The organism is Microbacterium sp. CnD16-F (genome assembly GCF_024124465.1).
Taxonomy (GTDB): domain Bacteria; phylum Actinomycetota; class Actinomycetes; order Actinomycetales; family Microbacteriaceae; genus Microbacterium; species Microbacterium gawkjiense.
Genome location: NZ_JAMXSA010000021.1, coordinates 1 through 40,679 on the forward strand (window position 1 = coordinate 1; position 40,679 = coordinate 40,679).

Genomic DNA, 40,679 nt, shown 5'->3' on the forward strand with positions numbered 1-40,679 from the left:
CGGGAGCTCATCGTCGAACGGGTCAACGCCGGCATCGCAGCCGCCCGAGCGAACGGGACCCGGTTTGGCCGGCCTCTGTCGGACCCGGTCGTGATCGCGGACAAGCTCGCGATTGCCGCGGATGCGCGAGCGCGCGGCCGCACCGCCGAGGACGCCGCTCGTCTCGTCGGGTGGAGTCGCGCGACGCTCTACCGCCATCAGCAGGTCCATGCGGCCCGCGAGAGCGCAGCGATGTAGCGGCTCATGGACGGCCTCGAGCGGTGGCGGATCCTCCGACTTCACGTCGAAGATCAGATCCCCCTCGCGGCCCTCGCCCGCGAGAGCGGCATCGGCACGCGGACGCTCCAACGCTGGCATCAGCTCTACGAGAAACACGGGCTCGCAGGACTCGACGACACCGCACGAAGAGACAAGGGCAGCCGACGCACTGACCCCGCAACCGTCGCCGCCATCGAGCGGCTCGCCCTGACCCGGCCTCGTCCGTCAATCGCGACGCTGCATCGACTCATCGTCGAAGAGTGCCTACGCGAGAGTAGGCCGGCGCCGAGCTACGCGACCGTCCGAGAAATCGTGCAGGCCCTCGACCCCGCACTCGTCACCCTCGCGTTGGAGGGTCCCGCGTCCTACCGCGATCGTCACGAGCTGGTGTTCCGCCGTCGCGCACAACGGCCGAACCAGATCTGGCAGGCCGACCATACCGAACTCGACATCCTCATCATCGGCGCGAACGGGAAGCCCGACCGGCCCTGGCTGACAACCGTCATGGATGATCACTCCCGCGCGATCTGCGGATACATGGTCTTCACCGGAGCGCCCTCGTCACTGAACACCGCGCTCGCGTTGCGGCAGGCGATCTGGCGAAAGACCGACCCCGCGTGGGCGATGTGCGGAATCCCCGATGTGCTGCACGTCGACCACGGCTCCGACTTCACCAGCCACCACCTCGAACGCACCGCCATCGAGCTGCACCTACGGCTCATCTTCTCGACCGTCGGCAGGCCCCAGGGGCGCGGCAAAATCGAGCGATTCTTCGGCACCATCAACACCGAAGTCCTCCCAACCCTCCCCGGCCACCTCGGCCCCGGGAACCGCAACCCGCAGCCCGTGCTCGACCTCCCGGGCCTGGACCGAGCGATCGGCGCCTTCATCGCGACCTACAACCAGCGCACCCATCAGGCGCTCGGCATCTCCCCACGCGACGCATGGGTCGCGGACGGCTGGATACCCCGCATGCCCGACACCCTCAACGAGCTCGACGGCCTGCTGCTCACCGTGCCCACGCATCGGACCGTGCAACGAGACGGCATCCACTTCCAAGGCCAGCGCTATCTCGCGCCCACCCTCGCACCGTTCGTCGGACACGCAGTCACCATCCGCTACGACCCCCGCGACCTCTCCGAGATCCGCGTCTACGACCACGGCACCTTCATCTGCGTCGCCGTCGACGAAGCCCACCCCAACACCCGCCTCAGCCTCCGAGACATCGAAGCCGCCCGCCGCGCCCGCCGCCACGAACTCCGCCGCACCATCAACGACCGCATCCCCACCATCGCCCACCGCGAAGAACCCCACCTCGCGGACTCGACCCCGCCCAAGAAACGACTCCGCACCTACGAGGAGGAGTGATGACCCAGAGCTTCATCGTCACGAAGGAACACCGCCGCTTCACCGAGTTCGCGAACGCGGTGAAGAAGGAACGCACCATCGGCATCTGCCACGGTGACGCTGGAGTCGGAAAGACCAACTCCGCCCGCCGCTACGCCAACTGGGACACCCTCCAGCCTTTCATCACCGCGTGGGGCCCGAGGAGCGAGGACGACGCGAAACACTACGCGCTCGCGCATCGCTCCCGCACCGTGTTCTACACACCCGAGGTCCTCCCGCGACCCAGAGACCTCATGGGAGACATCAGCAGATGGCGTGTCAAAGTCGGCATCTGTATCGACGAGCACCTCCGCACCATCGGGAAAGTCACCGGAGTGAACACCGCCGACACCACACGGTGGGTCGAACTGCTCATCGTCGACGAAGCCGAGCGCCTCACGCCCACCGCGCTCGAGCTGCTTCGCGACGAACACGACCGTACCCATCTCGCGATCATCTTGATCGGCATGCCCGGCATCGACCAACGCTTCCGCCACTACCCCCAGCTCTACAGCCGCCTCGGGTTCTCCCACCGCTACCGCGCCCTTGGCCGAGACGAACTCCTCTTCGTCCTCGACCGACACTGGACACGCCTCGGACGCACCCTCAACCCAGACGACTTCACCGACGCCCAAGCCGTCGCCGCCATCGAACGCATCACCCGCGGAAACTTCCGCCTCCTCGAGCGCTTGTTCCCCCAGATCAACCGCATCCTCAAGATCAACGAACTCGAGACAATCACCGACGACGTCGTCGAAGCCGCCGCCAGCGTACTCGTCATCGGGAGCTGACCGGCGCCACCGAACGATCACAGAACACCGCCATCAAGCGAGCAACTCCACACCCGACGACCCCGACACGCCGAGGATGGATCCACCGAAAACCCCCACCGAAACCCAAACGCACCGAAACCTGTGCGCTACCGTTTTCGGTGAAGCCCGTCGACGAGTGACGGCGGATACCGGGGGGAGTGGCGTGTGAATATCGTCGGCTATGCCCGCGTCTCGACGAGGGATCAGAACCCCGCCGCCCAGGAGGCCGAGCTGCGTGCAGCCGGCGCCGGTCGAGTATTCATCGACCACGGGGAATCGAGCCGAGTGAGCGATCGCCCGCAGTGGATCGCTTGCCTCGACTATCTCCGACCGGGGGACACCCTTGTCGTTCGCGCTCTCGACCGTGTCGCCGGCAGCGAGGTCATGGCGATCGAGCTCATCCGGGATCTCGCCCGCCGCGGCATCCGCCTGCGCAGCCTTACCGAGCCATTCCTCGACGTCGACACGTCGACGCCGATGGGGGAGGCGATCGTGGGCATCATGGCCGTTCTCGCGCAGTTGCGGGTTTCGACGATCCGAGACAACACTCGCCGCGGCCTCGAGCACGCGCGCAGCCAAGGGCGGGTCGGAGGCCGGCCCTCGGTCATGACTGACGAGCGCACCGCGGCCGCGGTGCAGATGCGCGACAACGGTGACAGCGTCGCGAAGATCGGGCGCACGCTAGGCGTCGGCGCATCTAGCGTCGCTCGCGCTCTCGACCGGTACTACCGCGAACAGCTTCAACAGACGACGACGAAAGAGAGTGAGACCACATGATGAACCGTGACGCAGCAGACCAGGTGGTCCAGTCCACAGGCGTCCTCGCCATGGCCTACTACCCGGAGATCCATGCGGACGATGCGGACTACTCGATCGGTGACGACGTCGACTTCGTGCTGTCCGATGCCGGCGAGCTCGAGCCCGCCGACATTGCGGCGCTGCGCGACCTGGTCGCGCGGACGATCATCGACCCGACGAATCACCGCGAAGCACTGATCGAGTACGTGTTCGGACTGGTGCCTGACGGGGGAGAGAACTCCTGAGCTCCGACGACGCTTCCGAGGACGCCGCCGCACGTAAGCGTGCCCAGGACCGGCGTTGGCGCGAGGCGAACAAGGAGCACGTTGCCGCGCTGCGAAGAGCCTGGCGCGCCAACAACCTCGAGCGACACCGCGAACTTAATCGCCTCTCGGAACGCCGGCGGTGGGCTCGCAAGCGAGCGGCTGAGGCGCGGCGGGAGAAAGGCCGACGCTGGTATGCCGAGCATCGAGAGCAGGAGCGGGCGCGTCAGCGCAAGTTCCGGCAGGAGCATCCCGAGAAGGTGCGCGAGTATCAGGCGCGCTACAAGGAACGGCATCCCGAGCGTGCGGCCGAGGGCGCTCGGCGCCGCTCCCAGGCGCACCGTGACCGATACCCGGAGCTGACTCGCGAACGAGAGCGCGCCGACGCTGCGCGCCGTCGCGAAGCGGACCCTGACCAGTTCAGGCGCTGGTACCAGCAGAACCTCGAGCGCGAACGAAAGCGAGGCCGCGAAGCGGCGCAGCTGCGCCGCCGGCTGACAAAGCTCGGACTCCCGCCGCGGGAGATCCATAAGACCTACGCGGCGGACCGTCGCAAGAACGCGGCCGCCGCTGACGCGTTCTTTTCACGTCACAGGCGGATCAACGATCAGATTCGGATTCGGGCTGAGTCCTTCGAGGCTCTACCTGGACACCGCGCGGCCGTCGAGTTCCGCGCCCGGTATCTGGCAGCCGGCGCTATCGAGAAGGCCGACGCACGGGACCGTGAGGCGCGCGCCCGCGCAATCGTAGATTCGGCCCGGCAGAGGCTTCCCGCTAAACAGCTCGAGCAGATCACCGAGGACGTCCGCATGGACTCGGTCGCGCGACAGCTGCGCGGTGCCACCCCCTTCAACATCGGCGCTGAAGTGCAGCGACGAGTACACGAGCTCGTGGTCGAACGGGCGTTGCGTACGCCGATCGACGCACACGAGCGCGACGAGATGCACCGACTCATCCGAGCCAGCTTTCCCCTCCCGGCGCAGAGTCGGACCGAACGCCCCGCAGCTCAGTCCCGCCCGCGTCGAGCGCGCGAGGGATCACAGGACCGCGGGCACGAGCTCTAAGCGGCAGCGCGCTCAGCAAACGCTTCAACGCTCTCTCGCACGTACCGAATGAGCCCACGGCCCACATCGTGAAAGTCCGGGCCAGAGCCCGTGGCGCGCATCGTCCGAAGTTCGGACACGTCGACTCGCAGCGCCTCCGCAGCCTCCGCCGGCGTCAGCAGCAGCGGAGTGTCGACGACCGTGCCCGCGCTCATCGTGCAGCTCGCTTCTTGGCGACGTCGTCGATCTTGTCGGGACGGAAACCCGACCACGACTGATCGACCGTTTCCACGACCGGCGCCTGCAGAAACCCGGCCGCCTTGAGCCTCGCCAGAGCCTCGGGATCGGTCGACAGGTCGACGACCTCGAACTCGATCCCGGCGGCTTCGAGTGCGCGCATCGTGGCCGTGCACTGCACACACCCCTCGTTCGAGTACACGGTGAGCGGTTCATTCTTCATCGCAGTTCTCCCTTTCACACCTCATTGCCTTTCGGCGAAAGTCGAAACACTGCGGTGGGGGAGCGCAGGCAAGGGTCCGTGGAATACCGGACTGAGCGCAGCGAGGGAGGATATGCCGCGAAAGCCCTTGCCGGAGCGACTACAGCGCGTACCATCCAACGGCCGAAAGGCAACGAAGTTGCCCCATGCAAACGGTCCCCGTCGCGCAAAGCGCGGAGGGGACCGTTTGGAGGTACTGCGGCCGAAGGCTGCTACTCAGAAGAACCGAAGTCAGCGACGACCGTGCGCCGCTTCGAGCGAGGTTTGCGCGAGGCCTGACCGGGTGCGCGCGCACCCGTAGCGCGCAGATCCTTCTCGCTCCATCCGGCGGCAAGAGCCGCTTTCCAGGCGCGGTCATGGGCGGCTGTCGCGTCGTTCAGGCGCGCCTCCGCGGCATCTGCCTCGTTCACCGCAGCGACCAGCTCGCGCACGGCGTCAACCTTCGCGTTGACGTCTGCTTCGATCAGCTCGCGTGCGCGTTGTGCGGCTTCATCTGGGTTCAAGTTCGCGTCGCTCATGGGACCGACTCTAACGAGCGGATCAAGAGCAGATCCACGGGCAGGTTGCCCTCTAGCGGGATCATCCGCGTTCGACCACGTTCTGCGCTGGGCGGGACCGCTCGCAGAGCAAGCTATAGAGTTAGGTAACCTAACTCTGGACTCCCGGCGTCGCGGTCGGCATACTGGTCGTATGGTCCCCGCTGGTTGGCGGGTTCGCTGCGCTGGGCCGAGAGGACGTGATCATGCCGGAGCAGAACGAGCGGAAGCTGTTCGGCCGGCAGCGTCGTGCGAACTCTGCGACGCCGCGTGACGCGGGTCGCTATGTGGTCAAGACCAACGCGGACGAGGATGCGAAGCTGCGCGCTCGCGCCGTCGTCGCGGGCGTCACCGTTCCGCGCTTTCTGGTCGAGGCGGGCATGAACGCGAACGTTCAGACCAGCACGGACCAGAAGCAGCTGATCGCGGAGTTGTTCGCGTTGTCGCGGACGATGGGCACGGTCGCGAATAACGTGAACCAGCTCGCCCGGTACGCCAACACCGAGGGCGTTTTCCCTGCCGAGGCGGAGCGCGTCGTAGCGGAGTACCGGTCGCTCAGCGCCCGGATCGACGACACCATTCGGAAGCTTGCGGGCGCATGATTCCGAACATCACTCGCGGATCTCGCATCGTTGGTCTGATGACCTACCTCGCGGGCGAGGGACGCGCCAACGAGCACACGGAGCAGCACCTTGTCGCGGGTGATCACGCGATCATGGCCCGTCACGGGTACGCCGTTCTCGACGCCGCTGCGGCGCGCGAGATTGGTGTCGCGCTCGACACACCGCGCGTCGCTTACGGCGTCGAAGTGACCCGTCAGGTGCGCGTCGCTGACCCGGAGACGGGCGAGCTGCATAGCGAGCGCGTGGCCGCAGATGTGTGGCACTGCTCACTGTCGCTGCGTGCCGAAGAAGGTCAGCTCAGCGACGAGCAGTGGGGCACGATCGCGCAGCAGTTCGTGGACCGCATGGGCTTCACGGAGGCATCCGGGAAGGCTCCGTGCCGGTGGGTTGCGGTTCGTCACGGTCTCTCCAAGAACGGCAACGACCACGTTCACATCGCCGTTTCACTTGTGCGTGAGGACGGCACGAAAGCGACGACGCACAACGACTACAGGCGCGCTCAGGAGTTGTGTCGGACGCTCGAGGTCGAGCACGGTCTGATGCCCGTCGACTCTCGCGAGCGGGGCATGGGAGAGCGTGGCGTGAAGCCCGCCGAAACCGAGCGGGCGGCACGCACCGGTGCGGTCGAGGTCGACGCCCACCGGCTCGAGCGGACCGTCAGGGCCGCAGCGACGGCATCCGTCGACGAAGGCGAGTTCGTGCGTCGAATGCGATGTGCCGGTGTCCTCATCCGGCCGCGGTTCGCAGCTGGCCGCGACGACGTCGTTGCCGGCTACTCCGTCGCTTTGCGACCCGCCGATAACGAGCGGCCGGTCTGGTTCGGTGGAGGGCGACTTGCCCGCGACCTCACCCTCCCGCGCCTGCGGGAGGGCTGGCCGGACAGCCCTCAGACGGCGCAGGGCGCGGTGGACGAGTGGCGAGCCACGAGCAAGAACCCGTGGCAGTACCGTCCGGTCGCTCCTGGCCGCGAAGAGCACGCTCCCGACCCGAAGCTGTGGGAACAGTACGGGCGGGAGTTGCGCGAGCTCAGGGCGCAGCTGCGGGAGGTACCGGCGACGGACCGAGCCACGTGGGCGCATGTCGCGCGAGAGACCGCCGGCGCATTCGCCGCGTGGTCGCAGCGCGTTGAGGCAACGCCGGGGCCGCTCGCTGAGACGGCCCGAGAGCTGTCGCGCAGCGCTCACATCCGCGCCCACCAGTCCAAGCCGAAGCCCGTCCGTATGGGCTCAGCGTCGGGCGCCGCAATGGTGCTGATGCAAGCCGCAGTCGGCGGCGAAGGCCCCGCCGCCGAAGCCATCTTGTTCCGTCAACTCGGCCGTCTGTCGGTCGCGCTGATCGACGCACACAAGGCGGCGGGCGATGCCCGCCGCGCAGAACAGATGAGCGAGTCCCTGCGACGCACTCTCGAAGCGATCGGTGAGCGGATGCCCGCCGACGCACGCACAGCCGCGGCGCCCGCGACCACGGCGACGCTCTCCCCAGAGGAAGAAGCGGTACGTCGCGCTCAGCGCGGACTCGCCGCGCCCGGCACCCGGTCACCGCTGCCGAACACACTCACCCCCCGGCCCCGAACCACGTCCGACACGTCACGTCAGCAGGGCGGCCACAACGGAAGAGAAGGAGACCACGATCATGGTCGATGACACAGACGGCGTAGGCGAGACGTTCGACAACTCCCTGCGCATCGCGCTCACGGTCGCCTCCCAGTTCGGGGAGCGGTTCGCCCGGCTCCGCGAGGAATGGAACCGCCAGCGGGAAGCCGCAGCCACCCAGGAAGCACTAGAGCTGCAGAGCAGGCTCGACGCCGAACGCGCGGCCGTGCGCGGACAGCTCGCCGTCGTCGACCAGCCGTCCTGGTGGGACCGTGCGGACGTTCGCGACATTGCCGACGCGCGAGAAGCCGCCGTCGCGTGGCGGGACCACGACGACGTCGCGGCCCGCGCGAACGAGACCATCCGCCGCGAAGTGCAGGACCGGTACGGCATCGACGTCGACGCCGCCGGCTCCGACCCCACAGCGGTGGCAGACGCGCTCCGTCGAGCCGAAGCCGACCGCGCGCAGGCGCGCGAGGAGCAGCGCCGATCCGGTGAAGAACTCACCGCCAGTCAGATCCTTCTCATATCTGCCGAGGCGCGTGACCGCGACGCGGACGCAACCGCCGAACGCGCCTACGAGACCGATGACCCGGCCGCCGCGTCCGAGTCGACCAGTCAAGAGCGGGAGGCTGCAGCCGAACGATCGCAGGCCGCAGGCTTCTACGACAGCGCAGAGCGCCGCGCCGAGTTCGCGCGTTCGCTCGAGGGAACCGCATCGGCCGCGGAGGTACGCGGCCGGGTGCTCGCAGACACCGGCAACGCCCGGAGCCCGCGCGAGGCGGTCGCAGCGAAACCAACATCGACCTCGAATGCTCGGAAAAGCCGAGCGGTAAGTCAGGAACGCAGCCGCGGCCTGGGGCGGTGATATCAGGTTGATAGCTTCGGGGGCGGCACGACGAGCGCGCGTGCACAGGAACGAGGCCGTTCTCGAGGGTGCAAGACCGTTCATTCACCTCTATATCGATGTCACGCCTGAACGGCTGGCAGCTTTCACCTCCGCCAGTGATGAGGAGAAGCTCGCGACGCTCAGTGTCCTCCGGGAACGAATAGTCGACAGCGGATCGATCCGGGTCAGTACACCTACAGCCCCACCGCCTGCAGCGACAGCGCATCCGGCGCCGGGGGCGGGCAAGGAGCCCCCCGCGTCCTGATGGCGCAGGGGGCTCTTCGCGTCCAGGTTGTCAGGCTGGCACAATGATCTCGATCTGCGACGAAACGAACGCGCGGTCACCGGTCGCGTAGACGTCATGATCGGGCATGCTGACCCACAGATAGACGAGGTCATGGATCTCGATCTCCCAACTGGGCCAGGAGGCCTCGCCCACGGCCATCTCCCGCGACATCAGAGCCTCATCGTCCACTCTCTCTCGCTCGCTGCGGGCGAGCTCGATCGCAGCGTCGATGCTGCTGCTTGCATGGACGTCATCGGGACGCTGAGGGATTACCGGAGTAGCACACCCACCCGGCAACTCCATAGGCGACTCCTGTCGTCACCTTGACGAAGGTGACTTTCCCCTCCTGGCTGAAGCTCTTGAGTCCGGAGACCCATCCGGCGCCGCCGAAAGGGGCCAGCCCGCTGAGGTTGTAGCTCTTCGTCGAGAAGGCCCCGGGCTGTCCTGACGAACCCACCAGAGCAGCCCTGACGGGCCGCTCGACGCGCACGCTCCGCGCGCACTGTTCTTTCATCCCAGGGTCGAGCCGGAAACTCCGAGCCTAAGTCAGCTCCGCCGGCTCCGTTCCCTCCGGTCGCTATTTGCAGACTCCGCCCTCCGCTGCGCTCCGGGCTCCGCTTAGCAACCGCTCCCTCCAGGCACTGCGCCGACTCCGCTGACACCGGCACTACGTGTCCGGCCCGACGCCGGGAAAACGGAGGGGAGAGGCAATGGACTTCAGTTGCATCGACTGTGGAGCCATCGCGACGCGCGAGGTAGAAGACCCGATCGACGACGACCGGTACCCCGTGTGCGTCTGGTGCGCCAACAGCTACACCGCCGCCGGATACACCACCCACCTGGCGGGAGCGGCCCAGTGAGCACCGACCTCGCGACCCTCTTCACCTGCGCCCTGCGCATCCGCGCCCGCGTCGGGTACGTCGAGCGCACCACCAACGAAAGCGTCCGCCGCGAATGGGAAGCCCTCGACGCCGAACTCACCGCCCTCGGAGTCCCCACCTACGACCGTCACGGCCCCTCCACCCCCGGCCGCGCCTGGTGGACGGCCCAGACCACCAGCGGCCGCATCATCGGTCGATGGGCCGAATCGTTCGAGGAAGCCGCCCTCGAACTCTCCCTCGCCTGGGACGAACAGCTCGCCTGGTGCGTGCCCGACACCGCCCTCGACATCGACCGCCGCTACCCCGGACCCCGCCATGAACACCCTGCTGCGCGAAACCTTGGGGGCTCCATCGAGCCAGTGGCAATCCGACCCGTGGTTGCCTCACCATGGAGGGGTGACTGCTGAGCGTTGCCGATCCACCGCCGATCCTGCCGAGCCCCTTTCCGATGCCGAGCTGCTCATCGGCCTGGTGGTCTCACCATCCCTGAGTGCGGTGCTCGGCCCCGAGGTCACCACCTCGGTGCGCAAGATTTTGGTGCAGCGGTATCCGGGAGTGCGCTGGCAACTGAAGATGGCCGAAGACCGGCTGGTCGATCCACCCACCGAGACCTTGGACCTGCTGGAGGCGGCCCGAAACCGCGTGCTGGAGGAGAACTGGGATTTGGCCGTGGTGCTCACCGAGATCCCCCTGAAGACCGGCCGACGTCCGGTGCTCACCCAGCTCAGCCCCGTGCACGGGGTAGGGCTGGTCTCCGTCCCAACCCTGGGACCCGTGCACGTGCGGCAGAAGGTGCAAGAGACCACCGTGCACGTGGTCGGGCAGCTCCTGGGCTACGACGCCGAAGACCTCAACGCCCAGCGGGATCTTGCTCGAAGAGCCCACCAGCTGTCCACCGATCTCGACGAACGCCCGGACGACAACGTCGTGCAGTTCACGGCCCGAGTGCTGAGCGGCAACGTGCGGTTGCTGCTGGGCATGATCCGCGCCAACCAGCCTTGGGCCTTCGTGGCCCGGCTCTCCCGGGCGCTGGTCGTGGCAGCGGCCACCGGCATGCTGACATTGGTGGCCTCGGACCTATGGGTACTGGCCATGGCCTACGGGCCGGTGCGCCTGGTCCTCCTGGCGGTGATGGCGATCGGGGCGGTGAGTGCCACCCTGATCCTGGGAGCCGACTTGTGGGAGCGCCCACGGCGGCGAGCCCAACGTGAGCAGGTGATCCTGTTCAATTTGGCCACCACCGCGACCGTGGCCATCGGGGTTGTGGTGTTCTACCTCGTCTTATTCATCCTGTCCTGGGTCGTCGCGCTGCTGCTCATCGACGAGCAGGTACTGGCCGGTGTCGCCGGTCACCCAGTGAACGCTTTGGACTACGCGAAGATCAGCTGGCTCACCGCCAGCCTGGCCACCGTGGGCGGAGCTCTAGGAGCTGGACTGGAGGACGAAGATGTGGTGCGCGCCGCTGCCTACACCCGGTCCAGCACCTGACACAGCCCCAGCACAGAAGAAACTGAAACATCTACGGGGCGTGAGGAACGAACCGGTGACAACTGATCGTTAGTTCCGGGAGGCGCTGGCGGGGAGGATGTCATCATGCCCGGTCCTTATCCCAGAGAGTTCCGTGAGGACGTTGTCGCGGTCGCCCGGCGTCGTGAGAGCGGCGTCACCATCAAACAGATCGCCACCGACTTCGGGATCAGCGAAGCGACGTTGCAAAACTGGCTTCGCCAGGCCGATGTCGAGGACGGCAACCGTCCCGGTCAGACCGCCGCGGACGCCGCCGAGGCTCGCGAGTTGAAGAAGCGGATCCGACTGCTCGATCAGGAAAACGAGGTCCTCCGCCGTGCGGCGGCGTATCTGTCGCAGGCGAATCCGAAACTCGGTGGCTCCCCAAAATGACGTACCCGCTCGTTGCTGAGCTCGCCGATGCGGGGATTCCCGTGACGGTGTCGTGCCGGGTCCTGAAGCTCGCCCGCCAGCCTTACTATCGCTGGCGCAACGACCCGATCCGTGACGCGGACGTGCTCCGGGCGTATCGGATCAACGCGCTGCATGATGCCCATCACGAGGACCCGACGTTCGGCTACCGCTACTTGGCCGACGAAGCCCGTCGGGCGGGGTGGCGGATGAGCCGGCGGACGGCGTGGAAGCTGTGCTCGCAGGCTGGGATTCTCTCGTCTGCGCAACGGCGGCGACGTGGGAAGGGAAAGAAGGCCGGCCCGCCCGTGTTCGATGACCACGTGCAGCGGGTGTTCCGCGCCGATGCGCCCAACCGACTCTGGCTCACGGATATCACGGAGCATTGGACTGCCGAGGGCAAGCTCTATTGCTGCGCGATCAAGGACGTGTTCTCCAACCGGATCGTCGGGTATTCGATCTCGGATCGGATGACCGCGAAGCTCGCAGTCGATGCCGTCCGAAACGCCGTCGCCCGCCGCGGTGAAGTCGCCGGCTGCATCCTGCATGCCGATAGGGGCAGCCAATTTCGTTCACGAGCGATGGCTCGCGAGCTGCGCCGCCACGACATGGTCGGATCGATGGGCAGAGTCGGCGCCGCCGGGGACAACGCGGCAATGGAGTCGTTCTGGTCGCTGCTGCAGACGAACGTTCTCAACCAGCAGCGATGGACGAACCGGCAAGAGCTGCGCCTGGCCATCGTCGTGTGGATCGAGCGGAAGTACCACCGTCAGCGAGCTCAGGACGCCCTCGGCGGGTTGACGCCCATCGAGTTCGAAGCCAAGCTAACCGAGCCGCTCACACTCGCGGCCTAAACCACACCTGACCTGCCCCACGGAAAGGGTTCCAGTTTCGGTGGCTAACTGGTGGCCTGATCCGGAAGGCTCGTCCTCATGCCCCGTCCCTATCCGCCGGAGTTCCGTGCGCGCGCCGTCGCGCTCGTGCGTGCCGGCAAGCAGGCCAAGCAGACCGCTGTCGAACTCGGCATCCATCCCGTCACGCTGTCGAACTGGATCCGCCGGGACGATATCGACCAAGGCCGCCGGCCTGGGGTCCCGTCCTCGGAATCGGCGGAGCTGCGCGCCGCGAAGCGCCGCATCCGCGAGCTCGAGACAGAGCTGCTGATCGTCCGACAGGCAGCGAAGTTCCTCGACGAGGAGCGCCCCCGCCCAAAAGGCTCTTCCCGGTGATCGACCGTCTCGCCGACGCCGGGATCCCGATCGACCGTTGCTGCCGCGTCCTCGGGGTTGCCAGGCAGCACTACTACCGAGTGAAACGGAAGCCCCTGACCCAGTCCGAGCTGCGCCGCCAGTGGCTGACCGGGCTGATCCGGGAAGTGCACGTCACCTCGCGCGGCACCTACGGCTACCGCCGCGTCCACGCGGAGCTGACCATGGCGATGGGTGTCACCGTCAGCGACAAGACCGTGTTCAAGCTGATGCACGAGGTCGGGATCTACGGGCTTCCCGGGCCGGCACGCGCCAAACGCCTGCGCGGCGTTGTCACCTCGGACGACCTCGTGAACCGGAAGTTCTCCCGACCCCGGCCGAACGAGCTCTGGGTCACGGACATCACGCAACACCGCACGCGGGAGGGCTAGGTCTACTGCGCCGCCGTCCTGGACGCCTACAGTCGCCGCATCATCGGCTGGTCGATCGACTCCAAGCAGGACACCACGCTCGTCATCAACGCTCTCGACATGGCCATCCGCAATCGCCGCCCCGCACCGGGCGGAATCGTCCACGCCGACCACGGAACGCAATTCACCTCCTGGCTGTTCGGGGAGAAGATCCGCTCCGCCGGGCTCCTGCCCTCGTTCGGATCCGTCGGCGACGGGCTGGACAACGCGATGATGGAAAGCTTCTGGTCATCGATGCAGATCGAACTGTTGAACCGGAAGAAGTGGAAGACCCGAGTCGAACTCGCGAACGCGATCTTCGAGTACATCGAGATCTTCCACAACCGTCAGCGCCGACACTCCGCGCTTGGCTACCGCACCCCGATCGAATACGAGACACTCGCAACCCCGACTGGCACCAAATCCGTGGGGCAGGTCAACCTGGCTCGTCCGAGCCAGCTTTCCCACCCACGCGCAGCGCCGGACACAACCGCCTTCAACCCAGGAGCGCTCGCAACGACTACGCGCGGGACCGCAGGACCACGGGTACGAGCGCTAGCAGGCTCTCCGAGCGTTTCCCGGTGCGTCGATATGCTGTCGGCGTGACCGACGATCGACTGAACCTCCGCACACGGCGCGAGATTTTGGCGGGCTACATCGCTGTGCTCGACCGCCCGGAGAAGCTCATAGAACTCTGCTCAGTCGCTTCAGATGATCCGACTGAACTTCAGCTGGCTGTGGCGAGGGCGTTTGATTTCAGCCCGCTGGTGGCTGAGGCCGTTCTGTCTATGCAGGTTCGACGCTTCACGCCGGCCGAACGGCGGAGGATTCTGGACGAGCTTGCCGGCGTTGACGCCCAGCTTGGGCAGTAGCGAACGCCGCGAAGGACGACGTCAGCTGGATAGGTGGCCCTCCGTTCGACCGTTAAAATGTCCCCCAGAAGGCCTACAGAGAAACCTTTGTGTGGCGCCTAGGGTGAGGGCAAATCACATGGAATAGGACGGGAGTCCAATGCCCAAAACAAAGCGCGCCGGCTTCGGGGCGGTGCTCGCGGCTGTCTCACTAGCGGTGGGTGGCATCGCGATTGGTGCACCTGCGACGGCCTCGACCAACGTCGAGGTGACAGGTGATGTCGCGGCCCGTGCAGTGCTTAGCGCTTCAGGTACCCAGACCTGTCCGGCAGGGCGCCACGTCTACGTCAGAGCGACCCTCAGCTCTCCGGGCACCCTGACGTACTACACGTCTCGGGGCCGAATTCACCAGGCCTATGCCAGCTTCCACTATTGGACGTACCCGGGCGACGGTGGTCAGACCCTCAACTGGCGAATCACGTCAGACGTGAACATCGAAGAGGTGGCGGACGGATGCACCACCAATTGACCGTTTGAGCAATGAGGGGGACCGACCACATCTGCTTCGATCAGCTCGCGTGCGCGCTGTGCGGCCTCATCAGGGTTCAACTTCGCGTCACTCAGCACCCCCTACCACTAGTCAGGTCACTCGAATGCCCACAAGACGCCACGAAGGGCCTACGGTGCCCATATTTAGACGAGGTTCACCTCACTTATCCACAGGTACCTGTCTCCGAAGTGCGCAACGGCGTTCCTATCGCTTCTTTGCGAAGAAGAACCCCACAGTTGCTGCGGCGAGGGACTGCAGCGGCGACAGGGCGGCGACTATGGCGGTGAATCGCTCCTGATCGATCCAGCCCACCACTACGGCGTACACGAGGTAGGCGTAGAGGACGACGGTCGAACCGACGATGCCCCACGCCAGGCTTCGGCGCGTGTCCGCCTCGTGCTGCCAGCGCTTCTTCTTGCCTCTGACCACCATCGTCGTCTGAGGGACGATGGTGGGGTTATCGGCTTCTTCGAACTCGCTCATGGTCGTGATCAGTCGTCTTCGAGAACCTGGCAGGCGATGATGGGCCAGAGGCCTGCGCTCGGGACCGCATGCTCTTCGATATCCCCGATGCGTGACTTCGTCAGAACCGGCGATGGCGAGGCGTCACTTGCAGCGATGACTAGCTCGGAAACGGAAGCCTCGTCGAGGGCCTGGATAAGCGGGCGAAGAACGTGGTGGGGGATCTCGGTGGGGCCATTGATCCGGGCTTCACCATCGCCGCCCGACACCGCAAAAATGTCGAGGAGCCCGGTAGCGTCGGGCTCCTCGTCACAGTTGAACAGGTGACGCGACTCATCGCGGACCGGCTCATGTTCACGGGCATCGGGCATCGCCCTAGCAACCAGATGAATCTGCGAGTATCCCGCGCTCATCATCCAGTTGATCAGTTCCTCGATCAGGTGATGGGGGATGAGCTCGTCTTCGCTCTCGTCATCGCTCATAGTTCGGTCCTCAGGTTCAAGCTTTTGGGGGAGCCCTTCGGGTGGGCGGCAGTTCAGGTGACTCATAGACTACCAGGGGGTGTGTCGCACGTGTACATAAAATGTGTACCCCATGCTGTAAATCGTGATAACTTGTTGTTTGTGAAGCACATCACAGAGCTGTAACCGACCCAGCAGCTCAACGCGGACGAGAAACCGGCCTGGCCTTCCAACCCAGCGCCAACCTCTCTCAAACGAAGCGCCCGCCCCTCGCGTCGTTTCGTCGCGCCCGACTCTTTCGACTCGGGCGTCTCGTGCTTTCATCCTCGGATGGGAGCGCTATTCGCGTAAAACCCCGATAGGAGATCCCGTGAGCGACCACGATGCGACCAGTGAGCGGCGTGCAACTACGCAGCAAGAACTCGTCCGCCTCAGCGTCAACATGAACCCCGAGACTGCCGAAGCGCTCAAGCAGTTCGCTGCCAGCAAGCACCTCTCGTACACCGAGGCGGTCCGGCGAGCAATCGCGATTGCCAAGTACATCAGTGATGAGGTCGGCGAGGGCCGGAAGGTCCAGACCGTAGATGAGAACCGCAAGGACGTCCGAGAGCTCATCCTCATCTGAGACGGATGAATAGGAGGGGGTGGCCCAGATCGGGCCACCTCCTCCTTCTCTTTGCGCGACGCTCAGAACGCGCAGGAACGCTCTCGTGCCACTATGAGCGGATGACGGCAGAGACTACGAACAGCAGGGCAAAGCAGCCCTTCATCGTTGCTTGCGATGAGTCGGGAAACGACGGAGAAAACCTCCTCGCAGGAGGCTCTCGCTTCTTTGTTCACGCAAGCGTGGCCATTAGTGACCTCGATGCCACGGCCATCATGACTGAGGTTCGAGCAAAAACCGGGAGTGGGAGCACCGAGCTCAAATCCAAGACGCTGCTGCACCCGAAGAACCATGCCACCGCGAAATGGCTGCTGGAGCATTCGAATCTGAAGGGTTCCGCGTCCCTCCACTTCACAGACAAGCGCTACTTCCTCGTCTCGAAGCTGTTCGACGCCACAATCGAAGAACTTGCCCACGAGGACGAGTACGACATGTACGCCGACGGCGCCGCTCTCTGTGGCGCGAACATTCTGTTCTTCACCTCTCCGACCCTCTACGGCGCGCGGTGGGACGCGCTGTTGGTCGCGTTTCAGGACTTTCTTCGCGCCAAGTCAACGCCCGAAGCAGCGGCCACCCTCAAAACGTTTGACGACCGCGTTGTCGACGTGCGGGACGCCGGCGATTCGGCCGGGGACATGTTCCTCGGCCTGATTCATGCAGGCATCAAGCACCTTCGGACCCTCTCCGAGTTGCAGCTCGGGGAGGGCATCGACCACCGGCTGCGCACTCTTGATCCCCTGATTCCTGCCCTCGGCGCTACTGTCCTGCATTGGGCCACCCAGTCGGGCAACGCTGTCGAGGTGTTGCACGACGAGGCCAAGGAGTTGACCCCGGAACGCATCGAGGGGATGAAACAAAACTTGGCTGCGCCTGAAGTTGTCTCCCCGCACCGAGCAGGCAAGGGCGTGGAGCTCATGTCCGTCACTTTGGTCGACTCAAAGCTGGAAGCCAGAGTGCAGGTCGCAGATCTGCTCGCCGGGCTCGGCAGGAGGGTGCTCGAAACGGAGAGCACTGGGACGCGTCACCCGTTGACCCCTCTTGTGGAGGGGTACGTGAGCAAGCTGAGCATGTTGCCGAACCCTGAGCTCATGAATCCAGAAGCCGCGAAGGCCGTCGCTCAGAGCATGTGACGACTACTCGAGGCGACTGTGTTTCAACAGGGCCACCTCGAAGCCGCGTCACCCGGTGTGCCATTCTCACTACGTGGCTGCCGAACAGATTGTGTTGATGACCGCTCCTCAGTGGTGGGAGGTCACGGCTGCGCTCGCTACGGCGATTTCCGCTGTCGTGATCGCCTGGCAGGCATTCCAGACTCGCAAGTCGGTTGCGGCCTCGGAGAAGGCGGTCTCGGTAGCCCAGGCAGCCCTCGTCGAGAGCCAGATCGCTCGGATGGAGAACGGCGTCCCGCAGATCAGCGTCTTTCCGACCGGCTACATCGACCCAGCGACTGCTGTAGTCGTCATCAGGGGCGAGGGCTTCGATAGCACTGTGCGCAGGCCGACAACGGATAGCGACGTCTTCAAGCTCCCGCGAGACGCTGGCACCTCTATCGAAACGGCCTACTCATTCACGGCACGCAACGATGGGCCGAGCTCGGCAACACTTCGGTTCATCGGGACACGGGGCGTGTCCATGAACCCTTTCCGAGAGCAGCTGCACCCCGGCGAGTCGGTGGAAGTAGATGTGACCATCTCACGGACTGTCGCTGAGTGGGTCCAGCTCGTCGATGACGTCAATTCCAACGGCACCCGCATCGCGAAGCGCGCCGCGGTGCTTCAGGTCAACTACAAAGGGCCCCGCGACGCCGATGTGGACGAAGTCCATCGGATCGTCGTAAGCGGGTCGCTTCTGATGCCTGTAGAGGACGCAGAAGGCGATTGGCGACCGCATCACCACCCCTTCGAAGATCAGACTTTCGGGGTAGATATGCCCACCGTCGAGCGCACCTACTGGCGGTCCAGGAAGGCTAACGAAAAGTTCGACTCCGTACTGCCGGAACAGTGAGGGGAGACGCCCACCAGGGGCGGCCACGTCAGTCTTCTGACATAACGCAGATTATCGGCATACGGCGGCACGTCACCGATGCGGAGGCGGATCGCCCAGCTGGGATGTGCTCGCTTCCTCCCGGGGATAGTGCGTGACCGGGCGGCGCCCGAGTTCCAGGTCGGAGAAGTCGTCCGAGGCATACAGCTCAGTCGGTGAACGACGGCGGCCCCTTGCTCGGTGAACCGAAAAGCGCGCTGCTCCGATTGCCAGCGCCGCGAATGCGCATACGAGGAGAATGAGCCAGGGGGAGCCTGACCCGCTTTTCCGGACACCAACTTTGAGGCGATGATCGTCTCGGAAGGAGTCCGTGAGATGCCTGCTGCCCACCCGCCGGAGTTTCGGCGTCGAGCCCTCGATCTCGTTGCCCAGGGCAACCCGGTTGCGCAGACCGCGCGTGATCTCGGGATCAGTGAGTCCTGTCTGCGGAACTGGATGAACCGGGATGCGGTCGACTCCGGCCGCAAGGCCGGGGTCACGACCGACGAGCACAAGGAGCTCGTTGAGCTGCGGCGCCGCAACCGTGTGCTGGAGATGGAGATTGAGATCCTCAAGCGCGCCAGCGCGTACTTCGCGAGGGAGAACGTGCTCCCAAAATAGGGTTCCGGCTGGTCCAGGAGCTCGCCGCGGACGGTGTTCCCGTCGTGGTGGCCTGCCGGTTCCTGAGCGTCTCGAAGTCTGGCTTCTACGAGTGGGTGCGTCGACCGCCATCACCGCGGGCTCTCGCGGATGCGGAGCTGACGATGACGATCCGTCGCATTCACGCTGATTCCCGCGAAACCTATGGTTCTCCTCGCGTGCTGGCGGAGTTGCGACTCGGGCTCGGCGTTCACGTCGGCCGGAAGCGCGTCGCGAGGCTGATGCGGCGGGATGGGCTGGTCGGTGTCTCGCATCGCCGCAAACGGCGCGGCTGGAAGCCGGACACCGCCACGCACGAGGACCTCGTGAAGCGGCAGTTCCGCGCCGACGCGCCGAACCGGCTCTGGTTCTGCGACATCACGCAGCACCGCGCGAGGGACGGATGGGTTTACTGCGCCGCCGTGATCGACGCGTCCAGCCGCCGGATCGTGGGCTGGTCGATCTCGGATCGGATCACCGCAGAGATCGTTGTTGACGCGCTCGAAATGGCCCGGTGGCGCCGCCGCCCCGAGCCCGGAACCGTGGTCCACGCGGATCGAGGAGCGCAATACACCTCGTGGCTCTTCGGGCACCGACTCCGCCAAGCAGGTCTCCTCGGCTCGATGGGCAGAGTCGCCTCAAGCGTCGATAACGCCCTCATCGAGAGCTTCTGGTCAACGATGCAGCGCGAGCTACTGGATCGCACGTCCTGGGACTCAAGGACGCAACTCGCGTCGGCCATGTTCGAGTGGATCGAGGGGTTCTACAACCCGCCGCCGGTGACACCAGCCTCGGCAACCTCAGCCCCGCCGAATACGAAGCCCTTCACACCGCCGCCGAAATCGCGGCATGATCAACACACAAGAACCGTCCGGGAAACCGGGTCAGGCTCCACTCCCCCGCCGCGCCGGACACGTCCCGACGCCGCCCATCACGATGGTGCTGCACCAGGAGCAACTCACCATCACCAGGAGGGCCGTGCCTGTGGAGGCCGTCACGGTGCGAGTATCGAGGGCGCAACGCGAGCACCGTATTGATGAAACTCCCCGCCATGAACAGGTCGACATCGTCGAGCACGACATCTCCCGTGGAGACCAGCAAAACCCTGAGAGCTTCGATCCAGAGCCTGCGAGCTCGGATGTTGGGCAGGGCGACCGGGGCCGTTTACGTCGATAGCGATACCGCTATCTCGAATGAGCCACTCCGCTCCCAACGAAAAAGGATCGCTTTGTCAGACACCATCATTTTCGATGTCGACGGGACACTCGTGGACAGCAACTATCAGCACACGCTCGCCTGGTACCGGGCACTGCGACGTAGCGGCATCACGGTGCCGATCTGGCGCATCCATCGCACGATCGGGATGGGTGGGGACAAGCTGATCGCCGAAGTCGCCGGACCCTCCGCAGAGAACGCGCGCGGCGCCGAGATCCGAGCTGCGTGGGAGGAGGAGTTCGAACTGCTGATCGATGAGATCCAGCCCCTTCCGGGCGCGCACGAACTCCTTGTTGAGACGAAACGACGAGGGTTCCAGATTGTGCTGGCAAGCTCGGGAAAGGCAGCGCACGTTGAGCGCAGCCTGGACCTGATCGACGCGCGGGGGCTCGCTGACGCATGGACCACTTCGGAAGATGCCTCCGACAGCAAACCTGCACCGGACCTGGTTGACACGGCACTGAAGAAGGTGTCCCGCTCCAGTGGGGTCATGATCGGAGACTCGACGTGGGATGTCATCGCCGCGGGCCGGCTCGACGTGAAAACGATCGCCCTGCTCACGGGTGGCTCCTCACGCGCCGAGCTCAGCGAGGCCGGCGCGATCGCCGTCTTCGACTCACCGCAGGACCTTCTCGACCATTTGGACATCACCCCGCTGCACCATCCCTCTGACGGGGTGGGAAGGACAGTTCAGACCTGAGCTGCGGACCTCTGTCAGGCGACGTCATCGCTCCCACCGGCACGAAGGCCAGGTTCAGTGTCGTAGCGGCTATCGGATGTGAAGGGCGCCGGGCTGGACAGTCACGGTGAAGGAGTCGGTTTCGCCGATCTGTTCGCCGTCGATTTCGAACGGTCGGGGACCGGGGAGGGTGACGTCGAGTTTGCGGGCGCGGGCGTGGGTGACCGTGTCGGTGCTGGTGGTTTCCTCGGTACTGCTGATGAGTCGTTTGAGTCCGTTGTCCCACAGCATCGTCTTGAGCGTTCCTGCCCATTGCGCGATGCCTTCGGCGCTGAGCAGGAGGTAGTCCAGCTCCCCGTCGGAGGGGTCCGCGTCGGGGAGCAGGGTGAATCCGCCCTGGAGGGTGCCGCAGTTGGCGATGAGCAGGGTGTGGCCTTCTTCATCGCGGGCCGGCTGGTCATCGGCGGTGATGTGGAAGGGGACGACGTCGCTGGCGGCGAGAGCACGACCGAGGGATTCGACGTAGGCGAGCCAACCGGCTTTGTCTTTCAGGTCGTCGTTGGTTTCGGCGATCATGTGCGCGTCGATTCCGAATCCGACCATGACGACGAAGCCGTGTCGTTCGCGCCCGCTGATCAGATTGACGTCGACCCAGCCCATGTCCACCTTCCGCGGGGTGCCGGTGAGTGCGCGGGTGAACGCTGCCGGGATGTCGCCGAGGGGGATGTCCAGATTGCGGGCGAGGAGGTTCCCGGTGCCGAGAGGGACGATGCCCAGATCGAGCGCCGACGGGCTGCTGGCGAGGTGTTCGGCGACAGCCCGGACAGTGCCATCACCCCCGGCGGCGATGATGAGGTCAGGGGTGGTGGCAACTGCGCGGCGGGTGGCGTCCCCGCCGGGGTCATTCTCGGTGGTCTCCCACCAGGACACCTCGGGGGCTGTGGCGTCCTGAAGGGCCGCAGATAGTCCTTCACTGAGCGTGTCCTTATCCGTCTTGGACGGGTTCCACACGATGGCAAGTCGACGTGTCATGAGGAGTCCTTTCGCGGGACACCGCGAGCCGGCCGTGCCGGATGAGGGGCATGGTCCGGCTCGCGCGTGTTCGTGTGTGCTTACTCGGCGTGCTCGTCTTCTTCAGGTTCGAAGGTGGACGCGGTCCCGGTGTGTCCGGCAGCGATACCGGCGGGGTGGTTGGGGATGGTGCCGTCGCCGCCGAGACCGCCCGGCTTGGTGGTGCCGTCGGAGTCATGCGTGGGGACTTCGATGTCGGGACCTTCCAGCGAGTTGTCTTCTGACAGCGGGGTGGTGTTCTCGGTCATGATCTGCTCCTTCAGGGTGCTGTTATGGTGCGGGGAGGTGGGGAGGACATCGCAGGGGGACGCGGTTCCTCCCCACCGGTCTGCTACCGGAGGTCGTCCTTGACGTTCTCAGCGGCCTTCTTCATCTTGGCTTCGGCTTGGTCGGCGGCGCCTTCGGCGGCGAGCTTGTCGTTGTCGGTGGCGGTGCCGATCTTCTCCTTGGCCTTGCCAGTGAGATCCTGCGCGGCGTTCTTGATCTTGTCGTCGAGTCCCATGACGGGCTCCCTTCCCTGGTGGTGTGGCACCGCGTGTGCGGGGCGTGTGGTGTTCAGTTGTCGTCGGAGTTGATAACGGCGTCCTCGGCGGCGTCCATCGCCGCCTGACCTTCCTCGGGTGATTCGGATCCTGCGGACGCTGCGGAATCGTCCTCAACGGTGGTGTCGTCTTCGTCGTCACCCTGCGACGGCCGGTCCGCGCGTGAACCATTCATCGTGATCTCCCTTTCCCTTGCAACTGATTGGTCGTGCGGTGATGAGCGGGTTCCGGTGTGGGCCGATGTCAGCCGGAGGGGTTCTCGAGGGGAAACCCGTCCTCGTCCGTGGTCTCGGGGAGGGGTTCGCGGTGCTCACCGGAATCCTGCTCTTCGCGGTCATTGTCCGCCGACTCGAGCTCACGTCTACTTTTCGTCATGGGTCAACCCCGGCGGGTGAGGCGGTGCAGGAATCCGGCGACGGGACGCTGCTGCTCGCCCTGCTGTGCGCCGAGGACGATGAGCACGCCGGTGAGGGCGGGAAGCACCCACTGGAGGACGCGCTGTTGACGCTGCGCGGAGGTGAGTTCCGGCGACGCCGTCTCATCGGCTTCGGTGACACCCTCGCCACCCTCGTCGGCGTGTTTGGCGATCTTGGTGCCGAGGATCCCGGCGTAGAGGGTCGCTGCTGCCGCGGCGGCGGTGAGGGCGAACTTCACCTTCGTGTTCGTGCGGGACTCCGGCTGGGCGGCGATCCTTGACTTGTTGCCGAGGATGAGGCCGGCACCGCCGATGCCGTGTGCGATGATCGCCGCCAGCTGGACCGGTGCCCACTTAGCCCATCCGATAGAGGACAGCCGCAGACGCTCGGCGGGGTCGGCGGCTTTCGCTGTGCCGCCGTTGAGGCCGACAGCGCCCATCAAAGTGCCCCCGAACCACGCGGCCAGGCCCACGTCGTGCAGAGATCGGACAACAGTATTGCGACCAGTCATGATGCGGTTCCTATCCGTGAAAGCGTGTTGCTGCGTGTAGTGAGGTGGGGTCAGGACTTGGCTTTGCGGCCGACGAGGAAGCCGTAGATGAGGAGGACGATGAGCGATCCACCGATGGCGAGGAGCCAGGTCTGCAGGGAGAAGAACTCTTCGAGCGGGGCATTGAACAGCACGCTGCCCAGCCATCCCCCCAGGAGTGCACCCACAACACCGAGGAGGAGGGTGATGAACCAGCCGCCCCCCTGCTTGCCGGGAAGGATCAGTTTGGCGATGGCGCCGGCGATCAGGCCGAGGAGAAGAAATCCGAGAAAACCCATGAGTCTGTCTTTCTGTGCGGGGTCGCGACGGGTCAGTCGCGGCGGGTGAGGGTGGCGAGGACGGCGGTCAGCCCGGCGAGGGATACCGCGCCGATGATGAGCACGCGGGCCGGGTTGGCGCGGTAGGCGGTGCGCAGCTTGTCGAGCCCATCGTTGACGAGGATGCCGGCCTTATCGATCACCTCGGTCACAATCTGGCCGAGGTCACCGGTTTTGCCCTTCGCGGCGTTCGAGGTCTTGTCAATGGCGTCGCGTGCGGTGTCGATGGTGTTGTCGGTATCTGAGGCCATGGGGTGCCCTTCTGGACTATCTGGTGACGGCGCGGGTCAGCGTGCGGCTGCCAGCTGTGGTGGTTTTGCGTGCGGCGCGCACGCCCCGCGTGTTCCACGCCTTCTTCGCGTTCTTCTTGATCGAGTGGTACCGGCCACGGCCGGCGCGAGCGCCAAGCGTGTAGGCACCGAACGCGATGGCGGCGACGAACAGGATGCGGAGGGAGGTCATGGCGGTCTTTCGCTGTGGCTAGGAGAGGCGACGCTGGTCGTGGGCCAGCTTGGCGCGCAACCCGGAGTGCACCGAGATGTACGTGTCGACGTTCTTTCCGGTCAATGTCGCCAGGTTGGAGACGAGTTGGTCCACGTCTGCGACCACCTGGGCTGGGGACGTGCCCTGCCGCGGTGTCACGCTGACGTGCATGACCGGGGTCTTGCGGATGTCGTTGGCGGTGACTGAGGAGAACAGGATCTCGTCGCGCTGGTCCAGGGAGTGCTTGAGAGCGTCGGAGACGAATGATTCCTGCACCGTGACCCGGCCCAGCGGGTTCTGTGCGCCGGTGGAGCGCAGAACCGTGTGGGAGCGTCCACCGCCGACGCGGGTGAGCGCGACGATGAGGAGGATGACGAGGAACAGGATCAGCGCGAGCGCGGCGATCGCGATCCAGCTGATGGTGGTCGCGCCGACCGTGGTGGTAGCGATCGCGTTGTCCAGCCATCCCTGCCCGGCTTCGGTTGCTCCGGTCCAGTACTCTGCGCTGGCGGGCCAGACGATGATGGTGACCAGCACGGCCCCGATGGCCAGGAACAGGATGCCGACGATGAAAAGGACGATTCTGTTCAGGGCACGGTTGGTGCGGTTCATTGCTCGTCCTCGTTCTGTTTCGGGCGCTCCACGCGCACGCGGGTCTTCACTCGGGGTGCGAGCTGGTAGCTGTCCACCTTCGCGGCCGCGAGTTGCTGGATGGGTGCTTTGTCGACCGGGACGCCGACGGCAGGTCGCACGGTGACGTCGACGGTGCGGTGTGAGACACCGACGGTGATGTCCTCGCGGGCGATGCCGGTCTCGTCGCTCAGATGCTGGGCGACAGATGCGGCGATCACCCCGTTGTCCACCAGCACAGCACGACTCTCGTGCTGCATCTGGTGTTTCGACAGCCGGCCGGGCGCGAGCGCCAGGAACACGAAGATGACGCCGAGTACGGCGAGCACCACACCGAACGCGGCGACCAGCCATCCCGGCTGCTGCGTGGGCAGCCCGATCAGCCACGTCGCGGCGGCCGCAGGCCCCAACAGCAGCGCCGGCTGTGCGAGCAGGAACAGGACGATCTCGGTACCGATGTAGATCAGCACGATCAGCAGCAGCACGACCGCGATGATCATCGCGACGGTGCGGGGCGAGTGGGTTTCACGCCGCAGGACGCGGCGGAAAGCAGGGGAGCTCATTTCACTCTTCTCTTCTGCTCATCGATCACGGCACCGGTGATGGTGATGTTCACCCGAGTGACGTCGCGTCCGGTGACGTGCGCGATGCGGTCCCTGAGCTGTTCTTGCGCGGTCTGCACCCGCTGAAGGATCGGGGCGCCGGCGTGGATCGCGGCGGTGTCGTCCAGGTGCGGGATCGGAAGGGGTGTTCGGATGGTGAGGGCTATTCCGCCCCGCGCTTCCGACACCCCCACCGATACGTCACCGCGATCCACCCGAAGGGTGGTGGCAGTCGCTTCCTCGGCGACCTTCACGAGCACGCGCTCTTTGATGGTGATGCGGCCAGGGTAGGGCGAGGCGTCGGGCGACGCCCCGGCGGCGACCCGCGTGAGGTCGCCGCCGGCCTGGCCGGCTCCAGCCGCACTCATCACGAGGTGCGCCGGCCGGAGAACGCGTTCGCCAGGCCGCGCACGTCGAGCTTGCCCGACATTATCCGACCGACGAGCGCGCCGATTCCCATGAACAGGGCCACGAGGAGGAATCCCCAGAACCCGAACAGCAGGATCGAGACGGCGAGGATGACGCCCATCAGGGCGCCGGTGACGGTCGGGTTCATGAGACGCGCGACTCTTCCTCGTCCTTGTCGTCCGAGGGCAGGTGCACGTCGTTGACCTCGACGTTGACCTCGACGACCTCGAGGCCGACCAGCTGGCTGATCGCTCCGCTGACCGCAGCGCGGACGTTGGAGGCGACCTCCTGGACCGGCATCGGATACTCCACGACGATGGTGATGTCCGCCGCGGCCTGCGTCTCGCCGACCTCGACCTTGACGCCCTGCGTCTTGTCGTCCGCGTTCACGACGCTGCGGATCGCACCGAGCGCACGGGCGCCGCCGCCACCGAGCGCGTACACGCCGGGAACCTCACGGGCAGCGATCCCGGCGACCTTGGCGACCACGCCGTCGGCGATCGTCGTCTTGCCGGCTGCGGAGTCATCCGCGGCCGGACGGGCGGGCGCGGTGCGGTCCACACGTGATCCGGCGAACGCCGGGGCCGGGGTGGTGGGGGTCTGGTCTTCGGTAGCCATTGCAGTCCTTCTAACTGTTGAGGTAGGAGAACGCAACCACCTAGGGGGTTGCTGTTCTGGGCGATAAATTTCGCTTCACAAGTTAGAGACCCGTTCCGGCCGATTCGTCACAAAAAGAGTCCATGACCGCACCACGGAAGCAGTTCGCGGAAGTCATCGCGGATGAGATCCTCGTCCAGCGTGCCGTGCAGGGTGACGTGGCGGCGTTCGAAGTGCTGATCCGCAGACACGGACCCCTGATGCGCGCATATGTCACCCGCATCGTGGGGTCCCTCACCGAGGCCGACGACGTGGTGCAAGAAGCGTTTTTCATCGCCTGGCGGCGACTACCCGAGCTCCGCGATCCCTCCGCGGTGAAGGCCTGGCTGATGCAGATCGCCAGCCGTCAGGCGTTCCGGCACCTCCGTCGCCGCCCGGCGGAGGACCCGCTCCCCATCCTGGAAGCCGCCCACCCGGCCGACACGCAACCGGAAAACGTCGCCATCCGTAACGCGCAACTCCGCGCCCTCGCCACCGCACTGGACACCCTGCCCCCGGACCTTCGACAAGCCTGGCTGTTGCGGGAGATCGCCCAGCTCAGCTACGACGACATCGCGAAACAGCTTGACATTCCCCGTACAACCGTTCGGGGGAAACTATCCAGAGCACGCGCGTCGATTTACGCGCAGATGGAGGAATGGCGGTGACTGACACGACACCCCGAACGCTGGACTGCGGGAAGACCATCGAAGAGCTCAGCGACTACCTCTCCGCCGACCGCATCCCCTACAACCCGTCCATCGAGACCTGCCCGGAATGTCTCAACGCCCTCCAGGCCCTCTCCGGCGTCTCACAACTCAGCCGAGACCTGCTCGCCCACGACGCGGCAACCCTCCCCCCGCCGCCGGCGAACTGGATGGAGCAGATCCTGGCGAGCATCCGTAACGAGGTCCGCGCCGGCAGGTCTGTGCCGCTGCACCACCCTGACCCCCGCGTCACCCTCACCGTCACCGAAGGTGCTCTCCGGGCGCTGATCCGCAGTATCGGCGACGACGTGCCAGGCATCGTCATCGGAAAGTGCCAGTTCGACGGGGACGTCGAAACCCCCGGCGCGCCCATCGATGTCACCGTGACCGCGAGCATCGCCTGGAAATCCCCGATCCCCGAAACTGCCATCCGCTTGCGAGACGCCGTCCGTGAAGCTCTCACCACCCACAGCCACCTCAACGTCATGTCCGTCAACGTCACCGTCGAAGACCTACACGGCTACACCACCACCCCCACCGAGGAGACGCCATGAGCAGCGACATCAACACCCCCCTCGCCTCCAACGCACTAGACCCCGTCGCCCTCACCGCGGTGGTGCTCGATATGGACAGCGTCATCGACATCTACCCGCCAGCGCCCACCCTCACTCAGGCGCCGCAACTGGTCGCCGCACTCCTCACCGGTGCACCCTCCCGCATCAACCGGGTCGACGTGCGAAGCGAGGGCACCACGCACACTCTGACGGCCCGGATCGGCACCCACCGACACACCCCCGCCCCGCAAGCCGCAGCCCACGTCGCTGACGCTCTCCTTGCCCGCATCCCCGACGGCCACGATGCGACCGTCACCATCCAGATCTCCCGGATCGCGTGAGACACACGGACTCCTTGATCCTCACTGCCGCGCTGGAATTCACCGACGACACTCTTCTGTTCGCGGCGATCGGCGTGATGACCCTCGCCGCAGCGCTCCTCCCGCGACTGCTCGGCAAACTTCCCATCTCGATCCCGATGGTGTTCCTCGCCGCAGGCATCATCGTGTTCGCCCTCATCCCCGACCTCCCCGACCCGCACCCGAGCGATCACCCCGACATCACGCTGCACCTGACCGAGATCTGCGTCTTGGTCTCCCTCATGGGCGCCGGCCTGGCCATCAACCGGCCGCTGCGCTGGAAAACCTGGTCCACCACCTGGCGGCTGCTGGCCATCACCATGCCGCTGTCCATCGCCGCCGTGGCCGTCCTCGGATGGGTGGGGCTCGGCTCGGAGCCGCCAGCGCACTCCTTCTCGCCGCGGCTCTCGCTCCCACGGACCCGGTGCTCGCCACCGAGGTGCAGGTAAGCGAACCCGTCGACGATGAGAATGCCGACGATGAGGTGCGGTTCGCTCTCACCTCCGAAGCGGGCCTCAACGACGGCCTCGCCTTCCCGTTCACCTACGCCGCCATCGCCATCAGCATGGTCGGCCTCGCCCCGTCAGCGTGGTTCACCGACTGGTTCCTCATCGACGTGCTGTGGAGGATCACCATCGGCGTCATCGCCGGCATCGGCACGGGTTGGCTCTTCGGCCGACTCTTCTTCTCCGCGCACCTCGCCGGACGGAAAGTCGTCGACCAAGCCGAAGGATTCGTCGCCATCGCCGCGATCTTCCTCGCCTACGGGATCGCCGAAACCGCGGAAGGATATGGCTTCATCGCCGTGTTCGTCTGCGCAGTCACCATCCGGGCATCAGAACGAGGACACGGCTACCACCAAGTCCTCCACAAGTTCGTCGAACAGATCGAACGACTCCTCACCGTCGCCGTCGTCGTCCTCCTGGGCGGCGCCATCGCCCGCGGCCTATTCGCTGACATCGGCTGGATGGAAATCCTCGTCGCTCTGGTGATCCTGCTGATCGTCCGGCCGGTCGCGGGATGGATCGGGCTCACCCCCGGAAAGACCGGGCCCCGCGAACGCAGCGTCATCGCGTTCTTCGGCGTCCGAGGCGTCGGCTCGCTGTTCTACATCGCCTATGCCACCCAGAACGGCTACTTTCCCGACGGTGACCGGCTCTGGTCCATCGTCGGCCTCGTCATCGTCGGCTCCATCGTGATCCACGGCCTCGCCGCCACCCCCACGATGCGGCTCCTCGACGCCACCCGCCTCCGCCTCACCCGACGACGCGGCGGCGATCCCACCGACGTTGCAACAACCCCGGTCTGACACCGGCCATCGCAACGCAACGCGGGGTTTGTGGCGCGATCGGGCGCCGGACCCTGATGCTCAAAGTCGCCGCCCTCAGGACGCCGATCCCTTTCACCGGAGGACGTGATGGCGACGGGAACCGGGTGGAAGCGGTTGACCAGCCACCCCGCGATCACGCTGCCTAGCCACCGATCCGACGGGACCGCACGCCACGAGCAGGCCGAATGTCAACGCGCTCAGTTCGAATCGGTCTTTGAACTCCGGGTACCGGGTCACGATCGTCGCGAACACCAACGCGTTGGCGATGAACAGCATCGCGACCCCGCTCCGTGCTGCCGAGACACGCGACACGGCCGGGGGTGAGGTCATTCCTGGAGTCTACGGATCTCGCGTCACGGCTGATCGGTGCCGAGCTCCTCGTCGGACCCGCGGCTGGCCGAGATGCGCAGGAGTGCGCCGCGCTTCTTCGTGACGCCGGGATGCACTCAACGTGTGTCTATCTTGAGCGGTCCGGCAGCGGGAACCCGACGCGTTCTAAAGTCGTGCACAGGTGGACGGTTAGTTGGCGTCTTCATCTTCTTCGGCATTGAAGTGAGAGGGGGTGTCTGTGTAGCCCGCGGCGAGACCATCGGGATTGGCAGGAATTGTTCCGTCCTTGCCGAGCCCGTCGGGCTCGTTCGCGAGTGATGTTGGGGTTGCCGTGTTGGCGTTTTCGGACGCGGCAACGATCTTGTCTTTGAGGCTTTCGGCCGAGATCCCTGTGTGCGTGCGCGACGGCTGTGCAGCGTTTTCGTCAGTGGTGGCCAATTCGTGCTGTCCTCTCATGGGTGTTCTGTGGATGCCAGGGATCATGGCTCTTGATGCGCGGGCGGGTCGTCGCTGCCACTGTCCGGGTCGGCGGTTTGCGCCCGTTCGGCTCTTCCGAAGAGGCGCCCTCCTAGGACCCAGGATGCGACCGCGACTGCGAACAAGACGGTCCCGGCAACTCGCCAGCCGACAGCATCGGGAACGATCCAGCAGTAGATGCCGACTGCTGCGGCTACGAACCCGGCGATCAGGACGATCACTGCTCGTCCGTGTGAGGTCATCGCGTGGGCTCCGTTCATGGTGGCGCCGGCCCACACCCGGACCGGCGCCGCACAGTTCTTTCCTGGGCAGTAGTCCCAGCCATGGTGCGCCGTGTGATGCCGGCGCGAGACCGCCTTACTGCGTAAGCATGGGCCACGTCGTGCTGCTCATGAACGGGGATTGACATGGGTGGGGGGCGCCCACGCGGGTAGGCTGCAGTATTGCCGAGGCTAGCGACTCGGCAATACGATCGTCGCTACAGGCGGGCAGGGGGTTTGTGCTGGACAGGGTCAGGTCGATCTCTGTGACCGTCGCGCTACTCGGGGGGCTGACCCTTGGCCTGTTCTTCACCTGGTACGGGATCTTCGGCCCCGATGGCCCTCAAGACGTGCAGTGGAACTGGGGCGTCATCTTTCCCGGGGCGGTGTTGACCGGGATATGCGCAGTGCTCCTCGTGCTTCTTCCGCGGCACCGGTGGCTTGTGCGGCGCCGTCGGGGCGCGTCGTAGTGACCAGGGTCGCGTCGACGCTAGGGCTGCGGGGTCGCCAGCCGTGCTGCTCAGAATCCGGGCATGGACGCCCGGTACTTTCTCCAGGTGGGCCGCTCGACGGGGAGATGAGTCGGGTGTTGCCCGCGAATACGTCCTGACCGGGCGCCGCGTGCTCAGTGCCGGCTGCAACGGAGAGTTGTCTGTCGCGAAGTGGGCGGATATCGAGTTCGCCGCTCTCCTCATCGAGAAGAGCACGGCGCGTACCGCGTTCGAGTCACTGTTGGCCGAGCGCAGCCTGCCGGTGGATGCTGCGATCGACGCACTTCCCCTCGACATGGAGATGCGGCACGCGTTGTCGAAGTTCCGGTGGGCTGCTGCTCGGTACGAGCAGTGGTTGCGCCGGTGACGACTCGCCTGGTGGTGCTATTGAGACAGTTCCCCGTCGAGTCGGTCCAGCAGAAGCTCGAGCGCGATTTCGAACTCTTCCTTGCTGCGATCCTCGCTCAGCAGTGAGCGGAGGCGCCGGACCTCGGGGACGTCGTCGAGCGTCGCGCGGCCGTCCTGGTTCGGGATGGATGCGCCGCCTTCGTCGAGCGGGACGTCGTCGGGGCCGAACTGTGCTCCGCGGATGGTTGTTTCTAGGAGCAGCTGGCCGAGGAGGAAGCTGGTGAAGGCGCGGTACGCGCTGACGGCCTGGGCGTCCGTGAACCCTTGAGCGATGAGCGCACGAAGGAACGTGTTGACGACTTCCACGCTGCGAAGCGGTGGACGAAGCCACGGGGCGGCGGGATGGCGGGTCGCGATCAGCGGGAATGCCTTGGGGTGTTCCACGGCGATGTCCCGGATCGTGTGCGCGAGCTTCTGAAGGAATGCCTGCCAGTGCTGGTCGAGCTCGTCGTCCATCGTGGCGGCGAGGTCTGCCAGGAGCGAGGCGACGACGCCTTCGAGGAGGTCTTCTTTTCCGTGTACGTGTCGGTACAGCGACATCGCTTCAACGCCTAGTCGTTGGCCGAGGCTGCGCATCGACAATCCCTGGGGCCCGGACTGATCAACCAGCTCCAGGGCCGCGTCGATGATCACCTCGCGGGTGAGTTTGTTGGACGTGGTGTTGGACTGCTTGGTCATGTGAAGCCTCCACCTCGATCCTCCCCCGTCTTCCTGGGTTCATGGTCACATTCGGGTACGCCAATACGCATGCTTACACCGTAAGCTAGTGCCAGCCCCGCGCCGTCTCGACGCCCAGAACGAAACGATGCAAAGCCCTTCCGCACCATTTCGAAACCCTTTTGCCCTTCCAGGAAGACGCCACGATGAACGGCACCTCTCTGAACGATCACGCCCGGAACCCTGCGACGCTGTCGACGGCGTCGGCAGCACCTGCTCCGGATCCCGCTCGTGATGGTTCCGGACTGGCGAGCACATCCGGAACGTCGTTTCACAGCCACGCCACACTGCAAGGGTGGCTCGCGGAATTCTCACTTCCCGCGGCGACGGCGACCTCATCAAGGTGGTCTTGCAGGACAGCTCCCGCGCGCTCACCGCGGAACTCGACACCGCGGCGGAACTCTGTGCATACCTGGAGCAGCGGTCGTCCTCCCACACGGAACCCCTGCCCCTCCCCTGAATAGTTCTCGCCGGTCGTTTCGACCCACGCCGGCGTCGGAAAGGAGTAGCAGCCGTGGGAAGGTTGACCATCGGTACGAACGTCATCAAACTCGATGACCGCGTTCTCGCACACCTTGAAGCCGTGATCGTGACCAAGCTCCGCCGTCACGAGCCCTTCGTGTTCACGTGGCCGATCGACGTGAGCCTGGGCAGCGGTCGCGTCGCCAAGTGGGTGAGCGCGTCGACCAGCTGGGACATCCGGTTCGACAACCGACAGTCCGAGCCGCTGAACCAGGCGTGGCTGAAGCAGCTGATGTCGACAGCAAACTCGCCCGGAGGACTGAAACTGGTCCCCGAGCCCTCACAAGACCAAATCCCGTCGACCGCTGACAGCGAGTTGTCGATGTCGGTCGAACAGTGACCGAGACCCCTCCTCCGCCGCACGACGACACCGACTCCGGACCGCCACATTCAAGGAGCATGCGCATGGCCTTCCACAGCAAAGAGACCCTCGAGAGCTGGGTTGCCGACTTCGTCGAAGCCCGGACCGCTGGCGACGAGATCCGGGTCGCGGTGCAAGATGGCTCCGACGGCGAGGACACGGGGTTGGTGCTCATCCCGCTGGAGAATGCGCCCAACGCGGTGTGGATCGAACCTCGCGACTCGGGCGACGAGCTCAGCTGGCACGTGTTCATCGAGCCATCCAACGACACCATCGAGCTGACCAGCTTCGAGCTCAACGCGCTGACGCACGAACTCCAGATCGCTGCCGAGCTGTGCGCCTTTCTGCAGGAGCGATCGCTGGGGCACTACGAACCGGCAGCGGAGGCGACAGCAACAGCGGCCGACTGACGTCGACCGCTGAGCCTCGTCCTCACCACTCGGCGCGTCCGCCTGGCGCCGGCTTAGATGTAGCCAAGGCCGAGATCAGGGTCGACGTCATACCTGATGTCGAAAGCAAGCGAAGAGTCCGAGTCGAGTCGCACAGGCTCTGCGCTGACGACCACACGCGACGCGGCCGTGATCAAGACGTGAATCAGACGGTCACCCAACAGGGCCAGTTCGACGAAGTCTCCGCCGGAGAGCACGGCGGCACGGACACGACCCAGCAACCGGTGCACCGTCTCCCCCTGTGCGAGCTCGAATCGGTCATCGTTGATCGTGATGACCGTGCGGATGATCGAGTGCGGCTCGCTCATCGCGGCATCGTACGAACCCGATTCCGAAGCATCAGGCGCCTTGACAGGGCGAGGAAGCAGCGACAGGAACCCACTCACAGCCCGGTCTCCGCCTCCCCGGAATCCGCGCCAGTGGTGAAGTCCCTGGAAATGTAAAGGCCGCCCGGCTGGCTCGCTTCAAGGACCATGCGCTCTACGCTCTCTCTGTTTACCGGCGGTCGCTGCTTGGCTCTAAATTTGAAGACGAGCGTGCTGGCTGCGTTCACCCAGATGCTGGTCTTCCCATCGCCCAGGGAAGCGTCGTTTCGCCACGTCAGCATGAATGCCTCTCCGCGCCGCAGCTTCATCCCCACCACGGCCTGCAGGTGAGCAAGCACATCATCGGTGAAGATGACGCGCGCTGACGCGTGGTACTGGAAGCGACCCACGACCCAGAGCCTACTCACCGGGCATGGAAGGTGGTTCCGCCGCCCAAGTCATCGGCGGAACCACCCGAGCTGCTGCAGCCCACCAACGACGGTAGGGCCCAGACCCGCCGACGCTGTGGGCCTTGCCGCAGGCACAGCTGTCAAGTAGGCGGCGACCGCCCCGATGCGGATCTCCGATCTTGCGCATGGCTTCGGCGCACGACCTGAGCGGTAACCTGAGAACTGGAATTGGTACTCTCACGCTTAGTTGTTCGTCTGTAAGAAAAGGACCGCCGTTTCGATGCCGTACCGTAGCCGCGCTCTCCTCGAAACCTGGCTCACTGAGTTCACCGCTGACCACGCGCTTGGCGGTCTCGCCAAGGTCATCCCCCAAGACGGCACCCTCGGAGGAGACACGGGACTCATCGTCTTCCCCCTCGGTGGCGGCACCACCAGCGTCTACATTGAGCCGGTCGCCGTCGGCGACCGCAGATGGCGCATACACTTCGAACCCCGCGAACAAGAAGCCGTCATGAGCAGCGCGCAGGTCCACACCATGGCAGCCGAACTCGAGATGTCCGCAGCACTATGCGACTTCATCGAAACGAAATCAGCGGCACACCTCGCCGGCGTGCACTCCAACTAATCAGCTTGGTGGGGTGCTCGGCGATATAAGGCTGATTATCGGCGTTGCGCTCAGTGCACGTCCAAGCTGCGCCATAGTGCTCCGACGCACCAGCACTCCTGCTTCTGCGGGCTGCGCGCCTAGGCGCCGCCCGCAGAAGGCCCACGTTCCGCGGGGCCCCACCGCTCGCTCAGCCCGGGGAGTAGCGATCGGTCACTCACGAAGTCAGTCTCACATCGGGAAACCAATTCTCGGGAGGCATCGTGTAGGGCAGTGGCTCACCGGGTTCGCACGAGTCCTTCGACTTCGCGAAGGGTCCGTCGGGGCTGAGCAGCAGATGCATGTGGTGGTCTGCGTGGTCACGCCACCAGACGCTCGCGCCGGTCGCCGGGTCTAGCCGCAGGTGCTCCCAGGACCGCCACAGACTTTCGAGGCGGGCGACCGCCTCCGGGTAGCGCCACCAGTCCGCCGCCCACCGGTAGCGGGCGTTTCCGGGACCGACAGGGCGCGTGTACATGTGGCGCAGGTACTCCCGCACGAAATCGTCGACGGAGCCGTAGACCAGCTCAGGTGTCGGCTCGTCGACGTCGTCGTCGCGGAAGTCATCGAGCAGGTCACTCATCGCGCGGCTCGCTTTCTTCGATCACGGCAGCTCGAGCAGGGGCGACTGTGGCGGGAGTGCTGTGCGAGGGATCGTGCGCGGCGATCGACGCGCGCAACGCGGCCGCGTGCGGTCCGTTCATCCACGGGATCGTCTCGACGAGGGTTGCGGGGGCGCCGGAGGCGAACACGACCGCGCGGCCGCGCGGCAGTGCGCCGAGATCCGCGACGTCGAGGGTGCGTTCGCGTTGCACTCCATGGGAGGTGGACCGGGTGCGGCGGCCGACGCTTGTGGAGATGGTGCGGCGGTCGTAGTCACCGATCATCTGCGAGAGCTCGTTGAGGAACTCCGGTTCCTTCACTCCCCCGCCGTAGACGGCGACGTTCGAGGCGCTCCATAGTTTCCGCATCCCGTCACGTCCCCACACCTGCACGCCCTGAGACCAGGACTGCAGGATCGTCATCAGGACGATTCCACGGGACCCGTAGTGGCTGTAGAGGTCGGGGAGGTCGTGCCAGCGGCACACGTTCGCGGCCTCGTCGAGAACACCGAGCATCGGCACCTGCAGGCGCCCGCCCGGCTGCGTGGTCGCGTACTCCTCAGCCGCCTCGACGGTTGCGGCCGTCAGCGCGGTCACCAGCGGGCCGGCGGTGCCGCGGCCCTCCTTGGAGAGGCTGTAGAGGGTGTCGTTCGAGCGCACGAAAGCGTGCGGGTCGAACTGCGGCCGCGAATCGAAACCGCCCTGGGGCGTCACCCACTGAGCGATCGCGCGCACCTTGAGGCACGACGCCATCTGCGCGGCGGTGCCGTAGACACTGTCACGACGGCGAGACTCGCCGTTGACCTGCCCCGAGACGGCATCCGCCATTTGCTCGTACCCGTGACGGCGGAGGATCCGCACCGGCTCATCATCACCAGGCGTGGTCGTCCAGGTGAAGGCGGTCGTGATCGGCAAGCCCTCGAGCGCTGCAGCGAGCAGGAAGCCGGCAAGGAGATCCTGACCGGCGTTGTCGAAGTACGCATCCCCGCGGCTGTCACCGGAGCGTGAGCCCGACGCGAAGTGCGCGGCCAGTTTCGCGGCCTTCACGTCGTCGGTCACGTAGCTGAGCGGGTTCCACCACCAGGTGGGAGCCTCGAGGGCGATGCTCTGCGGGTCGAAGGCCCACACCTGACCCTTGGTCGCACGGAGCTCGCGAGTGGCGTCCAGGACGTCTCGCTTGTTCGACGTCGTCAGCACAGCACCGGGAGCGTCCGCGATTGCCGGGATGACGTATGCGGTGGACTTACCGATTCGGGGGCCGGCAACCAGTGTGATCATGTCCTCAGGTGAGGCGTAGATGCGTTGCCTGCCGGCGACGGTGATGCCGATGAGTACACCCATCCAGTCGCGCACGCCGAGACGCTGCGCGGTCTGGCGGGCGCCCGAGGCGGAGAGGGACTGCAGCTGCCGGCCCTTGCCCATGTGCGTAGCGGCGGCGTCGACAGACGACCGGCGCCCCCGTGCTCGAGCAGCCGCGACAGCGACGAGGATGGCGAGAGTAAGAACGGCGCCGCCGAGCACCGCCACGATCCAGGTGGCGGAGGCCGGCCAGACGACCTTGCCGCGGAGGACCCCGAAGAACACCTCGAAGGGGTCGGAGGTCTGTCCCTCGTTCACGCCGTCGAGCTGCGAGCCGAGCGCAACGGCGCCCCACACCACTCCCAGCACCAGAAACACGGTCACCACCGTGATCAGAAGCGCGATCGTCGACCCGTCGACGCCCTGACCGCGCTTGCTGGTCGCACTCACGCCGCGCCCTCTTCCTGCTCATCGGGAACCTCTTGCGCCGCGTGTGCGGCGTCGTCGAGGCCGATCATCGGGTTCGACTCGTCCGGTTCGGGGAACGCGGTCGTCGCGTGCCAGAGCTTGTTGGTGTCGTTGATCGAGCGCTCCGCCTCGACGAGCTCCACCTTGATCGGGATGCCCGGATGCCCGCCGACCTTGATGAGGAACTTCCCCCGTCCAGGGGGCTCCGATCCGGGGCCGGACTCCCATGTGCCGGGGTCCTGCCAGGACGTCAGAAGCTCTTGCTCCGCGTGAGACAGCGGTACCGCTGTCGTCAGCTGCGGCATCTCAGCCACGGGAAGCCCACCGCAGACCACCATCCCGGAGCGTTCGACGAAGCCCCGAGCCTTCATCCGGTCGTCCTCGCTAGGCAGGGCCAAGAGGTCGCTCATGGTGTGCGAAATCATCGCGAGACCGACGCCGCGCTGACGGTTCAGGCGGGTGAGGGCGTCGACGCGGTCGACCATGCCCCGCCCGGCGCGCAGGGCGCGCCAGAGCTCGTCGAGGATGACGAAGTAGTGCCGGCGCGGCTCGAGCCCGGCATCCGCGAGAGCGTTCGCGACGTTCACGGTGGCGAATCCTGCGGACCAGCAGGCGAGCAAGATCGCCGCCTGCATGTCGGTGTCCGAGTCGTCGATCGACGAGACGTCGTAGACGACGGGACGGTCACGCAGCATCGGAACGTCGGTGGCATGGGCGAAGGTCTCACCGAGGCGACCGCCCGAGGTGAGACTGATCAGGGATGCCTCTAGGTTCTCCGTGATCGCCTTGTAACGGCCGAGGTCGCCACGATCGAGGGCGACGTCACGGACCTCCTGCGGTGCCTCCTGAATCACTCGCAACAGGTCGCCCAGAACAGGGACACCGTCGTGGTGCTCGTCGAGCACCCGGAGCGCGCGGTCGATGATCGACTCTTCACGGTCGGTGGGCGGTTCCTTGCGGAGAATCGTCAGCAGCGCCGACACCATCGTGTGCCGGCGGCCATGAGCGTCCGCAAGGACCTGCGCCCGTTCCTTCTCCTTGCCCGCTTCGCGGAGCCGTTCGGCAGCCTCGAATGCCTCGCCAGGATCGAGGATGTTGAGGTGGCCCCGGCCGCGGCCGAGGGTGATGACCTGCCCGCCCAGAGCGCGGATCATGTCGACGTAGTCCGGCTTCAAGTCCCCAAGGACGAGCGGAAGCGTGCCGAGACCCGCGAGACCGGCCGCTGTACGGCGCGTGTACGTCGACTTGCCGAGACCCGGCAGGCCGAGGACGAACATCGACGGGTTGTTGATGAGATCCGCGTCCTGAAACCAGGAAATCGGGTCCGCACACACCGTCGCGCCCGTGAACAGCTGCAGGCCCATCGGCACACCGATCATCGGTGTGCCGCTCCCGACCGAGAACGGGTGGAGCCCACACACCTGCACGGTCGTTCCGCGCCACTCATCGACCGGCGCCACGACGTTGACCTCACCGCGGCCGCGTCCCAGCCACCCTCGGGGGCCGGGACGCTTGATGGCCGGCTTCTTCTCCTTCTCCGTCCGGGTGCTCTTCGCGGTCGGAGTGAGCTCTTGCGGCTTGCGCTTCTGAGGCCGGCGGCGGCGCTGGTCGTCGAGTGCGGGCATTACAGCTGCTCCCTGACTTCGTTGGGCACCTGCAGGTGCTTCGGCAGCACGAGGCCCAGAGGCAGAGCCGCCGCGAAAGCGGAGTCCTGCGAGCCGTGCACCAGGCGCAGGCGGAGCCGCGCCGTCGCGGAGAGGTTGTCGATCGCGGCCTTCGCGTCGGCCTCCTGAGAGGCATCGAGCACGGTAGCCGTGACGAGCATGCCGAACTGGATCAGCCCGGCTCCTGCGGCCTCCTCAGCAGCCGTCGCGATCGCAGCGCGGGCGCTCGTGAGGTTCCGAGCGGTCGGCTTGTCAGAGCTGGCGAGGTTGAACGAGGAAGCGCGTACGTCCGCTTCGACGATCGCGGCAGCCTTCGCCGCGTCGATCGGCCGGTACAACAGCGTGACCCGCTTGCGCGCGATATCGCGGTGCGGGGCGAGCAAGCGAGACAGGATGCTCGAGGGCACGTTGCCGCGGGGTGCGCCGCTCATCATCCACGTCACTGACAGTGCCGAGTCGTGACGGTAGGTGTCCCACCCCGCCTGATGCGCCGTAGGCCCAACCTCGGGCCAGTAGAGCTCGGGCGGTTCTCCCGCCGCGTTCGCTTCGTCGATAAGACGTGCCGCTGCGGGGTCGTAGGCCACCCGGATCACTTCGCACAGTTGCTGCGCAGTCAGGGGGCGGGACGTGCCCGCACCGGTCGCTGTGAGCCCCTGGGTGAGGCCAGGGAGGCGGGACGCGAGCTCGCGTCCCATGTCCTCAGCGGTGCGCTTGCGGCCACCCACGCGGGACGCCGCGTTGAAGGTGAGCGCGACGTAGGCGCGAATGGTCGCGGACCCCGCGGGGTACTGATCCACCAGGTTCTCGAGCAGCTGCTTCGCGAACGCGGGAGCATCGTTGTCGATACGACTCGCGACCTCACGGCGCAGCCGGGTGCCTGAATCCGGGGCGGTCTCGATCGTCACCGAAACGGCTTCAATCCCCGGCTCGTTGCCGAGGGTCGCGAGCCACATGCCCCACTCTGCAACCCATGCGTCGATCTGCTCACGATCGACCAGAGCCGCCCCATCCGGCTCCGTGCCGATGACGACGGTGTAGTGCGACGTCGACGGGATCTGGACCAAGGCAAAGGGGCGGTTGTAGGAGTCGCGCCATTCGGTAAGACGCGATCCGGCCGCGAGGCCCGGCAGCTGCGCGGTTCCCCATTCGGCTCGACCGAGGGGACCCGAGCGGTAGAGGTGTGCGCCCTTCGACTTCGTGAACATCCATCCCACCCTTGTTGCGGCCCGCGACAGCAGGCTCCGTCCGTGCTTGTCCTTCGCGGCCACCGTCAGGAGGAACAGCCCGAAGATCAGTCCTGTGATGACGCCATTGCCGATGTTGGAGACCATCGTCACGACGACGGCGAAACCGGCGCCCGTAAAGAGAATCCCCGTGCCGAGCGCGCTCAGCCCGAGGAGCCCAGCGGTAGTCGGCTTCGTCCAGTTGCCGTAGCTGCGCGGCGCGCCCGTCGCCGTCTCGCTCGTCATGGTCATGTCCGATCGCCTCGCTTACTGCGACCCTGACGGGCCGTTGGTGGAATCGTCTGTGGCGGTCTGAGCAGCCTGCTTGGTGGCTGCGGCGGCGCCCTTCGCCGCCTTCACGCCGGCTTCGGCGACAAGCACGGCAGCGCCAGCGGGGCCGGCGCCAGCAGCGGCACCGCCACCCGCAGCGGCACCGCCACCGGCTGCGGCGCCCCCGCCCGA

Annotated in this window: 56 protein-coding genes and 3 pseudogenes; 31 read left to right on the forward strand and 28 right to left on the reverse strand. The window is 65.8% G+C overall.

What is annotated here, in order from left to right:
• The 6 genes and pseudogenes from NH287_RS07625 to NH287_RS07650 all read left to right on the forward strand — a co-directional run.
• Positions 1-237, forward strand: a pseudogene (locus NH287_RS07625) (recombinase family protein); the annotation flags it as partial.
• Between the two features lie 6 nt (positions 238-243).
• Entirely contained in the window at positions 244-1,626 is a 1,383-nt protein-coding gene (locus NH287_RS07630) for a Mu transposase C-terminal domain-containing protein (RefSeq protein WP_016463903.1), read from the forward strand.
• On the forward strand, positions 1,626-2,435 hold the full coding sequence (locus tag NH287_RS07635) for an AAA family ATPase (RefSeq protein WP_016463902.1): 810 nt from the start codon (positions 1,626-1,628) through the stop codon (positions 2,433-2,435). The genes NH287_RS07630 and NH287_RS07635 overlap by 1 nt, the downstream gene beginning before the upstream one ends.
• 186 nt (positions 2,436-2,621) lie before the next feature.
• Positions 2,622-3,233, forward strand: coding sequence for a recombinase family protein (locus NH287_RS07640; RefSeq protein WP_253035108.1), 612 nt, complete (start codon positions 2,622-2,624; stop codon positions 3,231-3,233).
• A complete protein-coding gene (locus NH287_RS07645; protein ID WP_253035109.1) occupies positions 3,230-3,499 on the forward strand; it encodes a hypothetical protein in 270 nt (89 codons plus the stop codon). The genes NH287_RS07640 and NH287_RS07645 overlap by 4 nt, the downstream gene beginning before the upstream one ends.
• A gap of 278 nt (positions 3,500-3,777) precedes the next feature.
• Entirely contained in the window at positions 3,778-4,581 is an 804-nt protein-coding gene (locus NH287_RS07650; protein WP_253035110.1) for a hypothetical protein, read from the forward strand.
• Here NH287_RS07650 and NH287_RS15440 read toward each other — a convergent pair.
• The 3 genes from NH287_RS15440 to NH287_RS07660 all read right to left on the reverse strand — a co-directional run bounded on the left by NH287_RS15440 (position 4,578) and on the right by NH287_RS07660 (position 5,577).
• Positions 4,578-4,775 (reverse strand): helix-turn-helix domain-containing protein, encoded by a 198-nt coding sequence (locus NH287_RS15440; protein ID WP_121061282.1) that lies wholly within the window; start codon positions 4,773-4,775, stop codon positions 4,578-4,580. The two genes, NH287_RS07650 and NH287_RS15440, sit on opposite strands and share 4 nt — an antisense overlap.
• Entirely contained in the window at positions 4,772-5,020 is a 249-nt protein-coding gene (gene nrdH / locus NH287_RS07655; protein WP_121061284.1) for a glutaredoxin-like protein NrdH, read from the reverse strand. The genes NH287_RS15440 and nrdH overlap by 4 nt, the downstream gene beginning before the upstream one ends.
• A gap of 251 nt (positions 5,021-5,271) precedes the next feature.
• Positions 5,272-5,577 (reverse strand): hypothetical protein, encoded by a 306-nt coding sequence (locus NH287_RS07660; protein ID WP_253035111.1) that lies wholly within the window; start codon positions 5,575-5,577, stop codon positions 5,272-5,274.
• Positions 5,578-5,801: 224 nt separating this feature from the next.
• Between NH287_RS07660 and NH287_RS07665 the strand changes: the two genes are divergently transcribed.
• The 3 genes from NH287_RS07665 to NH287_RS07675 are packed head-to-tail and all read left to right on the forward strand — an operon-like array spanning position 5,802 to position 8,678.
• On the forward strand, positions 5,802-6,197 hold the full coding sequence (locus NH287_RS07665) for a MobC family plasmid mobilization relaxosome protein (protein ID WP_253035154.1): 396 nt from the start codon (positions 5,802-5,804) through the stop codon (positions 6,195-6,197).
• Between the two features lie 38 nt (positions 6,198-6,235).
• Entirely contained in the window at positions 6,236-7,861 is a 1,626-nt protein-coding gene (locus tag NH287_RS07670) for a relaxase/mobilization nuclease domain-containing protein (protein WP_253035112.1), read from the forward strand.
• Positions 7,851-8,678, forward strand: a complete 828-nt coding sequence (locus NH287_RS07675) for a hypothetical protein (RefSeq protein ID WP_253035113.1) — start codon at positions 7,851-7,853, stop codon at positions 8,676-8,678. The genes NH287_RS07670 and NH287_RS07675 overlap by 11 nt, the downstream gene beginning before the upstream one ends.
• A gap of 316 nt (positions 8,679-8,994) precedes the next feature.
• Here the strand turns inward: NH287_RS07675 and NH287_RS07680 are convergent, their stop codons facing one another.
• On the reverse strand, positions 8,995-9,288 hold the full coding sequence (locus NH287_RS07680; RefSeq protein WP_253035114.1) for a hypothetical protein: 294 nt from the start codon (positions 9,286-9,288) through the stop codon (positions 8,995-8,997).
• Positions 9,289-9,695: 407 nt separating this feature from the next.
• Here NH287_RS07680 and NH287_RS07685 point away from each other — a divergent pair, with 407 nt between their 5' ends.
• The 6 genes and pseudogenes from NH287_RS07685 to NH287_RS07710 all read left to right on the forward strand — a co-directional run bounded on the left by NH287_RS07685 (position 9,696) and on the right by NH287_RS07710 (position 14,312).
• Positions 9,696-9,845 carry a hypothetical protein gene (locus tag NH287_RS07685; RefSeq protein WP_253035115.1) on the forward strand — a complete coding sequence of 50 codons (150 nt, stop codon included), beginning with the start codon at positions 9,696-9,698 and terminating at the stop codon, positions 9,843-9,845.
• Positions 9,842-10,273, forward strand: coding sequence for a hypothetical protein (locus NH287_RS07690; protein WP_253035116.1), 432 nt, complete (start codon positions 9,842-9,844; stop codon positions 10,271-10,273). The genes NH287_RS07685 and NH287_RS07690 overlap by 4 nt, the downstream gene beginning before the upstream one ends.
• Complete coding sequence (locus tag NH287_RS07695; protein ID WP_253035117.1) at positions 10,263-11,354, forward strand: hypothetical protein; 1,092 nt, start codon at positions 10,263-10,265, stop codon at positions 11,352-11,354. Before NH287_RS07690 ends, NH287_RS07695 begins: the two co-directional genes overlap by 11 nt.
• Positions 11,355-11,459: 105 nt before the next feature.
• Positions 11,460-12,637 (forward strand): IS3 family transposase gene (locus NH287_RS07700; protein ID WP_374209367.1). Its coding sequence is split into 2 segments (ribosomal slippage): positions 11,460-11,726 and positions 11,729-12,637, totalling 1,176 coding nucleotides; the frame shifts between segments, so codons are not numbered across the junction.
• Between the two features lie 78 nt (positions 12,638-12,715).
• A pseudogene (locus NH287_RS07705) lies at positions 12,716-13,872 on the forward strand (IS3 family transposase); the annotation flags it as partial.
• 170 nt (positions 13,873-14,042) lie between these two features.
• On the forward strand, positions 14,043-14,312 hold the full coding sequence (locus NH287_RS07710; protein WP_253035118.1) for a hypothetical protein: 270 nt from the start codon (positions 14,043-14,045) through the stop codon (positions 14,310-14,312).
• Between the two features lie 733 nt (positions 14,313-15,045).
• Here the strand turns inward: NH287_RS07710 and NH287_RS07715 are convergent.
• Together NH287_RS07715 and NH287_RS07720 are read right to left on the reverse strand one after the other, a co-directional pair.
• Positions 15,046-15,324, reverse strand: a complete 279-nt coding sequence (locus tag NH287_RS07715; RefSeq protein ID WP_253035119.1) for a hypothetical protein — start codon at positions 15,322-15,324, stop codon at positions 15,046-15,048.
• A gap of 8 nt (positions 15,325-15,332) precedes the next feature.
• Complete coding sequence (locus NH287_RS07720; protein WP_253035120.1) at positions 15,333-15,785, reverse strand: hypothetical protein; 453 nt, start codon at positions 15,783-15,785, stop codon at positions 15,333-15,335.
• Positions 15,786-16,134: 349 nt separating this feature from the next.
• Between NH287_RS07720 and NH287_RS07725 the strand changes: the two genes are divergently transcribed.
• The 7 genes from NH287_RS07725 to NH287_RS07750 all read left to right on the forward strand — a co-directional run bounded on the left by NH287_RS07725 (position 16,135) and on the right by NH287_RS07750 (position 21,004).
• A complete protein-coding gene (locus NH287_RS07725; RefSeq protein WP_253035121.1) occupies positions 16,135-16,389 on the forward strand; it encodes a CopG family transcriptional regulator in 255 nt (84 codons plus the stop codon).
• 101 nt (positions 16,390-16,490) lie between these two features.
• Positions 16,491-17,558 carry a DUF3800 domain-containing protein gene (locus NH287_RS07730; RefSeq protein ID WP_253035122.1) on the forward strand — a complete coding sequence of 356 codons (1,068 nt, stop codon included), beginning with the start codon at positions 16,491-16,493 and terminating at the stop codon, positions 17,556-17,558.
• A 73-nt stretch (positions 17,559-17,631) separates the two neighbouring features.
• Complete coding sequence (locus NH287_RS07735) at positions 17,632-18,432, forward strand: hypothetical protein (protein ID WP_253035123.1); 801 nt, start codon at positions 17,632-17,634, stop codon at positions 18,430-18,432.
• 354 nt (positions 18,433-18,786) lie between these two features.
• Entirely contained in the window at positions 18,787-19,071 is a 285-nt protein-coding gene (locus NH287_RS07740) for a transposase (RefSeq protein WP_253035124.1), read from the forward strand.
• A gap of 8 nt (positions 19,072-19,079) precedes the next feature.
• Positions 19,080-20,126 carry an IS3 family transposase gene (locus NH287_RS07745; RefSeq protein ID WP_253035155.1) on the forward strand — a complete coding sequence of 349 codons (1,047 nt, stop codon included), beginning with the start codon at positions 19,080-19,082 and terminating at the stop codon, positions 20,124-20,126.
• A complete protein-coding gene (locus tag NH287_RS15445) occupies positions 20,026-20,265 on the forward strand; it encodes a DUF2382 domain-containing protein (RefSeq protein ID WP_363380982.1) in 240 nt (79 codons plus the stop codon). The genes NH287_RS07745 and NH287_RS15445 overlap by 101 nt, the downstream gene beginning before the upstream one ends.
• A gap of 52 nt (positions 20,266-20,317) precedes the next feature.
• Complete coding sequence (locus NH287_RS07750; protein ID WP_253035125.1) at positions 20,318-21,004, forward strand: HAD family hydrolase; 687 nt, start codon at positions 20,318-20,320, stop codon at positions 21,002-21,004.
• A 69-nt stretch (positions 21,005-21,073) separates the two neighbouring features.
• On the opposite strand, the gene NH287_RS07755 is transcribed toward NH287_RS07750, so the two are convergent.
• The 14 genes from NH287_RS07755 to NH287_RS07815 all read right to left on the reverse strand — a co-directional run bounded on the left by NH287_RS07755 (position 21,074) and on the right by NH287_RS07815 (position 26,620).
• Positions 21,074-21,994 carry a diacylglycerol kinase family protein gene (locus tag NH287_RS07755; protein WP_308210400.1) on the reverse strand — a complete coding sequence of 307 codons (921 nt, stop codon included), beginning with the start codon at positions 21,992-21,994 and terminating at the stop codon, positions 21,074-21,076.
• A 101-nt stretch (positions 21,995-22,095) separates the two neighbouring features.
• The gene (locus NH287_RS07760; RefSeq protein WP_253035127.1) at positions 22,096-22,302 is read right to left on the reverse strand and encodes a hypothetical protein; all 207 of its coding nucleotides are present in this window, start codon (positions 22,300-22,302) and stop codon (positions 22,096-22,098) included.
• A gap of 83 nt (positions 22,303-22,385) precedes the next feature.
• Positions 22,386-22,556, reverse strand: a complete 171-nt coding sequence (locus tag NH287_RS07765) for a CsbD family protein (protein WP_253035128.1) — start codon at positions 22,554-22,556, stop codon at positions 22,386-22,388.
• Between the two features lie 53 nt (positions 22,557-22,609).
• Positions 22,610-22,771, reverse strand: a complete 162-nt coding sequence (locus NH287_RS07770; protein ID WP_253035129.1) for a hypothetical protein — start codon at positions 22,769-22,771, stop codon at positions 22,610-22,612.
• A 68-nt stretch (positions 22,772-22,839) separates the two neighbouring features.
• Positions 22,840-22,971: a hypothetical protein gene (locus tag NH287_RS15235; protein WP_290440435.1), complete on the reverse strand. Its 132-nt coding sequence runs from the start codon at positions 22,969-22,971 to the stop codon at positions 22,840-22,842.
• 3 nt (positions 22,972-22,974) lie between these two features.
• Positions 22,975-23,523 carry a hypothetical protein gene (locus tag NH287_RS07775; RefSeq protein ID WP_253035130.1) on the reverse strand — a complete coding sequence of 183 codons (549 nt, stop codon included), beginning with the start codon at positions 23,521-23,523 and terminating at the stop codon, positions 22,975-22,977.
• A gap of 50 nt (positions 23,524-23,573) precedes the next feature.
• A complete protein-coding gene (locus NH287_RS07780; RefSeq protein WP_253035131.1) occupies positions 23,574-23,840 on the reverse strand; it encodes a GlsB/YeaQ/YmgE family stress response membrane protein in 267 nt (88 codons plus the stop codon).
• A gap of 32 nt (positions 23,841-23,872) precedes the next feature.
• Positions 23,873-24,130: a hypothetical protein gene (locus NH287_RS07785; RefSeq protein WP_253035132.1), complete on the reverse strand. Its 258-nt coding sequence runs from the start codon at positions 24,128-24,130 to the stop codon at positions 23,873-23,875.
• Positions 24,131-24,146: 16 nt separating this feature from the next.
• The gene (locus tag NH287_RS07790) at positions 24,147-24,341 is read right to left on the reverse strand and encodes a hypothetical protein (RefSeq protein ID WP_253035133.1); all 195 of its coding nucleotides are present in this window, start codon (positions 24,339-24,341) and stop codon (positions 24,147-24,149) included.
• An 18-nt stretch (positions 24,342-24,359) separates the two neighbouring features.
• The gene (locus NH287_RS07795; protein WP_253035134.1) at positions 24,360-24,974 is read right to left on the reverse strand and encodes a hypothetical protein; all 615 of its coding nucleotides are present in this window, start codon (positions 24,972-24,974) and stop codon (positions 24,360-24,362) included.
• Entirely contained in the window at positions 24,971-25,492 is a 522-nt protein-coding gene (locus NH287_RS07800) for a DUF6286 domain-containing protein (RefSeq protein WP_253035135.1), read from the reverse strand. Before NH287_RS07800 ends, NH287_RS07795 begins: the two co-directional genes overlap by 4 nt.
• Positions 25,493-25,551: 59 nt before the next feature.
• Positions 25,552-25,854, reverse strand: a complete 303-nt coding sequence (locus NH287_RS07805; protein WP_253035136.1) for a hypothetical protein — start codon at positions 25,852-25,854, stop codon at positions 25,552-25,554.
• Between the two features lie 107 nt (positions 25,855-25,961).
• The gene (locus NH287_RS07810; RefSeq protein ID WP_127011604.1) at positions 25,962-26,150 is read right to left on the reverse strand and encodes a DUF2273 domain-containing protein; all 189 of its coding nucleotides are present in this window, start codon (positions 26,148-26,150) and stop codon (positions 25,962-25,964) included.
• The gene (locus NH287_RS07815; RefSeq protein WP_253035137.1) at positions 26,147-26,620 is read right to left on the reverse strand and encodes an Asp23/Gls24 family envelope stress response protein; all 474 of its coding nucleotides are present in this window, start codon (positions 26,618-26,620) and stop codon (positions 26,147-26,149) included. The genes NH287_RS07810 and NH287_RS07815 overlap by 4 nt, the downstream gene beginning before the upstream one ends.
• Before the next feature lie 122 nt (positions 26,621-26,742).
• Between NH287_RS07815 and NH287_RS07820 the strand changes: the two genes are divergently transcribed.
• The 4 genes and pseudogenes from NH287_RS07820 (at position 26,743) to NH287_RS07835 (ending at position 29,567) form a co-directional block, all read left to right on the forward strand.
• Positions 26,743-27,306 carry an RNA polymerase sigma factor gene (locus tag NH287_RS07820; RefSeq protein WP_253035139.1) on the forward strand — a complete coding sequence of 188 codons (564 nt, stop codon included), beginning with the start codon at positions 26,743-26,745 and terminating at the stop codon, positions 27,304-27,306.
• Positions 27,297-27,899 (forward strand): Asp23/Gls24 family envelope stress response protein, encoded by a 603-nt coding sequence (locus NH287_RS07825; protein WP_253035140.1) that lies wholly within the window; start codon positions 27,297-27,299, stop codon positions 27,897-27,899. Before NH287_RS07820 ends, NH287_RS07825 begins: the two co-directional genes overlap by 10 nt.
• Entirely contained in the window at positions 27,896-28,240 is a 345-nt protein-coding gene (locus NH287_RS07830; protein WP_253035141.1) for a hypothetical protein, read from the forward strand. The genes NH287_RS07825 and NH287_RS07830 overlap by 4 nt, the downstream gene beginning before the upstream one ends.
• A gap of 77 nt (positions 28,241-28,317) precedes the next feature.
• Positions 28,318-29,567 (forward strand): annotated as a pseudogene (locus tag NH287_RS07835) (cation:proton antiporter).
• A gap of 540 nt (positions 29,568-30,107) precedes the next feature.
• On the opposite strand, the gene NH287_RS07840 reads toward NH287_RS07835, so the two are convergent.
• Positions 30,108-30,356: a hypothetical protein gene (locus NH287_RS07840; protein ID WP_253035142.1), complete on the reverse strand. Its 249-nt coding sequence runs from the start codon at positions 30,354-30,356 to the stop codon at positions 30,108-30,110.
• Between the two features lie 947 nt (positions 30,357-31,303).
• On the opposite strand from NH287_RS07840, the gene NH287_RS07845 reads away from it, so the two are divergent.
• Positions 31,304-31,513, forward strand: a complete 210-nt coding sequence (locus NH287_RS07845) for a hypothetical protein (protein WP_253035143.1) — start codon at positions 31,304-31,306, stop codon at positions 31,511-31,513.
• Between the two features lie 17 nt (positions 31,514-31,530).
• Here the strand turns inward: NH287_RS07845 and NH287_RS07850 are convergent, their stop codons facing one another.
• Positions 31,531-32,232: a TetR/AcrR family transcriptional regulator C-terminal domain-containing protein gene (locus NH287_RS07850; protein ID WP_253035144.1), complete on the reverse strand. Its 702-nt coding sequence runs from the start codon at positions 32,230-32,232 to the stop codon at positions 31,531-31,533.
• Positions 32,233-32,566: 334 nt separating this feature from the next.
• On the opposite strand from NH287_RS07850, the gene NH287_RS07855 reads away from it, so the two are divergent.
• From NH287_RS07855 to NH287_RS07865, 3 genes are all read left to right on the forward strand, one after another.
• Positions 32,567-32,731 carry a hypothetical protein gene (locus tag NH287_RS07855; RefSeq protein ID WP_253035145.1) on the forward strand — a complete coding sequence of 55 codons (165 nt, stop codon included), beginning with the start codon at positions 32,567-32,569 and terminating at the stop codon, positions 32,729-32,731.
• A gap of 54 nt (positions 32,732-32,785) precedes the next feature.
• Positions 32,786-33,133 (forward strand): hypothetical protein, encoded by a 348-nt coding sequence (locus NH287_RS07860; RefSeq protein WP_253035146.1) that lies wholly within the window; start codon positions 32,786-32,788, stop codon positions 33,131-33,133.
• A gap of 65 nt (positions 33,134-33,198) precedes the next feature.
• On the forward strand, positions 33,199-33,564 hold the full coding sequence (locus tag NH287_RS07865; RefSeq protein WP_253035147.1) for a hypothetical protein: 366 nt from the start codon (positions 33,199-33,201) through the stop codon (positions 33,562-33,564).
• A gap of 53 nt (positions 33,565-33,617) precedes the next feature.
• Here the strand turns inward: NH287_RS07865 and NH287_RS07870 are convergent, their stop codons facing one another.
• Both NH287_RS07870 and NH287_RS07875 read right to left on the reverse strand, forming a co-directional pair.
• The gene (locus tag NH287_RS07870; RefSeq protein WP_253035148.1) at positions 33,618-33,911 is read right to left on the reverse strand and encodes a hypothetical protein; all 294 of its coding nucleotides are present in this window, start codon (positions 33,909-33,911) and stop codon (positions 33,618-33,620) included.
• A 74-nt stretch (positions 33,912-33,985) separates the two neighbouring features.
• Positions 33,986-34,318, reverse strand: a complete 333-nt coding sequence (locus tag NH287_RS07875) for an ATP-dependent DNA ligase (RefSeq protein ID WP_253035149.1) — start codon at positions 34,316-34,318, stop codon at positions 33,986-33,988.
• Between the two features lie 280 nt (positions 34,319-34,598).
• Between NH287_RS07875 and NH287_RS07880 the strand changes: the two genes are divergently transcribed.
• Positions 34,599-34,943: a hypothetical protein gene (locus NH287_RS07880; RefSeq protein WP_253035150.1), complete on the forward strand. Its 345-nt coding sequence runs from the start codon at positions 34,599-34,601 to the stop codon at positions 34,941-34,943.
• 196 nt (positions 34,944-35,139) lie between these two features.
• Here NH287_RS07880 and NH287_RS07885 read toward each other — a convergent pair whose 3' ends face one another.
• From NH287_RS07885 to NH287_RS07900, 4 genes are read right to left on the reverse strand one after another with little or no spacing between them, the layout of a single operon-like run.
• Positions 35,140-35,544, reverse strand: a complete 405-nt coding sequence (locus tag NH287_RS07885) for a DUF4913 domain-containing protein (RefSeq protein WP_253035151.1) — start codon at positions 35,542-35,544, stop codon at positions 35,140-35,142.
• Positions 35,537-37,312 carry a type IV secretory system conjugative DNA transfer family protein gene (locus NH287_RS07890; protein WP_253035152.1) on the reverse strand — a complete coding sequence of 592 codons (1,776 nt, stop codon included), beginning with the start codon at positions 37,310-37,312 and terminating at the stop codon, positions 35,537-35,539. The genes NH287_RS07885 and NH287_RS07890 overlap by 8 nt, the downstream gene beginning before the upstream one ends.
• The gene (locus tag NH287_RS07895) at positions 37,309-38,955 is read right to left on the reverse strand and encodes an ATP/GTP-binding protein (RefSeq protein WP_253035153.1); all 1,647 of its coding nucleotides are present in this window, start codon (positions 38,953-38,955) and stop codon (positions 37,309-37,311) included. Before NH287_RS07895 ends, NH287_RS07890 begins: the two co-directional genes overlap by 4 nt.
• On the reverse strand, positions 38,955-40,463 hold the full coding sequence (locus tag NH287_RS07900; protein WP_253035156.1) for an SCO6880 family protein: 1,509 nt from the start codon (positions 40,461-40,463) through the stop codon (positions 38,955-38,957). The genes NH287_RS07895 and NH287_RS07900 overlap by 1 nt, the downstream gene beginning before the upstream one ends.
• Positions 40,464-40,679 lie beyond the last annotated feature (216 nt).

Excerpts from the sequence above, each read along its gene's own strand:
- NH287_RS07630 (WP_016463903.1), top strand. The coding sequence starts at position 244 with ATGGACGGCCTCGAGCGGTGGCGGATCCTCCGACTTCACGTCGAAGAT.
- NH287_RS07635 (WP_016463902.1), top strand. The coding sequence starts at position 1,626 with ATGACCCAGAGCTTCATCGTCACGAAGGAACACCGCCGCTTCACCGAG.
- NH287_RS07645 (WP_253035109.1), top strand. The coding sequence starts at position 3,230 with ATGATGAACCGTGACGCAGCAGACCAGGTGGTCCAGTCCACAGGCGTC.
- NH287_RS15440 (WP_121061282.1), bottom strand. The coding sequence starts at position 4,775 with ATGAGCGCGGGCACGGTCGTCGACACTCCGCTGCTGCTGACGCCGGCG.
- nrdH (WP_121061284.1), bottom strand. The coding sequence starts at position 5,020 with ATGAAGAATGAACCGCTCACCGTGTACTCGAACGAGGGGTGTGTGCAG.
- NH287_RS07660 (WP_253035111.1), bottom strand. The coding sequence starts at position 5,577 with ATGAGCGACGCGAACTTGAACCCAGATGAAGCCGCACAACGCGCACGC.
- NH287_RS07665 (WP_253035154.1), top strand. The coding sequence starts at position 5,802 with ATGCCGGAGCAGAACGAGCGGAAGCTGTTCGGCCGGCAGCGTCGTGCG.
- NH287_RS07670 (WP_253035112.1), top strand. The coding sequence starts at position 6,236 with ATGACCTACCTCGCGGGCGAGGGACGCGCCAACGAGCACACGGAGCAG.
- NH287_RS07675 (WP_253035113.1), top strand. The coding sequence starts at position 7,851 with ATGGTCGATGACACAGACGGCGTAGGCGAGACGTTCGACAACTCCCTG.
- NH287_RS07680 (WP_253035114.1), bottom strand. The coding sequence starts at position 9,288 with ATGGAGTTGCCGGGTGGGTGTGCTACTCCGGTAATCCCTCAGCGTCCC.
- NH287_RS07685 (WP_253035115.1), top strand. The coding sequence starts at position 9,696 with ATGGACTTCAGTTGCATCGACTGTGGAGCCATCGCGACGCGCGAGGTA.
- NH287_RS07715 (WP_253035119.1), bottom strand. The coding sequence starts at position 15,324 with ATGAGCGAGTTCGAAGAAGCCGATAACCCCACCATCGTCCCTCAGACG.
- NH287_RS07720 (WP_253035120.1), bottom strand. The coding sequence starts at position 15,785 with ATGAGCGATGACGAGAGCGAAGACGAGCTCATCCCCCATCACCTGATC.
- NH287_RS07730 (WP_253035122.1), top strand. The coding sequence starts at position 16,491 with ATGACGGCAGAGACTACGAACAGCAGGGCAAAGCAGCCCTTCATCGTT.
- NH287_RS07740 (WP_253035124.1), top strand. The coding sequence starts at position 18,787 with ATGCCTGCTGCCCACCCGCCGGAGTTTCGGCGTCGAGCCCTCGATCTC.
- NH287_RS15445 (WP_363380982.1), top strand. The coding sequence starts at position 20,026 with ATGGTGCTGCACCAGGAGCAACTCACCATCACCAGGAGGGCCGTGCCT.
- NH287_RS07760 (WP_253035127.1), bottom strand. The coding sequence starts at position 22,302 with ATGACCGAGAACACCACCCCGCTGTCAGAAGACAACTCGCTGGAAGGT.
- NH287_RS07765 (WP_253035128.1), bottom strand. The coding sequence starts at position 22,556 with ATGGGACTCGACGACAAGATCAAGAACGCCGCGCAGGATCTCACTGGC.
- NH287_RS07770 (WP_253035129.1), bottom strand. The coding sequence starts at position 22,771 with ATGAATGGTTCACGCGCGGACCGGCCGTCGCAGGGTGACGACGAAGAC.
- NH287_RS15235 (WP_290440435.1), bottom strand. The coding sequence starts at position 22,971 with ATGACGAAAAGTAGACGTGAGCTCGAGTCGGCGGACAATGACCGCGAA.
- NH287_RS07775 (WP_253035130.1), bottom strand. The coding sequence starts at position 23,523 with ATGACTGGTCGCAATACTGTTGTCCGATCTCTGCACGACGTGGGCCTG.
- NH287_RS07780 (WP_253035131.1), bottom strand. The coding sequence starts at position 23,840 with ATGGGTTTTCTCGGATTTCTTCTCCTCGGCCTGATCGCCGGCGCCATC.
- NH287_RS07785 (WP_253035132.1), bottom strand. The coding sequence starts at position 24,130 with ATGGCCTCAGATACCGACAACACCATCGACACCGCACGCGACGCCATT.
- NH287_RS07790 (WP_253035133.1), bottom strand. The coding sequence starts at position 24,341 with ATGACCTCCCTCCGCATCCTGTTCGTCGCCGCCATCGCGTTCGGTGCC.
- NH287_RS07795 (WP_253035134.1), bottom strand. The coding sequence starts at position 24,974 with ATGAACCGCACCAACCGTGCCCTGAACAGAATCGTCCTTTTCATCGTC.
- NH287_RS07800 (WP_253035135.1), bottom strand. The coding sequence starts at position 25,492 with ATGATCATCGCGGTCGTGCTGCTGCTGATCGTGCTGATCTACATCGGT.
- NH287_RS07810 (WP_127011604.1), bottom strand. The coding sequence starts at position 26,150 with ATGAACCCGACCGTCACCGGCGCCCTGATGGGCGTCATCCTCGCCGTC.
- NH287_RS07815 (WP_253035137.1), bottom strand. The coding sequence starts at position 26,620 with ATGGCTACCGAAGACCAGACCCCCACCACCCCGGCCCCGGCGTTCGCC.
- NH287_RS07820 (WP_253035139.1), top strand. The coding sequence starts at position 26,743 with ATGACCGCACCACGGAAGCAGTTCGCGGAAGTCATCGCGGATGAGATC.
- NH287_RS07825 (WP_253035140.1), top strand. The coding sequence starts at position 27,297 with ATGGCGGTGACTGACACGACACCCCGAACGCTGGACTGCGGGAAGACC.
- NH287_RS07830 (WP_253035141.1), top strand. The coding sequence starts at position 27,896 with ATGAGCAGCGACATCAACACCCCCCTCGCCTCCAACGCACTAGACCCC.
- NH287_RS07850 (WP_253035144.1), bottom strand. The coding sequence starts at position 32,232 with ATGACCAAGCAGTCCAACACCACGTCCAACAAACTCACCCGCGAGGTG.
- NH287_RS07865 (WP_253035147.1), top strand. The coding sequence starts at position 33,199 with ATGGCCTTCCACAGCAAAGAGACCCTCGAGAGCTGGGTTGCCGACTTC.
- NH287_RS07870 (WP_253035148.1), bottom strand. The coding sequence starts at position 33,911 with ATGAGCGAGCCGCACTCGATCATCCGCACGGTCATCACGATCAACGAT.
- NH287_RS07880 (WP_253035150.1), top strand. The coding sequence starts at position 34,599 with ATGCCGTACCGTAGCCGCGCTCTCCTCGAAACCTGGCTCACTGAGTTC.
- NH287_RS07885 (WP_253035151.1), bottom strand. The coding sequence starts at position 35,544 with ATGAGTGACCTGCTCGATGACTTCCGCGACGACGACGTCGACGAGCCG.
- NH287_RS07895 (WP_253035153.1), bottom strand. The coding sequence starts at position 38,955 with ATGCCCGCACTCGACGACCAGCGCCGCCGCCGGCCTCAGAAGCGCAAG.
- NH287_RS07900 (WP_253035156.1), bottom strand. The coding sequence starts at position 40,463 with ATGACGAGCGAGACGGCGACGGGCGCGCCGCGCAGCTACGGCAACTGG.